This window comes from Streptomyces sp. NPDC001093 (assembly GCF_040298985.1).
GTDB lineage: Bacteria > Actinomycetota > Actinomycetes > Streptomycetales > Streptomycetaceae > Streptomyces.
Genome location: NZ_JBEPBF010000003.1, coordinates 97,109 through 154,779, shown reverse-complemented (window position 1 = coordinate 154,779; position 57,671 = coordinate 97,109). Strand labels below are relative to the sequence as shown.

The window sequence follows — 57,671 nt, the reverse complement described above, 5'->3', positions numbered from 1 at the left end:
GCGTCAGCCGGTGTTTCCATTGATATCTCAGGAACGCTATCACGGGAAACATCAGTGATACGGGCTCGGTGATATCGTTGATTCATGCATGAGGGGTCCAAGGTCGGCGACACACCAGCCACCGAGTCGGAGGGCGGGGTGGGCACTCGCGAGCCGGTCCGGCGGCGGGTGGTCGACGCCGCGGCCGACCTGCTCGCGCGCGAAGGGCGCGACGCGGTCACCACCCGCGCGGTGGCGGCGGCGGCCGGAGTGCAGGCGCCGACGATCTACCGGCTGTTCGGCGACAAGGACGGCCTGCTCGAGGCGGTGGCGGAACACGGCTACGCCACCTTCCTTGCGGCCAAGCAACCGCTCCGCGAGGAACTGGACCCGGTCGCGGACCTGTGCGCGGGCTGGGACCTCAGCGTCGAGTTCGGACTCGCCAACCCCGCGCTGTACGTACTGATGTACGGCGAACCCAAACGCGGCACGACATCGGCCGCCTTCCAGGCCGGCATGCAGATCCTGATGGGGCGCATCCGCCGCCTCGCCGCCGGCGGCTGGCTACGCGTCGACGAGAAGCTCGCTGCCGCCCTCATTCACGCCACCGCGCGCGGCGCCGTGCTGACCTGGCTCTCTCTGCCCGAGGACGAGCGCGACCCGGCTCTGCTCATCGCCATGCGCGAGTCGATGGTCGCCGCCGTCACCCACCAGCAGCCTGCCGTGCAAGTCGCAGGTCCGGCCGAAGCGGCCCGGACCCTGCGCGCTTTGCTGCCCGAGCAGACGGCGCTGAGCGGCGCAGAGCAACTCCTCCTGGGCGAGTGGCTCGACCGCCTGTCATCGGATGGTTAGACGTCAACTGGTCCGTCGGCCAGGATGCTTGCGGTCGGCGCACAGTCTTGGCCGGGTCACGGGTCCAGCTGCGGATGGCCTGCCCGCTCCAACGGGCAGGGGATACGACACCTATGTACTCATTTGCGTGGGGCCAGGTCCGTTGTTCTCCCGAGTCGGCACCAAGGCACCGAGGACGATGCTGGCGTCCCGCAGGTCTTCAGGGAGATGAGCCGCCGGCCCCACGCCGTCCACCACGCCCGGCTTTTGGAGTCGGCTCCAGCTAAGGCCGAACTCCCCGCTCAGCTGGGCGCCCTTTACGAGGGCGAGCAGGAACAGCATGTGCGCATCCAGCGGACTCTCGCCCTGGCAGACCGCCTGCAGGTGGCAGATCAGCGCATCGCGGACGCGTGAGTTCGGGTGGTAGCGCGGCCTCCTGAGAATCGGGCTATGTCCCGGGCTCAGCAGACCCTGCTCGACAAGGGCGTTGCGGTGCAGCGCGAACGCCGCGTGGGAGCGTCGTCGGACCCACCGGTGAACAGGCACGGGCTTCTGGGCAGGGGTGCGCTCGCCTTCGAGTTCCATCACCAACTCGTCGCCACAGGCAAGACCTGTGGGACCCGTGTGCAGCAGTTCGATCCTGCTGTTCAGGTGGTAGACGTCGAGACCGAACACCCTGGACTTCTTCCGCGGCGGGGTGAGCAGCGTTCGGCGGAGCGCGAGTCACCGAGTTCGGCCATCGCACACCCCGTCGCCGTCTGCCAGAAGCGACAGGTGGCGTGTGCTCGATATATCGATCACCAGACCCCACCGTTTCCTGGCAGTGTGGACACGGGACTCTACGGGCCGTGCGAATCCCACGACAGCGTCAGTGAACTGACCCTGCATCGCGTCATGGACCAGGTCACCGTCCCTGGAATGGTGACAATCCGGCAGTCCGGGAAACGTCCGGCCATCTCTTTGATCCGAGGTCCTGCGGAACCAGGTCGTCCCACGTGCGTTCGACGGAGTACCGGAGCGGGTCGCTCGACCGGTGGCTGCGCAGGTCGACCGCGTACATGGTTGTCGCCGCCCGTCGAACCTGCTCAGCATGGTGCGGGACGGTCGGCCCCCAACGCTCGTCGCGTGGCGGCGGCGAGGACCGTGAGAGCGTCCGGGGCGGCGTGGGCAGTGCGCCAGGCAATCACGTGGTCGGGGCGGACCAGCAGTGCGCCGTGGTCGCCGATGCCGCAGGTGTCGGTGGGGCGTGCCGTTGCAGGGGCGATCCGACGGGGCAGGAGTGCCGTGTCGAGGAAGGCGCGGTGCGGATCCAGCTCGCGTGCGGCTCTGGTCCAGGGGCGTCCTTCGGGGCCGGCGAGCATCAGGTAGCGGCCGGCGCGGACCAGGTCGAGCGTGGAGCGGGGCCCGTCCTTGCCGGGGAGGAGCACGTGCGGCAGCCGGGTGCCGGGCTCGCCGTGCCAGCGGTCCGGTTCGTCGGCCGTCGGCAGGCCGGCGACCGTGGCGGCGCCGGGTATGGGGTAGCGGTAGCCGATGGCCACTGCCGCCTCGCTGAGCAGTGGGCGGTCCTCGATCGGGACCTGGGCGCGGTCGCGGGCGCGCAGTAGCGCCTGTTCCACGGTGATCCGGCCCACTGCGCGGCGCTCGGGTTCGTAGTCCTCCAGAAGCCTCGGGTCGGCGTGGCCGCGCAGGACCGAGACCAGTTTGGTGGTGAGGTTCCATGCGTCCTGGATGCCGGTGTTGGCGCCGAATCCGCCGGTCGGCGGGGTGACGTGGACCGCGTCGCCGAGCAGGAAGATCCGGCCGACACGATAGGAGTCGGCCAGCCAGCCGCCCATCTGCCAGGGCCGGTGTCCCGTGAGCGTGAAGTGCGATGGCGGCAGGCCGAGCGCGCGAGAGACGATGCCGCGGCAGCGCTGGTCGTCGAACGTGGCTGGATCCGTGGTTTCGGGGTAGGTCACCGACACCGTCCCGCGGTCCTGTGCCGTGTTCCAGCTCAGGAACGCGTGCTCGGGCGGGCCGGTAAAGGCCAGGGCGAGCCGGCGGCCGTCGAGCACTTGGCGCAGGTCGGCTTCGAAACCGATCTCCATGATGTGCGCGACCGCCTCGGTGCCGCTGCGGCCGATGCCCAGGCCCTCGCGGATGGCGCTGCCGTTTCCGTCCGCGGCCAGCAGGTAGTCGGCAGACACGGTGTAGGTGGCACCGTCGACGCCGCGGATCACCGCCACGACGTGGTCGTCGTGACGGCGCAGTTCGAGAAGTCGGTGGCCAAGGCGCAGGTCGGCGCCGGCAGCACGGGCGTGCGCGCGGACGACCTTCTCCAGATCGGCCTGTTTGACGAAGGCGCTGGGGCAGGGGGAGACGCTGCTGAAGTCCTGTGCGGCCGGCAGCCGCCAGCGCCGCAACTCCGGGCCATTGAGTGAGGCGACCGCCGCGGCGTGGTCGGCCGGCGGGAGCCGGTTCTGGATGGCGTACACGTCCCGGCCGGCGCCGACCGAGCGGTATGCCTCCATCGTGCGCGGATAGAACAGCTTGGCGCGCAGCCTGGTCGAGACAGCGGAGTGCTTCTCGACCAGGACAGGGGTGATGCCTCGGGCCGCGAGAAACAGCGCGGCCGAAGCCCCGACAATGCTGCCGCCCACGATCAGGACCGGGACACGGGCGGCCGGCGGTGGAGCGGCAGTGGCCGAAGCAGTCTTGGTGCCGACTCCGGTGGCCGGAACGGTGGAACCGGGCAGAGACATCGGAACCCCCAAAAGAAACAGAACAGGTCTGTTCCATTATTGCCTCAGGGCGGCACCCAAACGCAACAGGGTTGTATCGTTACCGGGGTGACCACGGAACTCCCCAGCCGCCGCGGGGGCCGCCAGCGTGACCCTGCCACCGACACGGCCATCATCGACGCGGTCCTCGACATGGTGGCCGCCGGCGCCACCCTCACCGGCCTGTCGCTGGTGACCATCGCCAAGCAGGCCGGCGTCTCGCGCAACAGCGTCTACCGGCGCTGGAAGACCAAGGACGAGCTCTATCTTGACGTGCTTGAGACGATCAACAAACGGCGGCCCTCGCCGACCGGCGCAGACACCCGCGGCGACCTCGCACTCCTGCTGCAGGCTCTGGCCGAGCGCGTCGCCGACAAACGAGCCAGCAGCATGCTGCGCGCCCTCAACGCCGAGGCCGCAACCTTCCCCAGGCTGCACAGTCGCTACTTCGAGGAGATCGTCACCCCCCGCCGGGAAGCCATGAACCGTGTCCTACGACGCGGCGTAGAACGAGGAGAGATCCGCCCCGACGTCGACCCCGACCTGATCTCCGACCTGCTCGTCTCCCCCCTCCTCGCCCGCATGGCATCGGGCAGCACCGACCAGCTCGACCCGGAACAGGCAAGCCGGCGGATCATCGACCTCGTCCTCGACGGTGCGGCGCCCGCACCGAACTGACGGAAAATCAAGCGAACTGGGACACAGCCCCGACGCGCCGAAACGACCCCCAAGCCAGGGCCCGTGACGCCGCCATCGGCGCCAGCCACACCGAGTTGCCTTGAACGCAGGGTTCGTGGTCTCGGAAAAGGGCTCCCCTGACACGAAGCTGAGCCCGCCGTCCTCCTCCGCGGCGATGTTGTCGACGGTAACCCACTGCTGGACGATGAGTTTGCGCGTGACTGTCCTGCCGGTACGGGGGATGGTGCGGCCACGCTGACCGCATCTGCCCCTGAAACGGAGCCCCCACGCCGGTCTCGACATCCCGGCCCATCTTTCGTCGAGAGCCTCCAGCCCCCAGCCCGGAGGGCACCCAAGTCAAGGCCGTTCAAACGCTGATCCTCGCCGACCGACATGAGCTTGAAGAGCCTCAATGGGTGAACGTTCTCCGTGGGCACCCACTCAGCCTTCTGCCAAATGCGCAGCCAGTCTCTCGTGGTGGGGCTGTCCCCCCTCACTTCTCGGGGGCGTGCACCGTCGCGGTCGTCTCTGCGGACGACGAGGCTTGGGACGTCGAAATCTTTCGACACATCGAGGTCGCCGACGGTCGGCCTCAACCTCCTCCTCCACTCTCGCGGAAGGAACCCCCATGCCCAGTCCCACCGCACGGCGTCGGCGACGACGGCACGCGACGCTCGCCCTGGCCTCCATCGCAGTCGCCGCCTGTGGCCTCACCGCCTGCGACGCAGCCACTGCAAAGAACGCGCAACCGGCTACAACCGTGTCCCGAACCAGTGCAACGGCGTCCTCGGCGTCCCCGACGGCAACGACCGTCGCCCAGCCCTCACTGCACATGATCACCAACCACGGTCACAAGCTGGCGTTCTACGTGACGCCTGGCCATGGCCCGGCCATCGTCCTCGACGCCGGCGGAGGCCTCGACGCGTCGTACTGGAAGAAGATCGTGCCCGTCCTCGCGAAGCAGACCGGGTCCGAGATCATCACCTACGACCGCACCGGGGAAGGCAGGAGCAGCGACGTACCCGGGCCATGGAGGGCACAGAACGCCGCCTCCGACCTCACGGCCGGCCTGACGCAGCTGGGAGTCACCAAGAACGTGGTCCTGGTCTCCCACTCCCTCGCCGGGGAGATCGCGACATACTTCGTCAGGCAGCACCCGCGCTGGATCAACGGCGCCGTCCTCGTGGACGCCAGCCTCCCCGAGTTCTACACCGACGGCGAGACCGCCAAACTGGTTGCCGCGAACGAGCAGCAGATCGCAGCGCTCAAGAAGCACCCTCAGACCCGGGCGACCCGCCAGCTCCTCGCCGAGGCCGACCACTACGGGCCCGTACACCGCGCCTACCACAAGCTGTCCTGGCCCCAGAGCGTGCCCGCCACCGCGATCGTGTCCGCCAAGACTCCCTTCCCCACACCCGTCGACGCCCAACTGTGGCGACAAGCCCAGCAGGAGTTCGTCAGCGCAGAACCCAACCGCCGCCTGGTCGTGGCGGATCGCAGCTCTCACGACATCCCGATCGACCGGCCCGACGTCGTCATCAAGACGATCGAGGACATGGCGAACCGGGTCCGCTAGGCAGGCGCACAGGTGGTCAGGGCCGACGGCGCTGTGCGTAAGGCCCTGGCGAGGTGGTGGGCGGCGCGAAGTACCGCGGAGAAACCTCATGGCCCGCATCAACCAGGCGTCTTCGTTTGGATCAGCCGCTCCTCGTTCCGGCCTCAGCCCAGTCGCAGCGTCCGGTCCCGGAACAGCGGCTCGATCCGCGTCCACTGCACGTCACGCAAGGTCAGGTTCATCTCAGCCCGCAGCAGAGGCGGAGAACGCCGTCCACGCTAGGAAGCTCGTGCGTCGTGCTTCTCGCGGTTAGCGATGACTTGACCCATGTGGGTCTGCGCCCACTGTCCGAGCCCGCGTGTCAGATGGTGAAGTGAGAGGCCGAGGTCGGTCACTGCGCCCACTGTCCGAGCCCGCGTGTCAGATGGTGAAGTGAGAGGCCGAGGTCGGTCAGCTCGTAGGTGACGGTGACGGGGACCGTCGGTGTCGCGGTGCGGGTGAGCAAGCCGTCGCGTTCGAGGGCTCGTAGGGTCTGGGTCAGCATCTTCTGGCTGACGCCGGCCAGTAGCCGGGCGAGTTCGGAGAAGCGCATCGCCGTCGGGGCGTGCGATGCGCCGGGCTGTTCGGACGCGTCACCGCCCAGTGCGCACAGGATCAGGACGACCCACTTGTCTGAGATCCGGTCGAGGAGCTGACGGCTGGGGCACACCGCCAGAAACGTGTTGTACTCCGCCTTCTTGTCGGCCTTCGTCGTCGCCATTGATCCCGCCTCGCACCCTCTGGGTTAGTTAGGCACTTCAGAGTGCCTACTTCCCGATGGGAAGTTTGTCTCCAATGCTGGTTCAAGGGGGCCGGAGACACCACCCCTCGCAATAAGTAGAAAGGCATCACGATGAACAGGCCCTCCACACCTCTTCCCGGCGGAACCTGGACGCTCGGTGACTCGACCGTCACCCGATTCGGCTATGGCGCGATGCAGCTCGCCGGACCGTGGGTCATGGGGCCGCCCGCTGACCACGACGGCGCCCTGGCCGTCCTGCGCGAGGCAGTCAGCCTCGGGATCACCCACATCGACACCAGCGACGCCTACGGACCACGCATCACGAATGAGCTGATCCGCGAAGCGCTGCACCCCTACCCGGAGTCTCTGTTCATCGCCACCAAGGTGGGCGCGACCCGCGACGCGCAGGGCGGCTGGCCCACGGCCCGGCGCCCCGAAGACCTGCGCAAGCAGGTCCACGAGAACCTCGAATCCCTCGGCGTCGAGGCGCTTGACCTGGTCAACATGCGTATGGGCGACACTGAGGGCCCCCAGCCCGGCTCGATCACCGAAGCATTCGAAACGCTCGTCGACCTCCAGCGAGAGGGCTTGATCCGTCACCTCGGCGTCAGCAACGTCACCGCGGAGCAGATTGCCGAGGCACGCGGCATCGCCCCGATCGTGTGCGTGCAGAACATGTACAACCTCGCCCACCGCCACGACGACGACCTCGTGGACCACCTCGCCGCCGACGGCATCGCCTACGTGCCGTTCTTCCCCCTGGGAGGCTTCACGCCGCTGCAGTCCGAAGCCCTCTCGCAGGTCGCGAGCCGGCTGGAGGCGACGCCGATGTCAGTCGCGCTGGCCTGGCTGATGCAACGCTCGCCGAACATCCTGCTCATCCCTGGTACCTCGTCAACCGCCCACCTGCGCGAGAACATTGCAGGCGCCGGGCTCTCCCTCTCCGACGAGGACGTGGCTGAACTGGACAGCATCGGCCACTGAACAACACACAGGTCGTCGACCGAACCAAGCGGTTTCACTCGGCTCATCGGGCGCAGCAGGTGGATTTTGCTGGTCAGTCCGCCCCGTGAGCGCCCCAGTGCCTCCCGCCCATCCGCTTCCACACGCGCACCGCCCCCTTTTGCGGGTAGTCGCGTGGCGGCCGACGCCGGGCCCCAGCCGCATGCTGATGTGCCCGGCAGGAGGTGGAGTCGATGTTCACGGCCCATTCGCGCCTGCGCTGCGCTCTCTCCGCTTCTACCGCCTTGGGCCAGTGCCCCGTCGGGATCGGCGGCGTCGGCCTCGATCTGTAACTCGGCCAGGATCTGCCGCCACGTTGCATCCGCCGACCAGCGGCGATGCCGTTCATAGACGGTCTGCCAGGGGCCGTACCGCTCAGGCAGGTCCGGCCAGGGCACCCCGTACCGGCCCGGAACAGCACTCCATTGAGCACCTTGCGGTGATCGGACCACTGCCCGCCAGGCTTGCCGTTCGCGGGCAGTAACGGCTCGAACTTCTGCCACTGCCCGTCCGTGAGCTCGTGTCGCCGCACCATGACACGCACCTGCCCAGCCCAAGAGCTGATCCACCCAGCCCAGCAAGAGCCATCAGAAACGGCCTAGCCGGCAAGCAGTGGACGGAGGTGACGGCCGCCATCGGCCTGCGTCCGGCCACCGGTGCGGAAGGGATTTAATGCCTTAGTTGCACGAGGCCATCGTTCTTCCGCGGTCGCGGCTCGGCACGAGATGAGCACCGAGGCCGTGGCCGCCCTTGAGTCGCGGCGCGCCTCTTCCGACTCGCGGTGGAAGACGCCTCAGCAGGTTCGGCACCCGTCGAGCGGCTGGTCGCGGCACAGCCTCTCAGCGTCGCGCGCGAGCGCTGGACGGCTCGACGAGGCGATCGTCCAAGAGACGGGTGCCGGCCTGTTTGACGTACTTCAGCACGGGTGAGACCTCCATGCTCTGCAGTCCGGTCAGGGACCCGATGCGTTCCGAGGTGAACTCGAACAGTTCGTCGAGGTCCCGGGTGTGTGCGACGGCATGGACGTTCCAGGGCCCGGAGATGGCTGCGGCGAAGGCGATCTCGGGTTCCTGCGCGAGTGTGCGTCCCGCGCTCTTCACCGCCGACGGGTGCACGCGAAGCCAGAGGTGAGCGCGAGCGTGATAGCCCAGGGCTGCTGCGGCGATCTCGACGTCGATGTGGACGACGCGATGCTGGAGCAGAGCCTCAAGGCGCCGCGAGGCGCGTCCCGGAGTGAGGTCTGCGGCTGTGGCGAGATCGACGAGACTGGCGCGGCCATCGGCGGCGAGCGTATCGAGCAACTTCTCGTCCTCGGGGGTGAGGCGCAGTGGCTCGCGGGTGACGACCGGAGACTCGGTGAAAGGGGGCCCGCCGCTCCCCAACGCTGCTTCCTCCCGAGGGGACAGTGTGCCCTGCAGGGCGGACCAGTAGTGGCCGCGACCTCCGAGGAACTGCCGGAGCATGGCGACGGCGTTGATGTCGATCACCGCCGCGGTGCGGGGAAGCCGCTGCACCAGGAGATCCTCGCGTTGTTCCCGCGTCCGGGATTGCGTCGCGCAGGTGACCTCACAGCCCGCCGCACCCAGGGCTACCCAGTTGATGTCGTCACGCTTGGCGAGCGCGTCGGCGATCGCCGCGACACTGCCGGGACGGCAGCGCAGCCGCACCAGCCACCTGCTCTGCCCCAGGGCACCCGGGTTCACCACGCCGGCCACGCGTATGACGCCGTCGGCGCGGAGCCGGCGATACCGGCGGTTGACGGCGCTCTCGGTCAGACCGAGGGCGGTCGCGATGGCGGCGAACGAAGCCCGCGGAGCGATCTGCAACGCACGAATGATTCGCACATCGTCGGGCTGAATCGAAGCGGATTCCGTCATGAGCGCCCTTGCCATGTCGCCAATCCTACAAACGAGCCCTCGTAGCTCGCCTGCGATGCGGCGCGGACGAAACACTTGAACCGCACGGGTTGAAGGGCCGCGGCAGCGGGCACCGCGCTGTGCCGATCCCGGGGCCTCGACCGATGCCCGAACGGAGTCCAACGCTCGAAGAACGGAGATGACGCTGCATGTCATCGACCTCCACCGAACAACACCCACCGACCGCTCTCATCGTCGGGGCCTCGCGCGGCCTCGGTCACGCGATGGCGGCGGAGTTCCTCGGCAGGGGCTGGAACGTCGTCGGCACCGCTCGCGACACCACTGCCCGAACGCCGCTGCACGACCTCGCGGACCGCGCCGACGGGAGGGTGACCATCGAGCATCTCGACATCAACGACCCCGGCCACCTGCCCCCGCTGCACGAACGTCTGGCGCACCGCCGACTCGACGTGCTCTTCGTCAACGCGGGCACGACCAACAATGAGCAGACGCCCATCGGCGGGGTTGCGACGGCCGACTTCATCGACGTGATGGTCACCAACGCGCTGAGCCCCATGCGCGTCATCGAAGCCCTCGAAGACCTGGTGTCCCCGGCGGGACTCATCGGGGCGATGTCCTCCGGACAGGGCAGCATCACGAACAACGCGACGGGAGGCCGCGAGGTCTACCGGGGGAGCAAAGCAGCCCTGAACATGTTCCTGCGGAGCTTCGCGGCCCGGCAGGGGGAGACGCGGCGCGCCTTCGTGCTCATGGCGCCGGGCTGGATACGCACCGCCCTGGGCGGTCCGGATGCGCCATACACCATCGAGGAGACCGTCCCCTTGCTGGTGGACGTCCTGCTCTCCCGACTGGGCACGCCCGGCCTGGCCTATCTGGACCGCTTCGGCCAGACCGTCCCCTGGTGATCCCTGCGGCCCACCCCAGTGCTCACCGCTCGCCACCGGCCGGCTTGGAGCGGCCTCAAGGAGGAGATCGTGCCGATCGTCGCCATCGAAGAACACTGGAGCATGCCGGATCTGACGGCGGCCCTCCACACCCTGCCGCACCCGGATGAAAGTCTCGTTTTCGGGGAAATGGACGACAACCGGGAGCGCTTGGAGGACCTGGAGGCGGGCCGGATCGCGGCGATGAACGCGCAGGGTATCGACGTGTCGATCCTCGCCCTGACACCGCCGGGAACCCAGCCGCTGCCACCCGGAGAAGCCCTGGCGCTGAGTCGCGCCGCGAACGACGTGGCCGCGGCGGCCGTCGCCCGAAACCCTGCCCGTCTTCGCTCGATGTCCACCTTGCCCATGTCCTCACCGAAGGACGTCCCAGCCGAGCTTGAACGCGCCGCGAGTATGGGGCACGTGGGAACCATGGTGTACGGCCGAGCAGGGGAACTGTTTCTCGACGATCCCGTCTACGACGATTTTTTCGGCGTGGCCTCGGAACTTGGTCAGCCCGTGTTCATTCATCCCCAACTGCCATCGCGAGCCGTCCGTGACGCCTCATACCGAGGATTCGACCCCATGACGGAACTCGCCGTGGCCACTTTCGGCTGGGGATGGCACCTGGATGCCGCAACAGCAGCCTTGCGGCTGATCCTCCGAGGTACTTTCGACCGTCATCCCGACCTTCAGATCGTGCTCGGCCATTGGGGAGAGACGTTGCTTTTCTGGCTCGATCGGGCCGACAGCATCTCCCGGACCGCTGGCCTGCAGCGCTCCGTGTCCGACTGCGTCCGATCGAATTTCCACATCACCGCCTCCGGCATGCTCAACCCGGCTCACCTGCATCATGCTCTGTCGGTGACCTCGGTCGACCGTTTGATGTTCGCCACGGACTACCCCTTCCAACGGCCGACTAAAGAGGAAATTGGTTCTTTCTTGGGTCACTTCTCCTCCGAGACAGAGCGCCAACAGTTCTCTTCCGGAAACGCTGCATCCTTGTTCGGTATCGGCCTGTAGACCGGGATCTTTCATCATCGGCGGCCCTTCTACGGCTCGGCCTGGTGTGACGACTCCCGACCGCGCTTTCCGAGCGGGGCCTCGTCCTCGCCCAGACGGGCGTCGTCAGCACTTTCGTCGACGCCTTCGTGAGGCCCGGCCGGTCCTGAGTTCCACGCCCCGCTTCCATGTGCCGGCCCCAGCGGGCAGGCACATGGAAGCGGCATCGGGACAACAGGTACCGCCTCGGTCCGGGGTTGACGAGGCCCGGTTGTCTGTTACGGTCATTGACGGACGTACGAAAGTCACGGTCCGGTAGGTAGTCCGGATGGCGATCACTCGCTCGTACGGTGCCCATTGAGGCACGTCCGGTGCGTCCCTTTTCGTAACATGATCGAGAAGGGACACAACTGTGTCGGACCTGCATGCCATCATCGCCGGGGGCGGCCTGGGCGGCCTCGCTCTCGCACAAGGACTCCAGCGGGCGGGCATCAACGTCGCCGTCCACGAGAAGGACCCCGGCCCCGACTTCCGCAGCCAGGGCTATCGCATCCGCATCAATCCGGACGGCATCACCGCGCTCAAGGCGCTGCTGACGCCGCAGGCGTTCGAGGTGTTCGCCGCCACCGCCGGAACACCCGGGGCGCGAATGGACTCCTTCGACCACCGGCTGGGCCTGCTGCACGCGCAGGAACTGCCGGTGGTGGAGGACCTGCCGGGCGGCGGGCACCTGGCGGTCAACCGCAGGACCCTGCGCCAGATCCTGCTGGCCGGACTGGAGAAGTCCGTGCACTACGGCTCCGCGCTGACCCACTATGAAACCAATCACTCGGGCACGGTGACCGCGCACTTCGCGGACGGGACGAGCGCCACCGGGGACGTGCTGATCGGTGCCGACGGGGTCAACTCTGCAACCCGAAGGCAGCGTCTGCCCAAGACTCAGGTCGTCGACGCGGGGCTGCGGCTGCTGTACGGCAAGGTCCCGCTCGTCGGCGATGCTGCCCAGGAACTGGTCCCCTCCGACTTGTTGGGCCTGTGGACCACCGTCATCGGCCCGCAGCGGCGCTTCCTCGGGCTCGCGCCGGTGCAGTACCACGAACCGCAGCACGAGGTGACCGCGAGGCTGGCTCCCGGGATCGAGCTCAGCGACGACAGCGACTACCTGGCCTGCATCTTCGGCGCCCGTCGGGAGCAACTACCCTGCAATGACGAGCAGTTGTTCGTCATGCGCGGCGCCGAGCTCCGGGCGATGACCCTGTCGCTGCTGGAGGGCTGGCACCCCAGGCTGGCGGAGATCGTCTCCCGCCAGGACCCGGCCTCGATCTTCCCGGTCTCGGTCCGCACCAGCGTGCCCGCCACCGCATGGGAAACGAACGCGGTCACGCTCCTCGGCGACGCCATCCACGTCATGAGCCCCGCCATCGGTGTGGGCGCGAACACCGCGCTGCGCGACGCCCGCGTTCTCACGTCCCGCCTCGTCGAGGCCGCCGCCGGTCGACCGCTCACAGACGCCCTACGGGCCTACGAGGACGAGATGCGCGACTACGGCTTCGGCGCCGTCCGCGAATCGGCCGAGCGCGGTCACCGCCTCGTCGGCCAGGACCGGCTGCCCGCACCGCAGTTGCCGCCGACGGGCAACGCCCACCCGCAGCACTGACCGGCCCGCCCAGGCCCAACCCCAGCCGGTGCGCCGGGCACCCCCGGGCTGCTGCCGGGTTCCCTCCGGCCTGACAGCAGCCCGGACATCACCGGGACCGCACCACTCGCCCACCGCAGGCGCTACCAGGCCCCTGCTGCACCGGCCTCCCGCCCGCAGTCACCTCGGTTGGGATGCGGGTCGGTTCCCGGCAGTTCCGCATGTCCCAGCGCTTGAACTGGAGAACTCATGCCTACTCTCCGTGTCGCCATCGCCGGCGCCGGCCTCGCCGGTCTCACCCTGGCCCGCCGACTGCACCACAACGGCCTGAATGTCACGGTCTTCGAGCGCGACCCCGACCTGATCACCCGCAACCCCGGCTACCGACTGCACATCAACTCCACCGGAACCACGGCGATCAATGACGTTCTGGACCCCCGCACACGTGAACTGTCCCTGGCCACGGCCGGAATCCCGCGCCAGGACGCGCTTCTCTTCGACGAGCAGCTCAATCCCGGCCCGGTCCGTGAGCTCACCGCATCCCGCGGCACCGGAAACCCTCATGCCGACGTCCCCGAACACCTGGTGGTCGACCGCTCGACCCTGCGCAGGATCCTGTACTCCGGCCTGGAGGAGACAGTCCGCTTCGGTGCACGGGTCACCGGTTACCAAAGCCATCCCGACGCCACCATCACCGTACACCTCGCCGGCGGTCGTACCGCGGAAGCCGACGTGCTGGTCGGCGCCGACGGCATCCACTCCGCCGTGCGCGCACAACGCCTGCCGGACCACCGGACCGTCGACCTTGAGGCCCGCCACATCGCGGCGAAGATCCCACTCACCGAGGAGACCAAAAGCCGCATCCCCACGCAGCTGTACTCCGCCTTCACACTGGTCAACGGCCCCCACCACGACATCGTCAGCTTCGCGCCCCTGGAACGCAGCAACCCACGCACACCCCTGGTCCGCGAGCACGACCCGGCGTTCCGGGACGAGATCGGCCGCGACTTCGCGCTGGGCATCTTCAGCGCCAAGGCCACCCGGATGCCTGACGACACCCAGCTGTACACGTCCTCTCCCGCGGATCTGAAGCGCTACGCCCTGCAGCGGGTTGCGTCCTGGCATCCCGACCTGATCCAACTCGTCCGTCTGTGGGACGTGGCCACCGTGCAACCCCTGACCCTGCGCAGCCATGTCCCCGCAGCACCATGGGGACCGACACAGGTGACCGTCGTCGGCGACGCGGTCCACGCCATGAGCCCGGCTCTGGGACTGGGCGCCAACACCGCCCTGCGCGACGCCCAGGCGCTGGGGACCGAACTCGTCGCTGCTGCCTCCGGCGCGAAACCCTTGCTGTCCGCGATCGGCGACTACGAGAGCGCGATGCGCGCCTGCGGATATGACGCCGTGCGGGCCTCCGCCGCAGCCGGCGAGCACCTCATCGGACACCGTTCCCTGCCTGCATGACCCGTACGAGTGTCGGCCACGGCTGAAGGCCGGCGCACGCTGGTTGCGGAGGGCGTCAAGTGACTTCGGCGGGCGGGCGGCGACATTCCCTTTCACGGCGGCTTGGGTCAAGGCGGTCGCGCTACGGACGGCGCTGACAACGGCAGCGCCGGGGTCAGCGCCGAGCGGGTCGGTGAGGGCGAAGAGTGTCTTGGCACTGACGACGACGGCGAAATCGCTCTTCCACTGCGTCTCGGCCGGGCTCGGCCACTCCCCGACCATCAATCGGAGTGGACATCGGCGCCGACCTGGCGGGATGCCTGCGCGTTGGCCTGGCGACCAACCCGGCCGACTTCAGCCACACCCCGGATCCCCGCACCCGGCCCGACCAGGCCGACGCCGGCCCCGGCCTGCGCTTCGGCCTGATAGAACACGCGCTCGCCCCACTGGTCGACACCCTCGGCGCGGACACTGCCGCGATGGAGCAGCTCAACCGCGACCTCGCGATCGTCGTCAGCGCCGAACCGCTCTTCAACCTGACCGACCTGTACGGGCTGGACCTCGAGGACGCGATCGCGAGCGTCGTACACACGGCGACGACCCTCACCCGGGCCGTCGTCCAGGAGCACATGGCCGCCGACGCTCAGTAACCGGCGACGGGCCCGCAGCCGCCGCGCGTGACCACCGCACACCCGCGCTGTGCCGAAGACACCTAGTCATGACGCTGCGGTGTTCCCGCTTCGGCCTGAGCGGCAGCTGCGACGGCTGTGGCCACACGGACGAAGGCCGCGACGGCCGGCGAGTGCGACTCCTGGGGCCAGGCCACGGCCAGCGTGGCTGCCGGAAGGTCGCTGACGGGCTGGTAGGCCACCCCCGGCCGCGAGTAGCGACGCGCCACCGAGGCGGGGAGGAAGAAGACGACACTGCCCACTTCGATCAGTTTGAAGATCTGCGCCAGATTCATGGCGGTGGGCGGGGCTTGGGTCACGAGCCCGCGTTGGACCGTCTGCGGCTGGTCCTGGCCGTCCCGGGTGACCATGCCGAGCGAGCGTAGTCCGGCGATCTGGTCGGCGGGAGTTCCGTCGGGAAGACTTCGGTCGGCCAGATCGGCAAGGCGCAGACACGAGCGGGAGGCCAGGGGGTCGGCAGCCGCCAGGACCACCACGCCGGGCTCCGTCAGTACCACTTCGACGTCCAGACCGCGGTCGTCGAACGGGGCGTACAGCAATGCGACATCGGCACGGCCGTCGCGTAGCGCCTGCGCCTGCTCCTTGCCGCTCATCACCAACTCCACCGGCGTCGCCGCGACCTCGCCCTGGTACGCGGTGAGGATCTGCGGGAGCAGCCCGGCGTCGTAGTCGGCCCTGAGCGCGAGCCGCAGCCGCGGCACGGGCCGGCCTGCGTGCCGGGCCCGCCTGCCGGCCGCCGTGACCGCGTCGAGCGCGGTCCGGGCGTCGCGCAGGAAGACCTCTCCGGCCGCGGTGAGCCTGACCTGACGTGTGGTGCGCTCCAAGAGTCGCACCCCGAGCTGGCGCTCCAGTTGCCGGATCGCCCGCGAGAGCGGGGGCTGTGCCATGCCCAGCCGCTCGGCCGCACGCCCGAAGTGCAGCTCCTCGGCAACCGCCACGAAGTACCGGAGTTGCCGCACCTCCAGATCATTCATACCGACAGGGTATCAACGGGGACCGGATCGGTCCTTCAGGTCCGCTGCGGGGCCGGATTGACTGGACAGGCCATCCACCGACGACCGAAGCCGGGCCGTCCCGCGAGGCGGGACGGGACGCGGGGACGCGTGGCGTCACGATGCGTGCGAGCCGGTGGACCACCCCTCGGCCGCATTCTGCGGCCGTACCGACCAGAGCCATCAACTCGAAGCAGCCAAAGGAAATTGACGGTGCGTATCTTTGTTACAGGCGCGACGGGATACATCGGATCCGCGGTCGTGCGCGAACTCCTCGATGCCGGACACGAGGTTGTCGGGCTTGCCCGTTCGGACCGGGCTGCGACGGCCTTGGCGGCTGTCGGGGCCGCAGTGCACCGCGGGGACCTCGACGGCGTCGACAGTCTGCGCCGCGGTGCCGCCGCGGCGGAGGGCGTCATCCATCTCGCCTTCAGCCACGACTTCTCGGACTATGCCGGCGCCGGCCGACTGGACCTGCGTGCCGTCGACACGCTCGGGGCGGCGCTCGAGGGTACGGACAAGCCCCTGGTGGTCACGTCGGGCACCTTGATGCTCACGATGATCGCGCCGGGACGCCTGGGGACCGAGGAGATCGCACCCGCCCCGGGGTCAGTGCTGCCCCGGGTCGCATCGGAGAGCGCGGCTGTGGCGCTGGCCGAGCGTGGGGTGCGCGCGTCGATCGTGCGGCTTGCGCCGTCCGTGCACGGTGAAGGCGACAAGGGCTTCGTCCCGCGCCTGATCGACATCGCCCGCGCCAAGGGCGTGTCGGCCTTCGTCGGCGACGGATCGAACCGCTGGCCCGCCGTGCACCGCCTCGACGCGGCGCGCCTGTACCGGCTGGCGGTGGAAGCCGCCCCGGCCGGCGCGATACTCCACGGAGCCGGCGAGGAGGGCGTGCCCTTCCGCGACATCGCCGAAGCCATCGGCCGTCGACTGGAGCTACCGGTCGTCAGCATCACCGCCGGGGAGGCGGGCGAACATTTCGGCTTCCTCTCCGCCCTCGTGTCGCTCGACAACCCGACCTCAAGCGCCCTGACCCGCAAGCAACTCGGATGGCATCCCGCTCACCCGGCACTCATCCCGGACCTCGACAACGGCCACTACTTCAACGACTAGCAGGACGAGAGCTTCCCCATGAAGTCGATTCCCATCCCGCTGGCCGGCGTGGCCTCGGCCGGCGCCGTGCTGCTGGGCACAGTGCTGCCGGCGCCCGTTCCTGCGTCGGTGGTAACCCGCATGGCCGGTCCGCCCTCCATGAACATGGCCACCGTGTCGAATCCGGACCCGAGGTTGATCACTGGCGGCAGGGCGCTCGTGCGGATCACCGCGACCGGCGACGGCCCGGTGCGGGTGAGGGAGAACGGACGAGAGGTCGGCGGGTTCGTGCGCCAGCCGGACGGTTCACTGCTCGGATCGGTCACCGGCCTGCGGCCGGGCGCCAACCACATCACGGCCACGTCCCGAGGGCGGGCTGCCGAGCTGACCGTGGTCAACCACGCTGCGTCCGGCCCGGTCCTCTCCGGGCCGCGGCAGCGGCCCTTCTACTGCGAAACGACAGCGTTCGGCCTTGCCCCTGCCGTCCAGCCGCTGTGCTCCACACCCACCGTGGTCAGCTACCGGTACCGCACCTCCGGCGGTACGTTCGCCCCGCTGGCCCACCCTGCCGACCGCCCTGCCGACCTGGCCACCGCGACGGTCGACGGGCGTGCGGTGCCGTACATCGTCCGGGTGGAGAGCGGCACCATCGACCGCGCCGTCTACCAGACCGCCGCGCTCTACGACGGTACCGATCCCTCACCGTTGCGCCGGGACACGAGCTGGAACGACCGGCTGGTCTACACGTTCGGCGGCGGCTGCAACGGCGGCCACCACCAGGGCAACAGTACCGGTGGGGTGCTCGACGACCTGTTCCTGTCCCAGGGCTACGCGGTCGCCTCGTCCAGCCTCAACGTGCTCGACCACAACTGCAGCACCATCGTTTCCGCTGAAGCGGCGATGATGGTCAAGGAACACTTCATCGACACCTACGGCCCCGTGGCCCACACCATCGGCTGGGGCGGGTCCGGCGGGGCCATGCAGCAGTACGACATCGCCGACGCCTACCCCGGCATCCTGGACGGCATCGTCCCCGGGTACTCCCTCCCCGATCCGCTCACCGTGATGAAGGACGTGTCCGACTGCCGTCTGCTCGACCGGTTCTTCGCCAGGGCCGGCTCGTCGTTCACCACCGCACAGCGGCAGGCGGTGGCGGGCTTCCCCGACTACGACACCTGTGTGTCCGCCGATGACTATTTCGCCAACCGGATCACCGCCGCAGACAGCTGCAACAAGGAGATCATCGCGAACGACAGCACCATCCCACCTGCGGCCATCTGGAATCCGGTGACCAACCCGAACGGCGTGAAGTGCAGTGCCGTGGAGTCGTACGCGAACCAGTTCGGCCGTGACCCGGTCACCGGTTTCGTGCGCCGCACACTGGACAACGTGGGCATGCAGTACGGTCTCGCGGCACTGAAGCGCGGACAGATCAGCCCGGCTCAGTTCGTCGCCCTCAACGGCGGAATCGGCGGCTACGACGCGACCGGCACGCCCGTGACGCAGCGCAACCAGGCGGACCCGCGGGCGCTGGAGGCGGCCTATCGTGACGACATCGTCGACAGCGCGGGACTGGGGCTGCGCACCACACCGATCATCGACGGGCGAGTCGGCATGGACAACAGCGGTCCCCTGTGGGACTTCCACACGACTCAGTGGTCGTTCGTCATGCGGGCCCGTCTGACGCAGGCCAACGGCACCGCCGCCAACCAGGTGATCATCGAGAACCAGAACACTCCGAAACAGGTGGCCGCCGCGAGCAGCTATGAACTGGCCGCCATGGACCACTGGTTGACGAACGTCGAAGCCGACCGCTCCACACGCAGCCGGCAGACCAAAGTGATCACGGACAAGCCGGCCGGCCTCGCCGACGGCTGCTACCTGTCCGCCACCAGCCGCATCCAGCAACCACTGACCGACCCGGCGAGCGGGCCGTGCGCGGCCACCTACCCGGTGGGATCGGACCCACGGCTGCAAGCCGGCGAGCCGCAGGCCGAGAACGTTCTCAGCTGTGCGCTGCGACCGCTGAACTTCGCCGACTACCCGGTGACGTTCACCTACGCCGAGCAGAACCAACTGCGCCAGGCTTTCCCGACCGGCGTGTGCGACTACACCCGTCCCGGTGCCGGCCAGAACCGCAAGGCGGTCCCGTGGCTCAACTACGCGCATCACCGCTTGGGTTGACCTCCTGAGGGCTGGCGTCCGGATCGACCAGCGTCCTGGACCACAATGACCGTCCAGCCGATGGTTCGGGACGAAGAGGTCGCCCTGCCACGGCCGTGCCAGAAGCAGGCGGTCAGCAGCGGTCAACAAGGGTGGCTAGCGGGTGCATCCACGCCCGCTAGTGCCGCGTCAGGCAACGTTCGCCCTGTAGATCGCGGCGCGTGCTGACTGTTCTCCGCACGCGCCGGGCCGTGTGCCCGTACGCGCCGAGTTACGCGCTCAGTTGTGTGCGAATGAGGGTGTCGAGTCGCTGCCATGCTGGCGAGGAGGCGTTCACCGTGTCCTGAATGAGGGCGGGGATCGCGGATGTTGCATCCAGCTCGGGCAGTTCGTTGGGTCCGTAGCGGTCTCGGATCGCCTTGGCGATCCGGCGGGCGAGGTTGTCGATGCGGGGATCGTCGGCGTTGAGGTCGTGCGCGTGGTCGTAGTCGAGGAAGAGCTGCCGTAGCGCCGGATCAGCCAGGGTCTCGGCTTGATCGTGAAAGAGGGTGATCGCGCGGTCGGGATGGGTGGCGAATACGAGGATCCACAGGTCGCGTTGCAGGTCCAGCCATCGAGATGTGAATCCCCAGCGGGCCAGGTGCTGCAGGTGGGCACTGACCTCGGTAGGCAGTGGCGCCAGATGCCCGGCGGCGAGTTCTCGCAGGCGTCCCTGCGTTGCCCGCAGGTCATGGATGCGGGTGGTGAGGTTGTCGTCGATCTCGCGCAGCGCCTGCTGGAACTCCTCGTCGGTCGCTGATCTCAGGTCTTTGATACGGGAGAGGGGGACGCCGGCTTCGGCGAGGGTGCGGATCTTGATCAGGTCGATGGCGTCTTTCGCGTCGTATCTCCGGTAGCCAGACGCATCGCGGTCGGGTTCGGGGAATAGCCCCTTGTCGTGGTAGACGCGGATGGTCTTGGTCGACACACCGATGTACCTGGCCAGCTGTCCGATGGTGATCACCTGGCCATGGTCCCACTTGACCTTTCCCCAAGGGCAAGGTTGCACCATGACGTCATGGCGAACGTGAATGTTGATCGGGAGACCCTGCGCGAGCTGGCCGATGAGGGCAACGAGACCGCTTTGGATCGGCTGGCTGATCTCGCCGATACAGCAGGCGACGTGGTGGAGCTGAGCGAGCTGTTGGACGAGGGATGCATGCACGCCGGGTTCCTGCTCACTCAGCGCGCGGTGGCGACCGGCGACCTGCGCGAGCTGCAACGGATCTCCGACGCCGGGTACGACGAGGCCGGGAACGAACTGGAGCGACTACTGAAGGCGTCGGCCGACGAGCCGAGGGATTGAGAATCCGACCGGTCGCTGTGGCGGCGCCATCGTCGAATCCGCCTCATGGCCGACGTGCTGGGGCCAGAGTGTTCGGCATGGCCGAGCTGGTGCGTGCGCGCGAGATAGACGATGAGGAGGGTCGGCGGCTGCTGCGGATTGTCCGACGTGGCACCGGCTCGGTGGTCACCTGGCGGCGGGCTCAAATGGTGCTGCTGTCCGCACAGGGCATGGTGGTGGCGAAGATCGCCGAGGTGTCGTTCACCAGCGGTGACCGGGTCCGGGACGTAATCCACAACTTCAACGCCGATGGCTTCGAGTCGCTGTATCCGAAGTACAAGGGAGGCCGCCCCAAGACGTTCACGCTGCCCGAGCGGCGCGAGATCAAGAAGATCGCGAAGTCGAAACCGACCGAACACGACCTGCCCTTTTCCACCTGGAGCCTGACCAAGCTGGCGGACTTCCTGCTGGCCGAGGGGCTGGTCGACGACATCAGCCACGAGGGCCTGCGCATCCTGCTCCGCGAGGAAGGTGTCTCCTTTCAACGACTGAAGACCTGGAAGACCTTCCGCGACCCCGATTACGCGGCCAAGAAGGCCCGCGTGGAACACCTCTACGCGATCGCCGACGACGAGGTCATACCCGAGGACGGCGAACCTGAAGTCGTCTTATGTCTCGACGAGTTCGGGCCGCTCAACCTCCAGCCCCATCCTGGGCGGCAATGGGCCGAGCGCGGCGGACGGCACAAGGACCCCGACCGCGAACCCCGGCCCCGCCGGCGGGCGACCTACACCCGCCCGCACGGGGTCAGGCACCTGTTCGCCGCCTATGACCTGGGCCAGGACAAGCTCTACGGCCACATCAAGGCGAGAAAGCACCGCACGAGGTTCCTGGAGTTCTGCCGCTACCTGCGCAGCCTCTACCCGCCCGAGGTCCGGATCGCGATCGTGCTGGACAACTTCTCCCCGCACCTGACCACGAAGAAGGACACCCGGGTCGGCGACTGGGCCGCGGTCAACAACGTCGAGTTCGCCTACACGCCGACCAACAGCTCCTGGCTGAACCGCATCGAGGGCCAGTTCACCGCCCTGCGCTACTTCGCGCTGGATGGCAGCGACCACGCCAGCCACAAGGAGCAGGGCAGCATGATCCGCCGCTATATCATCTGGCGGAACAAGCACGCCGCCGACGAACGCCTCCGCGCCGTCGTAAACAGGGCGAACGTTGCCTGATGCGGCACTAGCTAGTGCTGTAACCGCATAGGTTCACCGGGTTGGCGGTCGTGGCGGTTGGATGTGGGGCGACGTCCGATCCGATGGCTGGAGGCCCGGTGGCCGAGCCCGTCCGTGTGCGCAGACTGACCGACCAGGAGGGGCAGAAGCTGCGGCAGATCATGCGCAGGGGCAGCACGAGTTCGGTGCGCTACCGGCGCGCGATGATGCTGCTCGCCTCGGCGGGCGGGAACCGGGTGCCGGTGATCGCCCAGCTGGTCCAGGCCGACGAGGACACCGTGCGCGATGTGATCCGCCGCTTCAACGAGATCGGCCTGGCCTGCCTGGACCCTCAGTGGGCGGAAGGCCGTCCCCGCCTACTCAGTCGTGAGGACGAGGACTTCGTCATCCGGACGGCCACCACTCGCCCCACCAGGCTCGGCCAACCCTTCACCCGCTGGTCGATCCGCAAACTCGCCGCCTACCTGCGGAAAGTGCACGGCCGGGACATCCGCATCGGCGGTGAAGCCTTACGGTGCCTGCTTCGGCGCCGCGGCATCACCTTCCAGCGCACCAACACATGGAAGGAGTCGCCCGACCCTGATCGCGACGCCAGGCTCGACCGGATTGAGCAGGTTCTGGACCGCTTCCCGGACCGGGTCTTCGCCTTCGACGAGTTCGGGCCCCTGGGGATCCGGCCCACCGCGGGCTCCTGCTGGACGAAGCAGGGCAAGCCGAACCGGCTGCCGGCGACCTACCGCCGCACTCACGGCGTCACCTACTTCCACGGCTGCTACTCCGTGGGCGACGACCGCCTGTGGGGCGTCAACCGACGTCGCAAGGGCACCGCCAACACCCTGGCCGCGCTGAAGTCGATCCGCGCCGCCCGACCCGACGGCGCCCCGATCTACATCATCCTGGACAACCTCTCCGCCCACACCGGCGCGGACATCCGCCGCTGGGCGAAGAAGAACAAGGTCGAGCTGTGCTTCACCCCGACCTACGCTTCCTGGGCCAATCCGATCGAGGCCCACTTCGGCCCGCTGCGGCAGTTCACCCTCGCCAACTCCCACCACCGCAGCCACCCCGCGCAAACCCAGGCACTGCACCGCTACCTGCGCTGGGCAATACCAACGCCCGCCACCCCGACGTACTCACCGCCCAACGCAAGGAACGCGCCCGCGTCCGCAGCGAGAAGGGCATCCGCTGGGGCGGACGCCCCTCAACACCGCAGCCTGACCAACCGCGAACCGCAGCCCCCGAGCGCCGAAGGGGGCAAGTTCAGGAGAAGGACAGCGACAGAAGGATGACTCAGGAGGCGGACGGTTCGATCTCCCCCGCAAAGACGATGACCTGGTCGATGAGGCTCCGCCGCAGATGGACGACGTCCGTTCCCGCCAGGCGGGGACCTCCATCCGGCGTGGCAAAGACCCACTGGTACCGGGCCCACTCGTCAGGCATGTCCACCGCCGAGCAGCGCACCATCGTGCCGGTCCCCGCCGGGTGGCGCCGGATGTCCAGCACGAACCGCTCGACCGCCGCGATTCCTTCGCTGCGACCCAACGGCCCCCAGAAGACCACGTCTGAGGTCAGAGCCTGGGAGAGCAGGGCAGTCACATAGCTGTCGTCCGAGGCGTTGAACGCGGAGATGAACGTGTCGATCGCGGAGCGTGCAATCTCTTCCTGCATGCCCTAGTAATACCAGTCGTTGCGCGTGCGCTCGTCCCGCGAGCCGCCTTCCGATCAGGGTGAACCATCCCGGTCACAGCACTAGGTGTCGAGGAACTCGGGGATGAAGATGTCGCGGGTGGTCAGCAGGCGCTTGGAGAGGCCCTGCTCGTGGTGGTAGCGCAGGAAGGTGTCGACCGCCTTGCGGTTCGCGCGCATGCCGTAGGGCCACCAGTCCTCGCCGAGCAGGCTGCGGTTGTGTTCGAACAGGCTGCTGAACCAGGGGGTCACCAGGCTCATGTGCTGCTTCGCGGAGTCCTCGATGTATTTGCGTTCGGCCAGGTCCTTGGCCTTGACGAAGGCGCGGTAGACCGAACGCAGATCCTCGGAACGGTGCACCAGGTCCTTGCGGACCGCGACGATGTGCATCGGGGGGAAGATCCCGGTGCGCCGGTAGTAGTCGCGCTCGACGCTCTCATAGTCGGGGAAGAGCCGGACGATCTTCGTCGATCCCCGCAACATGGCCTGGGGCACGTCGACCGAGATGAGCGCGTCGATCTCTCCGGACTCGAGCATCGCGCCCAGGGTCTGGCCGTGGTCGGCGTGCCGCACGTGCACGCCGTCCGGCACTGGCTGCGGGAGCCAGTCGAATGCGGGGATGGGATGGTTGGTGCCGCCGATGACCCAGCGGCACTGGTCGACGGTCACGCCGTACTCGTCCGACAGGATGCCCTTGGGCCAGACGCCGGCGTCGTGTCCGAAGAGCGCGAACTCGCCGAGTGTCTTGCCGGCGAGGTCCTGGGGCTTCTCGATTCCCGACTCGGTGTTCACGAAGATGGCGGAGTGCCGGAAGTTGCGGTTCGGGAAGATCGGCAGCGCCAGGAATGGGGCGTCGTCCAGGTCGAAGGTGCGCAGGAAGTAGGTCAGGCCGAGTTCCGCTATGTCGTAGCGGCCTTCGAGCATGTGCCGGAAGAGGTCCGACACTAGGGGCTCCGTCTCAAGGGTGGCGTTCACGCCGTCGATCTTCACGCGGCCGTCGAAGAGCGCCTCGGTGTGCTCGTACCGGTAGGTGCCGATGGTCAGCTCGATGCTCATCAAGATCCCCGCTTCCGTGAATGGTCTTTCATTTTTACGATGGGTCCGATATGGTTCCATGTCAAGATGAAGGATCATTCACTTTGAGGGGCAGGGCATGCCGCGCATCACGCCCGAGCGTCGGGAAGCCAAGCGAGCGCAGATCGTGGCGGCAGCGCGCCGGTGTTTCGCGCGGGGCGGCTTCCACCAGACCTCGATGCCGGACATCGCCGCCGCAGCCGGTGTTTCTGCGGGTGCCCCCTATCGCTACTTCGCGAGCAAGGAGGAGATCATCCTGGCCATCGCCGCGGACGCCTTCCGGCTGATCTTCGAGCCGATGGAGCGGGTGGCTGTGGCCGCTGACGCCCCTTCCCTGGGCGACCTGGTCGCCGCTTCCCTTCAGGCACTGAGTGCCGAGACCGTCACGGACGCCGCAGGGCAGGTGGTGCCGGTCGAGGAACTGCTGCAGTGCGTCGTGCAGACCTGGTCGGAACTACTGCGCAACGACGGCCTGCACGCCCGCGCCTTGGAGGGCTTCGAAAGGGTCCGTCGCAGCATCGCCGACGCCCTGCGCCGCGGACAAGCGGCGGGCGCTGTCCAAACCGTGGAGCCGGAGAGCGGCGCACGGGTACTGATCGGTCTGCTGCACGGATTCCTGCTCCAGCGTGTCGCCTTCGGCTTGACCGACACGGCGGGATTCAACGACGCCGTCCGGGGGTTGCTCGACGGAGCCGAGCGCCCAGACAACGCTGCGCGGTGAGCGTTCCCCAGCTCAAGCTGCAAATCCGCTGCACATGAGGATGCGGCACCCCCGCATCCGCCGGCGCCATGATGGCCCACTCCGCGGTGGTGTTCCGCTGACAGGCCACGGACGGCGGCGGGGGAGTGGCGCCCAGGCTGGGTTTGGGCCTGTGTGGGCCAAGGTCAGCACCAATGTCGGTCCACGACTGTCGCCCCGCGTCCGGCAGGCTCGCAAGGCGCGGTATCCGGACGGCAAAGCACTCATGTCGCCAGCAGGTCCGCGAATGGCGTATTCACCGACGCATCAGACGAACTCATCGAGCTCGCCGACTGGATCAATCCGATCGTGTCGGGCTGGATGACGTACTACGGCCGGTTCTACCGGTCGCAGTTGTATCCCTTCCTGCGACGCATCAACACCTACCTGATGCGATGGGCGCGGAAGAAGTACAAACGGCTGCGGGGCTATACACGCTTCCGTGCGTGGTGGACCGGACTCGTCCAACGAGCCCCGGGACTCTTCAAGCACTGGGCGTGGGACCGCGAGTTCGTGTGGACTCGATGAGCAGAGCGGAGTGACGGGAGACTGTCACGCTCCGTTCTGTGGGAGCCCGGGGGTGAGATTCCCCCGGGCCCCCCGACCCTCCGTGCGCTTGGGGCTGCGGGTAGCTCTCCGTAGGGTGCGGTTTCTGATCACGCGGAAGGGGAGAGCTGTTCGCGCACCCATTCGGGGTCGGGGTTGGTGTGTGGCTGGCCCGCCACGATGACGGTTGGCACGGTCTCGTTGCCGTCGTTGGCTGCTCTTACCGCTGCGGCTCCTGCCGGGTCGCGCCAGATGTTGACCCAGTGCAACTGGCGGGCGCTGCGGCCCAGCCGGATGCGCAGTCGGATGCAGTACTTGCAGCCCGGCCGCCAGAAGACGACCGGTCGGCCGTCGACCGTGCTGCGGCGTTGTGCCTCCTGCGCGCCGATCGACCTCGGGAAGATCAGGGGTGAGTTCACGCCGGCGAGCGCCAGGAACGCCAGCAGGAGTGCTGTGGCTGTGTCGGGGCTCCCCTGGAAGATCTGCCCGGCCGCGACGGCTGAGCCGCTGAGCACAAGCAGTATGGGCAGGATCCAAGCACGCATCATGGTGACGCAGGCTATCGATGAGTCGAATTGCTCCTCGAACTAGGTCGTTCACCTGGGTGTTCGCCGCATGCTGAGGCGGCCTTCGTCTGATCATGTGCTCCGACCAAGGATGCACGTGACCACGACGAAGGCCGTGAAAGTGAGTCTGCTGCCTGACCATGCTCCGGGGGAAGCGCTCGCGAAAGCGTCACGCTTCCGGGAGGACTTATTCGACTGTCTGACCCGCGCGGGGACGAACTGTTCGACCTCACCGACGCGCTGTTGTGCGCGGACGGACCGGTGACGGCCCCGGTCGACCTGACGCTGGTGGCCGAGCACCGGCGCGGGCACGGCGCGATGTACGACGCGCTGAACAACGGGACCATCGACGTGCCCCGGCTGCGGCAGGTACTGGCGGGCCTGCCCATGCCGCAGGCCGCCGACGGACGCCTGGTCCTCGCGGTCGACGTGAGCAGCTGGCTCCGCCCGGACGCGCCGACCAGCGCGGAGCGTCTGTTCTGCCATGTCTACGGCCGCAGCGGACGGTCCTCGGACCAGTTCAGTCCCGGCTGGCCGTACTCGTTCGTCGCCGCGCTGGAGTCGAGCCGGACGTCCTGGTGCCAGCTCCTGGACGCCGTGCGTCTCGGTCCGGACGACGACGTCGCGGAGGTCACCGCAGCTCAGGTCCGCCGGGTGGTCACCGACCTGATAGAGATGGGCCGCTGGCACGCGGGCGACCGCGACATCCTCATCGTCTTCGATGCCGGCTACGACGCCCCGCGCATGGCCCACCTCCTCGACGGCCTCCCGGTCGAGGTACTGGGACGGATGCGCTCCGAGCGCGTCATGCGACGGCCGACGCCCTCGCTCAAGGAGTACGCCCTGGCTTACCCCCAGGGCGGGCGACCGCCGAAGCACGGCAAGGAGTTCCGCTTCGCCAGGCCGGAGACCTGGGGCGAGCCCGACGCGGCAACCGTGCAGGTCACCGACCGATACGGCACCGCCCGCGCGATGGCCTGGGACCGCATCCACCCCCGGCTGACCACCCGCTCCGCCTGGATCGACCACACCGGCGAACTCCCCATCGTCGAAGAAACGTTGATCCGCCTCCAGGTCGACCGCCTGCCCGGCGGAAGCGACCCGCTGCCCCTCTGGCTGTGGTCCTCAAAGACCGGGATGACGACCATCGACGTCGACATCCGCTGGCAGGTGTTCCTAAGGCGCTTCGACCTGGAACACACCTTCCGGCTCATGAAGCAGACCCTGGGCTGGAGCTCCGCACCCCTGAGGCTGGTGAACGCTGGACCTGGATCGTCATCGCCGCCCACACCCAGCTCCGCCTCCTCCGCGAGGCAGCGGCCGATCTGCGAGGGCCGTGGGAGAAGCCGGCCGAGCCCGGCCGACTCACTCCGGCCCGAGCCCGCCGGGGGTTCAGGAACCTCCGTCCCCACCTACTCTGTCCGGCCCATGCACCCAAACCCTCAACACCCGGCCCTGGAAGGCCAGTTGGCTCGAAGAAGCGGCGACCGGCCACCCGCTACGACGTGGGCAGGACCGTGAAACGACCCGAGAGCATCACCGAACGAAACCGACTCGGACCATAAAGAACAAGCTTACCGTCGGCGCTACGGTCGCCGCCCGAAGGCGGCTGACGAGGCGGGCCTGCGCGCCGCTGAGGCTTTGCTCGGAAGTCTCCTGGATCAGCTGGACGCTCTTCAGCGATAGGTGGCGGCGTGGCGATCCCGCTGCGTCGACGGTGGCTTCTCCCGCCCCTGAGCCGTCGCCCGGCGCCTCCGGTGTCAACGCCCCGGCTTCCGCCGCCAGCTCCGCAGTGCCGGAGCCTGACCGAGCGCCCGGTCCGTCACCTGGTGGGCGTGGTGACAGCTCACCGTAGTCGGGCTGCTGGGCGTGACCCTGTTCAACACCCTTATCTACATCGCGGGGCGCACCACCTCGGCCACCAACCTGGCCCTCATCGCGGCGGCCTCCCCGGTGGGCATCGCGCTGTTCGCACGCCTCGGCGGTGAACGCCCGTCCCGGAACCGCGTCCTCGGCATGCTGCTCGCCCTGGTGGGCGTGGTGGCGCTGGTGGCCAAGGGCAGCCTCGCGGTGCTGCTGCACCTGGACTTCGCGTTCGGCGACCTCTGGATGGTCGCTGCCATGCTGACCTTCGCCGGTTACTCCGCCCTGCTCAAGCGCAAGCCGAAGGAGATTCCGGCGGTGGTGTTCCTGGCCGCGACGGTGCTGTTCGGCCTGGTCATGCTCGCTCCCGCGCAGGCGGTGTCGCTCACGGTGCAGGGCGGGTTCACCCCCACCTCAGGCAGTCTGTCCGCGCTGGCGTACATCGGCGTCGCCTCCTCCGCGCTGGCCTTCTTCGTGTGGAACAAGGCCGTCGAGATGATCGGCGCCACCCGCGCCGGAGTCATCTACTACCTCCAGCCCGTCTGCGTCGCCGTGCTCGCCTCCCTGAGCATCGGTGAGACCGCGACCCCCGCCCAGTTCGCCTGTATGGGCCTGGTCATCGCCGGCGTCGCCCTCTCCTGGCCAAGCGCTGATCCGCCCCGTCCCTTCGCTCGACCGAGCCGTCGCACAAGCAACCCCACACTGGAGAAGACCTTGTCCACCCTGTACTCCTTCCCCCAGATCAACAGCCGGCGCCTGCTGAAGGACATCAACCGCCTCGCCCAGATCGGTGCCGGAGCCGACGGCGCGATCTACCGGATCGCCGGGAACGACGCCGACATGGCGGCCCGCGACTGGATCGACAAGACCATGCGGGTCACCGGCCTGCACTCCTATTACGACTCGGTGGGCAACGTGTTCTCCCGCCGCCTGAACACCTCCGGCCCCTGGCTGCTGATCGGCTCGCACTCGGACACCGTCCCCGCAGCCGGCCACCTCGACGGCGCCTACGGCGTGATCGCGGCCATGGAGGTGCTGCGCACCCTGCACGAGCACGACCATCCCATGGCGGACCACGTCGAGACCGTCGCCTGGTTCGACGAGGAGGGTGTCATGGAGGGCAGCAAGGGCGGGCTGACCGGGTCCACCGCCCTCACCCGGGACCCGCACGCCGACGACCTGTTCGCCTATGTCGAGCTCCATGTCGAGCAGGGCCCCCGGATGGAAGGGCCGGGCTCGACCTGGCACCGGTCACCGGCATCGTCGGCGTGCGCCGCTACACCCTCACCGCCATCGGTCAGGCCAACCACGCCGGTACCACCCCCTTCGAGCTTCGGCAGGACGCCGGCCGGGTGGCGACCCGTGCCGCGGCCGAGCTGAGGCGGATCTGCCAGGAGGCCGCCCCGGCGTCGATCGGCAATGCCGGCGTCATCTCCTTCCAGCTGGCCGCCGCCAACGTCGTACCCGGCACCGCCCGGGTGGAGCTGGAGGTCCGTGCGGGGACGGAGGTGCTGGACTCGATCGAGCGCTCGCTGGAGGACTTCGTGGCGAAGGTGGCCGCCGAGGAAGCGTGCGACGCAGTGGTGGAGCGTACGAGCGCCAAGCCGGCGGCCCTGTTCGACGAGCGGGTCTACGGCGTGGTGGAGGACGTGTGCCGGCAGCACACCGACCGGTGCAGGCCGCCGCTGTCGTACGCCGGGCACGACGCCTCGGTGATCTCCACCCGGCTGCCCACCGCGATGCTCTTCGTGCCGTCCACCGGAGGCTTCTCCCACTCCAACCGCGAGCACACCGCCGACGAGCATCTGGTCCTCGGCGCGCAGGCTCTCCTGGACACGGTCGTCCGCACGGGCGAGGCGATGCTGCCCCGGCTGCTGTCCGAAGAGCTGCTCGCCGCCTGACCGGGAGCCGCACCGCCCGCGGAATTCCCCGCGTAGTAGCCGGCCGCCATCTGCACCGCATGCTTCCACGGCGCGGCCGCGAACACGGGAGGGTAAGCGACCTGCTGCACCCAGGAGGCGGGGTCGTCGACCCGTGCGGCCACCGCGCCGGTGCGGCTCTCGGCCGGGTCGCCGCCCAGGCAACCGCCCTGCCAGGACAGGCTGCTGACACCCACGACCGCTCCGGCCGGTGTTGAGCACCCCACCGCCGGTGTCCCCTTTGCAGATCGCCGCACCGTCCGACTTCGCGGCAAGATCGAGCGTGGTGCCGGCGCTGTCCTGGACGGTGAAGGCGGCCGCGTGGACCTGGTCGGGCACCCACTCCTCGTGCGTGCGTCCCAGCCCCGCGGCCTGGACCTCGTCCCCGACGGCAGGCGCGGCCGTCGCTACCGGGACGGGGGTGACACCGGTGACGGGCTTGGCCAGTTGAGCCATCACCAGGTCCCGGTCGGAGCGCGGCACCAGGTTCACCACCTGCTGGGCGCTGCCACCGACGGTGGCGGTCGTCTTGAGCTTGGGCGCGCCGGAGGCGAGGGCGCCGCCCGGAGTGTCGGTGAAGCAGCTCGCGGCGGTCAGCAGCCACTGCGCGGCCACCAGGGTGGCCGAACAGCCGCGCTGGCCGCCCACATCCAGGCGTGCGGTGGCGGCCGAGACCGTGGCAGAAGCGGCCGGACCGGACACGGCGGTGGCGGGTGCGGTGGTCACAGCGGCGGCGGCCATGGAGGTGGCGGCGATCAGAGCGCCGGTCCACGCGGTGCGCGGACGAAAGCCAGACATGAAAACAACTTCCTTGCTGTCGTACGAGAGCGGAGAGAGGGCAGGCGGGCGGACCGGGTCAGCCGGTGGCCCGCAGTTCCAGCAGCACCGTCGGCGCACCGCCGGCCGCGCCCTCGCACCCGGACTTCGACCCAGTCAGGACCATGACCGCCGATCACCTCACCGCCGCCGCTGCCGGTATCCGGGTTCTCGACCGGTTCGACCGGCACGACTTCGCCGCCGTCACGCAGGCCGCCACCGACCCCCCCTCCACGTCTACCGGGCCGCCGTCGAACGCCGCCTCTGGCACCGGCTGTCCTCGACCGACCGGGCCGACCTGATCACCGCTCTCGGGGAGGTCCGTTGGCCTGCGGCAGCGAACAGTCCTTCCACGCAATTGCGGCCCGGAACCTGCCGCCACCTGGCCCTCACAGAGACGAGAATCCGGTGTACGAGATTCGCCCAGCCACTGACGACGACGCCAAGGGAATTCACGAACTCCTCCGGGCGCGCGATGACTGGGCTCGCCAGCGTGGCCTGTTATCTCCAGACAGCATCCTCTGCGCGTGCTGATGGGAAACGCCGGCAGCGACATGGCGTTGATGCTGCTCACGGAGGACAAGGCCGTTGTGGGCTGCGGCGTGCTGTACGCCACCACACCGGGGGGGACATGGACCGCCAGCGAGCGCGCCGAGCGGTCGATGAGCCTGGCCATGATGCACACCCATCCCAATCAGCGCGTCGCCCGGCTGACCGGCTTGATGACCCTGTGGGTGTTCGACTACGCCGCCCGGTGCACCAGCCCCGTGCTGCAGTGGGTGCGCTGCTCGGTCCCTGATAACCGGCTAGCTTGCTGGTTCGTGTCGGGAGGTCCGGTCCTTGTGGGTCCGCTGCGGGTGCGGCGACACCCGGCCGAAGCCGCCCGCGGCCCGCGATCTTCGCCGGGACTGCTGCAGTTGAGTGACAGCAAGCGCGGCTCCCCGGAAACGCTCACAATCTGACGAGCCGATTTCTTTCACCTTCTTCTGGGGTTCGATGTGTCACCCAGCAGGCGGTCACCTGCGTGTGCCACCCATGGAGGTCATCGGATGAATCTTCGTGCCTGGGTTGCAGCACCGCTGGCGGGCGCGGCTGTCGCTCTCGTGTCTGCGTCGACGTGCGCCGCTGCGCAGGCGCCTGCACGGCACGCGGCCGCCTTCCGGCGGCTTCATGAAGATGAAGACGACGGGCCCCACGGCCCCTGGCGTCCTGATGTCGGCCCACGCGGTGGGCTGACTCGCCTGAGGTGTCACCAGCCTCGTCCAGGCGCTCAGGAGCTCATCGCTCCGTCCACCACCAGGTCGTGCCCCGCCACGTACCCGGCCTGGGGGGAGGCGAGCCACAGCACCGTCCGGGCGATCTGCTGGGTGGAGCCCACCATTGCGGCGGGACTCTCCGCGGCCATCCGCCTGCGCCGGTCCTCCTGGCTTTCGCCCGGGCGGGACGCCCACATGGGGGTGTCCACGGGGCCGGGCGAGATCGCGTTGATCCGTATGCCCTCCGCGATGAACTCCCGCGCCGTCGCCCGGGTGAGCGACAGGACGCCGGCTTTGGAGGCGGAGTAGGCCGCCAGCGCCGGGACCGTCATGTGGGCCGCGTTCGAGGCATTGTTGACGATGACGCCCCCGCCGTTGTGTCGCATCTGGTTGATTTCGTGCTTCATCAGCAGGAACGTGCCGGTGAGGTTGGTCGACATGATCTCCTCCCAGTCCGCGCGGGAGAACTCGGCGAGAGAACCGACCAGTGAGACGCCCGCGTTGTTGAAGGCAACGTCCAGTGCCCCGTAGACGGACACGGTCCTGCGGACGAGGTGACTGACATCGTCCTCGGATCGCACGTCGCAGGGCACGGCGAGGGCCTCGCCGCCGTCCTCACGGACCGCCGCCACGGCCTGGTCGAGCTTCTCACGGTTGCGCCCGGCCATCACCACGGCCGCGCCCTGCCGCGCGAAGGCGAGCGCCGTGGCCCGGCCGATCCCCGAGCCACCACCGGTGACGAGGACGACTTGCCCCTCGAACTGAGTGCCCTTCTCCATGTCCCGCGGACTCACGCCGACGCTCTCCAGTCTCCGATGATGCCGCGGAACAGGCCGTCCGTTCCCGGTTCCAGCTCTCCCCGGCGGTGGACCGACAGCGCCAAAGTCGCGGGGTCCAGTTTTCCGACCGGGGTGCTGAGATCGGCGGTGGCAGCCGCCAGCAGGCCGAAGAAGGTTCGCGCCAGCCGGATCGCCGTGTCCTGCCCCACGAGCCGCGGCCGGTTCTCCAGTTCGAGGGCCAGCTCCCCGCGGCGCCACCCCAGGGAGAACGTGATGTCGTAACGCGCCGAACCTGTCACCAGTTTGTTGGTGGCGAGCGTCGCGGTGTCGAGGCTCCGCGTGGGCGCCGGGGTGTTCTGCAGGATGAACATCGTCTGGAAGTAGGGCGTACGCTCGGGCTCCACGTGAGGCGCGAGCTCGTCGAGCAGCACGCCGTAGGGGATGTCCTGGTTCGCGTGGGCCGCCATGACCAGGCGGTGGGTGTCCTCCACCAGCCGGCCCACGGGTACATCGGGCCGGAACACATACGGCATCACGAGGGTGTTCACGAAGAAGCCGACCACGTCCCGCCACCGCTGGTCGGTACGCCCGGCGAAGGGCGTACCGACGGCCAGGTGGTCGCAGCCGGTCAGCCGCGACAGCGCCAGCTGGTAGATGGCGAGCCCCAGCACGAAGAACGACGTGCCGCAGGCGCGTGCCGCCTGTTGTGCGTCCTGGATCAGGCCCTGCGGGAGGCCCAGCCAGGCCATGTCACCTCCCCACCAGGGCGCCTCGCGGTCCTGGCCCTCCCCGGGCCAGGGCAGGGGCCCGGGCGGGCTCGCCAGCCGCTGCCGCCAGTGGTCGAGCTGCGTCTCATGGACGCCGCGTTCGATCCGCCGGCGCTGCCACACCGCGAAGTCGACGTACCGGTGAACGGGGGCGGGGCGGCCAGGCACGTCGGACAGCAGGGCGCGGTACCGGTCCTCCAGGTCGTCGAAGAAGACCGGGGAGGACCAGCCGTCGAAGGCGATGTGGTGGAAGTTCACGATCACCGCGGTCTCGTCCGGTGCCAGGCTCACGAGGTGGGCCCGGGTGGTGGGCTCCGACCGCAGGTCGAAGGGGCGTGCGGCCTCGGCCGACCCGATCTCCCGCAGCCGCCGGATCCGCTCGGTCTCCGGCAGCCGCCGCAGGTCGTGCCTCAGCACGGGTACGTCCCCGGGGGCGTGCAGCCGGGCCGTGAGCCGCCCGGCGGACTCCTCGAAGGAGGCCCGCAGCGATTCGTGACGCGCCACCACGCCCCGCAACGCGCGCTCCAGCGCGCTGAGGTCCACCGCACCGCGCAGCAGCACCGCGATCGGCACGTTGAACGCGGCCGAATCCGGGAACCGGCCCTGATACGCCCAGTGCCGTTCCTGCCCGAGCGAGGCCCGCCAGGCCGACCCGGCGCCCGCGGTGCGCGGACGGTCGTCGTACGCCGTGCTCATGCCTGTGCCTCCTGCTGTCCCGTCCGGCCCAGGACGACCTCGGCGAGCGCCGCGGGCGTGGGGGCGTCGAACAGATCGGCGACGCTCATGGTCACCGCGTACCGGTCCTGGAGCCGGGACACCAGCTGGACCGCGCTGAGCGAGTCGCCCCCCATGTCGAAGAAGTCGTCGTCGGGCTTGATGTCGCCCAGCCCGAGGGTCTCCCCGAGCAGGCGCACCACCTCGGTCACGGCGTCGTCCGCGGGCTCGGGCGCTCGGAGCGCCTCCTGTCCGGCCCGGACGGCAGGCGGCGTCGGGGCCTCCCGCGCCGGAAGCAGCGTCTCCTGCGGCCTCGCCGGTGCGGCGGTAGTGGGCGCCTCGGCCACAGTCCATTCCTCCGCCGGGACCACCGCCACCTGCGGGGGGACGTGCTCTGTCAGCAGACGCATCAGCGCGTCGATCCCCTCGTCGAGCGTGATGCCCGAGGTCAGGCCGATCGGCGCCGACTCGTCGCGGGCGACGCGCTCCGTACGGCCCGGCGCGGGCGCCTCCGGCGTGAGGGCGATCTTGGTGTAGCCGCTGACCGTGACCACCGCCCGGCCCAGCGCGTCGTACAGCTCGGCGTCCACCGTGGACCGGCCGACCCGCTCCGGGCGGCGCACCATGTGAACCATCAGCTGACCGGGCACCTCCCCGTACACGACCGCCCTGCGGCAGGTGAAGGGTACGTAGTCGCCGGCCGGGAGGTTCAGCGCCAGCGAGCGGTCGAGGAGGGCGGGGTGGACCGGGTGCGCGTCGAGGTCGCCGAGGTGCTCCGCGCTCAGCTCCAGACGGCCCACCGTCACGTCGGTCTCCCGGTACGCCTCGCGGACGCACGCGAACCTCTCCCCGAAGGCGAAGTCCGTGGTCGCGCCCTGTGGTGCTCCGGGAGTGACGGCCGGCCAGCCCTCACTGAGCGCGGCCAGGTCAGCGGTCGGCCGGGCGGCGTCCTGGGAGCGGTCCACGGACACCCGGGCCCGTGCGTGCACCGTCGGCCGCGCCTCGCCCGCGGCGGCACGGACCGTCGCGGCCCAGGCCCCCTCGGCCGTCTCCGCCAGGACGACGGTCACCTCCGTCGGCTCCGCCACGAACAGGGGCTCGGAGAGCACCAGGTCTTCGATGACGACGGGGTCGAGGTCGTCGGCGCCGCCCACCTCCCGCACGGCCCGCACCAGGAGGTCGAAGTAGGCGGCCCCGGGCAGCAGCGCCCGGCCCTGCAGGCGGTGTTCGTCCACGACCCAGTCGCCGGGCGCGACGACGGTCGTCCAGCGCACCCCGCCCGCCTGGGGCTCCGCCCGGTCCGTGGTGTGGTCCGGGGCCGCACCGGCCATCCCGACCTCGTGCCAGGTGGGCCAGTCGACGCTGACGGTGACTGGGGCTCCGGGGGGTGTGCCCACGGCGACCGCGTCCATGAAGGCGTTCGCCGCCGCGTAGTCGGCGCTGCCCAGCAGCCCGTTGAGGGCGGCCCGGCTGGAGAACAGCATGAGGAACCGGATGCCGGGCGTGCGGGCGACGACCTTGTTCAGCACCAGCGTGCCGGTCACCTTCGCGCGCAGGACCGCTTCCATGTCCGGGCGCGACCGGGTGCGCAGCAGCCCGCCGCCGGCGACGCCCGCGGTGTGCAGAACGCCGTGCACGGCGCCGTAGCGGGAGCGCAACTCGTCGAAGAGGCCCAGCGTGGCCTCGGTGTCCGAGACATCGACCGCGTGCAGCGTGACCTCCGCGCCGGCCGCCTCCATCGCGGCGACCATCGGGGCGACCCGCTCGGTCTCCTCGGGCCGGTCCGCCTTGCGTCCCAGCAGGGCGAGGCGCGGGCGCAGCCCCGTGTGGGCCAGCGCCTGGGCCACCGCGAGACCGATGGCCCCGAGCCCCCCGGTGACCACGTAGACGCCGCGTTCCTCCAGCAGCGTGCCGACCGGCCCGGGGGCCTCGTACGCCGTGCGGTCCGGCACCCAGCGCCGACTGCCGCGCAGCGCCAGGACCGGGTCCGTGGAAGAGGGGTCGGCGAGTTCGGCGGCGAGCACCGCGGCGGGCACGTTGCGGATGTCGATCAGCCGCACCTGCCCGGCGCCCGCTTCCAGCGCCGCAGACCTCACCAGGGCGCACGCGGCAGCGCGGGCCGGGCACAGGCGCTCGGCACCGGTGACGTCCACGGCGGATCGGGTGACGACCGCAAGGGGCAGCGGGCGGTTGTCCGCGTCGCGCCGCCCGGCGGCCGACTGAAACAGCTCGACGACGGACCACAGGGCCTCGTCCAGGGCCTCGGGCGCGTCTGCCGCACCGTCGTCCCCTGCCGACTCGGCGAAGGCCCGGCCGTGCACCAGCAGGCGTACGTCGACGGCCTGTTCGGCGAGATGGCCGAGATAGGCGGCGATGTCCTCGGGGTGCCCGCGCCGTACCGTGCCGCGGTAGTCGGCGGCCTCGTACACGGTGCCTTCGGTGACCGGGATGGCCCGGTAGCCGGCCAGTTGGACGGAGGTCAGCAGCTCCCGCGCGACGGCCGGGTCGGCCGGGGTGAGCACCACGGCGTGGCCGTTGCTGCCGGGTGTGCGGCGTGGCGCGGCCGGCACATGCCGGGTCGGGCGCCAGCCGGGCAGCGCGAGCACGGGGCGCTCGGGGGGCGCGGGGTGCGCCGCTTCCTGGTCGTGCCGAGGCGCCTGCCGGGTGTCCCGCTCGCCCTCGGAGGCGGCCGCCGGGCGTCGCTTCCCCGCGGCGGACGGCAGCCAGAACTCCCGGCGCTGGTACGGATAGGACGGCAGCGCCACCCGGTGTGTGTCCTCCGGGCGCGGCAGCGCCTCCCAGTCCACGTCGGCCCCGTCGCACCAGGCGTGGGCCAGCGCCTGAAGCAGCATGGGCCAGTCGGCCTTGCCGCCGGCCGACTCGGTGGCCCTGGGAAGGCTGCCGACGGCCCGGTGACCGGCGTCGCGCATGCCGGGATGGCGCCGGATCAGGCTGGTCAGTGCCTGTCCCGGCCCCACTTCGAGGATGCGGGCCGAATCCTGCCCGGCCAGGGTGTCCAGGGCGTGCCCGAACAGCACGGGCTCGACGAGCTGTTCGGCCCAGAAGCGGGGTGAGGTGGCCTGCGCGGCCTCCAGCGGCCGGCCGGTGGCGGCGGAGATCACCGGGATCCCGGGGCCGCGCAGCGCGCAGCCCGCCAGCAGGTCGGTCAGTTCCGCCACCGCCGGAGCCATCATCGGCGTGTGGAAGGCGTGCGAGGTGGACAGCAGCCTGCCCTGCACGCCGCGCGCGGCCAGGACCTCTCGGAAGGCCTCGATCGCCTCGGCCGGACCGCCGACCACCACCTGCTGCGGGCCGTTGACCGCGGACACCGCGACCTCCGCGGAGAGCAGCTCCCGCACCACGTCCTCCGCTCCGGCCACGGCGAGCATCCGGCCGGGCGGCATGCCCTGCATCAGCTCAGCCCGGCGGGCGACGAACCGTACGGCGTCGGCGAGCGGCATGACCCCGGCCAGCGTCGCCGCGACGACCTCGCCCACGCTGTGACCGACGAGGGCGGCGGGCTCCAGGCCGAAGACGCCGAGCGTGTGGGCCAGGGCGTACTCGACGGAGAACAGCAGCGGCTGGGCGTGCACGGTCCGGGCGACGACTTCCGGGTCGCTCTCCTCCTGCCACATCTTCAGCAGGTCGATTCCGAGGGCGTCGGAGAACAGCGACAGGCACTCGCGCACCCGGGCGTCGAAGTCCGGCAGGCGGGCGGCCAGGCCCGCGGCGGCCCCCGGGTGCTGTGAGCCCTGCCCCGGCAGGGCGAACACCAGACGCCGACGCGTGCCGTCCGACAGCGCGGTCGGCTGCGTGTCCGGGTCGGCGAGGGTTCGCGCGGCCTCGGCCGGCCGGGTGAAGGTCAGCGCCGCCCGCACGGGCAGGGCCCGGCGCCCCACCTGGGAGGTGAGGGCCACGTCGGCCGCGGTCTCGTCCGGCAGCGCGCCGAGGGCTTTCGCCAGGCGGGCGCGTACCCGGCTCTCGGCTTCCCTGTCGGTCCCGCTCCACACCAGCAGCTCGGTGCGCTCCGGGCGGGCCGGCACCGGTGCGGGGCTCGGGGCCTCCTCCAGGATCACGTGGGCGTTGGTGCCGCCGAAGCCGAACGAGCTGACCCCCGCGCGGCGCGGTGATTCCGCCACGCGCGGCCAGGGAAGCACCGAGTCGGCCACACGGAACGGGGTCTCCTCCAGCCGCAGCTGCGGGTTGGGCGTGCGTACGTTGATGGTCGGCGGGATGCTCTCGTGGTGCAGCGCCAGCACCGTCTTGATCAGGCCGACGATGCCGGAGGCCGGGCCGAGGTGGCCCAGGTTCGACTTCACCGAGCCGATCGCGCAGCTGCCCGGCCGCAGCTCGCCCGAGGCGACCGCGAGCATGGCCTGATGCAGCCCGTGGATCTCGACGGGGTCGCCCATCTGGGTGCCGGTGCCGTGCAGTTCCACGTAGGACACGGTGTCCGGCTCCACCCCGGCGACGGCCAGGGCCTCGGCGATGGCGCGGCTCTGCCCCTCGGAGCTGGGCGCGGTGAACCCGGGGCGTCCGGCGCCGTCGTTGTTGATCGCGGAGCCCCTGATCACGGCGTGGACCGGGTCGCCGTCCGCGAGCGCGTCGGCGAGCCGTTTGAGGACCACCACGCCGCCGCCGCTGCCGAAGACTGTGCCGCTCGCCTCGGAGTCGAGCGGACGGCAGTAGCCGTCGGCGGAGTCGATGCCGCCGGCCACGTGGCGGTAGCCGCGGCCGTAGGGGGTCTCGATCTCCACGCCACCCGCCAGGGCGATGTCGCAGTCGCCGAGCCGGAGGGCCTGGCAGGCCAGGTGGGTGGCCACCAGGGAGGTGGAGCAGGCGGTGCGGACGTTCAGGCTGGGGCCGCTCAGACCGAGCCGGTAGGAGGTGTAGGTGGCCAGGTAGTCGATGTTGTTGGACACCAGCGCGACCATCTCGCCCACCTGGGCGAGGAGTTCGGGATCGGCCCTGATGTGGTCGTCCACGTAGTTGTCGCTGGCGCAACCGCCGTAGACGCCGATCTCACCGTCGTAGCGGGACGGCTCGTAGCCGGCGTGCTGCAGGGCGGTCGAGCACAGCTCGAGGAAGAGCCGGTGCTGCGGGTTACGCAGCTCGCTCTCGCGCGGGGAGATGCCGAAGAACGTGTTGTCGAACGCGCCCACGTCGTCCAGGAGCGGTCTGGCGCGTATGTAGTGCGGGTCCTTGAGCAGCTCCGGGTCCTCGCCCGCGGCGAGCAGCTGTTCTTCGCTGAGCCGGTGAATGCTGTTCCGCCCCGCCAGGAGGTTGCGCCAGAACTCATCGGCGTCTGCCGCGTCGGGTACCCGCACGGACAGTCCGATGATCGCGATGGCGTCGCTGGTCACTGCTCCGGTGCCTTTCTTGCTGGGGATGGGTGGTTCCGTGGGGTCAGCCCCGGCCCTGCTGCCGTCGGCGCAGGGCGGTGCGGACCGCGCGGCGGGCGTCGCGCTCGCCGGTCGCCGTGTGCGGCGTTCCTGCGCGGCGCGGTGCCCGGGCGGGCCGGGCGGCGGGGGCGTCCCTGCCGCCGAGGTGGGCGGCGAGGTCGCGGGGCGTGGCGAAGCGGAAGACGTCCGCCAGCGTGAGCCCGAGCCCGTCCACCGTGACCAGCAGGTGGTACAGCTGGAGCAGGCTCATCGACACCATGCCCGCGTCGAAGAAGACGGTGTCGGGGGTCAGGTCCGTGCCCGGCGGGCACAGTTCCCCGGCCCGCTCGGTGATCAGCCGGGCGAGGTCCCCGGCCGCCGGCCGGCCGTCCCCCCGGGCGTCGCGCCCGCCTCGCCGGTCCCGCAGCTGTCCGAGCAGCGCGGGGACATCGGCCTTGCCGTTGCGGTTCATCGGAAGGGCCGGCAGCCGGATCCAGTACGCCGGCTGCTGCCAGCGGGGCACTGTCCGCGCGAGTTCGGCGGCGAGATCGTCGGTGCTGCCGAGGCCGGTCCCGGCGACCCAGGCGATCAGGCCGCCGCCAGGGTGGTCCGGGTCGGTGGCCACGGCACACTGGTCGACGCCCTCCAGCCGGGCGATCGCGCCCTCCACCTCGTCCAGTTCGATCCGGTAGCCGCCGAGGGAGACCTGCCGGTCACGGCGGCCCACCAGGCTCACGGCGCCATGCCGGTCGCGGCGCGCCAGGTCCCCGGTCGGGTAGCGGCGGACGCCGTCGGCGAGGGCTGTGCTCGCCCGCCGGTCCGGTGCGTTCAGGTAGCCGAGGGCCAGTCCCCGGCCGACGACGACGAGTTCGCCTGTCTCGCCGGTCAGCGCGGCACGGCCCGCCGGGTCGACGACCTCCAGGCGGCGGTACGGGGTGCCCCGCCCGATGGGCACGGTGCCGCGTCGCCCGGCCCCCGGGTTCGTCCGGTCCCACGGGTGCAGGCTGCTGGCCTGCGGGGTCTCGGTGGTGCCGTAGAGGTTGAAGAGCGCGGCGCCCGGGGCCAGCGCGGCGGTTTCCTCGGCACGGGCGTCGTGCAGCGGTTCGCCGTGGAAGACCACGGCCCGCACCGAGGGCAGGACCCGTTCGGCCCTGACGGCGGCGAGGATGCCGGCCTGCGTCGGCGTCAGATGGAGCACGGTGGCCCCGGACGACTCCAGCAACTCCAGGTGCGCCTCAGGCCGCTCGGTCTGCCCGGGGCCGGGCAGGTGCACCCGGGCGCCGAGGACCAGCGGCAGCAGCAGACTCCTCAGCACCGGGTCGTGGGCGGGCGGCGTGGTGAGGCAGAAGACGTCGTCGCTGCCCAGGCCGAGCTCCGCCGCGTACCAGGCCAGCGGCTCGGGCAACGCGTCGGCGGGCAGCACCACGAGCGCCGGCCGCCCGGAGGTCCCGGAAGTGACGATGAGGTGACCAGGCGCGTCCGGGGTGAACTCCTCCTGGCGCCCGTCGGGTTCGCACCCGCTCAACGCGGACGGCTCGACGCTCTGGTACGGCACTCCCGGCACCGTCTCCGGCCCGATCCCCAGCGCGAGGCAGGCGTCGGCCGCGGCGAGCACGTGCCGGCGCCACGGGGTGGGGGCCTCGGCATCGACGAGCAGCACCGGCCGTCCGGCGTGCCAGGTGCCGAGGATCGCCGCGGCGAGCCCGGCGGTACGGCGGGCCATGACGGCGACGGGCCGGCCGGGCTCGGTCCGCTCGCGGACCAGGGAGCTGACGCGGCGGACCCAGAGGGCGAGGTCCCCGTACGTGACCGTTCCCGTACCTCCCACCAGGGCGGGCCGCTCCGGCCACCGCTCGGCCTGGTCCAGCACGGCACGGACCAGGTCGGCACAGGTCCGGCCCGCCTCGAGGGACGGCGCGGGCCCGGAGGTGTCCCCGGCCGCCAAGGGCTCCGCGAGCACCGACAGCAGGGCTTCCCGGCACGCCTGGAGGAAGTCGTGGGCCGTGTCGGTGTCCCAGAAGTCCGTGGCGTGGACCAGCCGCAGGCGGTAGCCCCCGTCGGGGCGGCGGGACAGATACAACCCGAGGTCGAACAGGGACCAGCGGGTCTGCGGCTCCATGGGGACGGCGGGGTGGCCGCCGAAGGAGGCGGGCGGATCGGCCTGCGTCAGGTCGTTGAACCATGCCTGGAACAGCGGATTGCGGTCCGGTGACCGCTGCGCGCCGACCTCCGCCACGATCTCGTCGAAGGTGACCCCCATGTGCTCCGCCGCGGTGAGCACCGCCTCGGCCACCGGCCGCAGGACCTCACAGGTCCCGGCGCCCTCGGGGACGTCGACGCGTACGGGGACGGTGCGCATGAAGAAGCCGACGGCCTCGTGCTGTTCCTCCGTCTCGCGCCCCGACATCGGCACGCCTACCAGCACGCTGCGCTGCCCGGTCCAGGCGCTGAGGGCCCGCGCGAGGGCGCTGACGGCGAGGGTGGCGACGGTGACCCGCTGGGCCCGGCAGACCCGGTCCAGGTCCCGGCTCGTGTCCGCGTCGAGGTCGGCCAGCGTCTCCGCCCCGCGGTGGTCCGGCAGCCCGGGGCGCGGGCGGGCGCGGGGCAGGTCCAGCCGCTGCGGCACGCCGTCCAGCCAGGAGCGCCAGAAGGCCAGGTCCTCGGCGTGCCGGGAGGCGGCGCGGTCCTCCTCGGGTGCCGAGGCCAGCGCGTCGCCGAACTGGACGGGGTTCGGCAGCCGCGCGGCGCCCCGGCCGGATCGTGCCGCGTACAGCTCGGCGAGGTCGCGCTGGAGGATGTCCAGGGAGCGCTGGTCGGAGACGAGGTGGTCGACGCACAGCACCACCCGGGACTCCGTGCGCGCGGTGTCGCGCAGCAGGCCCACCGCCAGGCGGGGCAGCAGCTCGGAGGGGAAGGGCACGTCCGCGACCTCGGCGACGAAGTCCCGTACCGCGCCGTCGGTGACCGTGCCGACCGTGCGCTCGGTGAACCGCTCGGGCCAGGGCGGGAGCGCGACGCGCCGGTGCGGCTCCGTGGAAGGCGCCCGCTCCAGCACCGTACGCAGGGACTCATGACGGGCGATCAGGTCGGCGCAGGCCGCGCGCAGGAGGTCGGGGTCCAGCGCGCCCCGCACCTTCAGCACGCCCACCACGTTGTAGGCGGGGGAGTCGGGGAACACCTGCTGCCACAGCCACAGCCGCCGCTGCTCGGGGGAGGCCGGGCCCGAGCCGTCCGCCCGCCGGGTGACGGGCCGGGCGCGCTCCGGTGCCGTCCCGGGCAGGCGGGCGCGCAGCCCGGCGAGCGAGACGTTGTCCCGGAGGAAGAGGGACAGCGGGAGCCTGACCCCCCACCGGCCGAGGATCCGTCCGGCGAGGCGGGCTGCGGCCAGGCTGTGCCCGCCCACGTCGAGGAAGCCCAGGGTCTCGTCGTCGGGGACGGCGCCGACGGCCTCCTCCCAGCAGTCGAGAAGGTCGTCGGCCGGCCGGTCGGCGGCCCGGCGGGCCGGGGTGAGGGCGGCCAGCCGCTCCTCGGCCAGCGCCCGCAGGGCCTTGTGGTCCTGTTTGCCGCTGCTGGTGAGCGGGATGGTCGCGGTGGCCATGAACAGCGCCGGCACGAATGCCTCGGGCAGCGCGGCCGCCACACGCTCCCGCAGCCCGCGCCACAGGTCCTCGTCCGGCTCGGTCCCCGGCGCCGGGACGACGAAGGCGCACACGGTGAGGGCGCCGTCCGGGCCGGGCGCGGCGACCACCACGCTGTCCCGCACCTCCGCCGTGTCGCGCAGCACGTCCTCGGTCTCCCGCAGCTCCACGCGCTGGCCGCGGATCTTCACCTGGTGGTCTTTTCGTCCCAGGTACTCCAGGGCGTCACCGTGCCGGCGCACCAGGTCGCCCGTCAGGTAGAGCCGGGGCACCGGGCACCACGCGGGCGCCGGAACGAACGCCGCCTCGGTCAGGTCGGGCCGGTTCAGATAGCCGAGGGCCAGGGGGATGCCCCCGATGGCGAGCTGACCGACCCCGCCGTCCGGTACCGGCCGCATGTCCTCGTCGAGGATCACCAGGGTGCAGTTGTCGATGGGGCCGCCGATCAGGACGGTGTCCAGGTCGTCAGTGCGCCGGGGGCACTCCCAGGCCGTGACGTCGATGGCCGCCTCGGTCGGCCCGTACAGGTTGTGCAGGTCCGCGTCGAGGACGGACCGGAACCGCCGTACGAGGCCCGGGGCCAGGGCCTCGCCACTGCACACGACCGCGCGCAGCGAGGCGCACCGGTCGGCGCCGGGCCAGCGCAGGAATTCCTCCAGCATCGACGGCACGAAGTGACAGACCGTCACTCGGTGGCGGGTCACCCAGTCCACGACCTCGCCGGGATCACGGTGCGCGCCCGGCGGCATGAGCACCTCGGTGGCGCCGGAGACGAGCGGGCCGAGCAACTCCCACCCGGAGACGTCGAAGGTGGCGGGCGTCTTCTGCAGGATGCGGTCCGCGGGTCCGAAGCCGTAGGTGTCGCACATCCACAGCAGCCGGTTGCACAGGGCCAGGGAGGGTACGACGACGCCCTTGGGATCACCGGTGGAGCCCGAGGTGAACAGCACGTAGGCCGGGTGGTCGTCGGCGACGCGGGTCAGCGGCGCCCATTCCGGCGGTGCGGTGGCGCCGGAAGCGGGGTGTGCGTCCAGGCGCAGCACCCGGGTGGTGCCGTCCTCCCGGCCGTCCAGGCTCTCCGCGGTCTCGCCGGTGACCAGCGCGAGCGCGGCTCCGGAGCGGCGTAAGATCCCCAGGCGCCGCTCGTGCGGGTCCTCGGGGGCCAGTGGCAGATAGGGCAGGCCGGCCTTCAGCGCGCCGAGCAGGGCGAACACCAGGGCACGCCCGCGCGGCACGCAGACGGCCACCACGTCACCGGGCCGGCCGTCGGCGTCGGCGAGGAGGCGGGCGACCGCGTCGGAGGCGGTCTCCAGTTCGGCGTAGGTGACCGTCCCCGCGTCGTCGACGAGCGCGACGGCGTCCGGCGTGGCGGTGGAGACGGCCCGGACGAGTCCGGGCACGCCGAAGGGTGCCGGGCGGTCCCGGTCCGGTCCTCGCAGGATCGCACCGCTGACGTCGGCCGTCGAGCCGTCCATGCGCATTCCCTTCCGGTGCAGTGAGGCGTGGGAGAGTTGGTGGAGTTCCAGTCGGCTGGGGGCTGGGATTCCGGAGTCAGCTGCCATCCGTGGCGAACTGGCGCGCCCGGCGGTCGTTGCGGCGCAGCAGTACCAGTCCGGCGGCCAGCCAGGCGGCGCCGACCAGGGCCTCCAGGCTGGCCTGTGACGCCCAGGGCCGGCCGTCGGCCAGGGCCCGCAGCGACTGGGCGCCGTGCGTCAGGGGCAGCAGCTGCGACACCCACCGCACGGGCGCGGCCAGCCGATCGGCCGGCGCGATGATGCCGCACAGCACGAGCAGGGCGTACACCGCGAAGTTGGTCAGCACGGCCGAGGCCGGGTGCAGGGCAGCCACCGCCGCGACGGCGAGGCCGAACGCGGTGGCGCTCAGCGCGGTGAGCACGAACAACCCGGAGCCCTGGAGCAGCGCGCCCATCAGCTGCCACTCCCCGAAGTAGGCGCACACGCCCACGACCGCCACCAGCGCCGAGGCCACCGCCTCCACGAGGTAGATCCAGCACCGGGTCAGCTGCACGAGGGGCAACCCGGGCCGGCTCGTGCGCACTCGGTACAGGGTGCCGGCGGTCAGGTCCTCGGTCATGCTGTCGGCCGCCTTGACGACCGTGGCGAGCGACAGCACGTGCACACAGGCCCCGACGATCGCGAACCGCCGTCCTTCCAAGCCGCCCGCGAGGTATCCGAGGTAGGCGAGGAACAGGGGCTGCAGTACGGATCGGGGCACGGTGGAGCCGATGAGGGTTTTCACCCCGTACACGGCGAGGTAGTCGCGGCGGGCAGCCCCGGCGACGACCGTCAGCCCGCGCAGGCGTTCAGGCGAGCGCAAGGGTGCCTCGCTCTCTCGCGCGGTGCAGCACCGTGTGAAACGCCCAGCGGGCCAGCAGCGCGTAGCCGCCCGTGGTGGCGCACAGGCAGACCCACGCCGTGACGCTCTGCGTGCGGCCCTCCGCGGCGGCGGTGAGCAGTTCGGTGGCCCAGCGCAGCGAGATCACGTCGGGTACGTGGCGCAGCCAGCCGGGCAGCAGCTCGATCGGGACGATCATGCCGCCGAGCAGGGACATCGGGTAGACCAGCGCCTCGGCGATCCGCATGGCGGCGGGCGTCAGCAGGAACAGGCAGCTGAGCAGCGCGCCCAGTACCAGGGCCGAGCCGAACGTGGCGAGAGCGGCCAGCGTGAAGGCGCCCACGTGCGCGATGCGCAGCGGCTCGCCGGTGAGCAGGCCGACGCAGCCGATGGTCAGCGTGATCAGCAGGGCGCAGCGCAGGGCTGTGCCGATCGTCTTGCCGAACAGCACCACTCCGAGGCCGGCCCGTCGGGTGAGGATGCCTGGCAAGGTGCCCTGCGCCAGTTCCTCCCGCAGGATCAGGCCGGTCTGCCAGATGGCGCAGCTCCACAGCGCGAGCACGCCGCAGCCGAGCTGGATCTGCCGGGGTGTCAGCAAGGACTGCGGGCCGCGGGCGAGCAGCGTGGCCAGGCACAGTGCCGCCGGCACCACGCAGCCGGGGATCACGGCGCTGAGGATGTGCTGCTGCCTGAGCTGGAAGATCATGGTGTGCCGCAGCACCGACAGGTGGGCACGCGGTCCGCCGCCGGCCCGCGGCGCGGGCCCCTTGTGCGGGCTTCCGAGGGTCGTCATCCGGCCTCCCCGGTGCGCAGGCCCGCGAGGCGGTTGAACACCTGCTCCAGCCCGACGGGCTGGACGCGTACGTCCCTGATGGCGCCCGAGGGCCACCGGCGGGACAGCTCCCGCAGGGACTCGGCGGTCCACTCGGCGACCTCGAACTCGGTGCGCCACAGGGCCTCGTTGGACGCGCGTTCACTGGACAGCACCTGGATGCCGAAGCCGCCGTCCGCGTCCGCCCCGACCGGGCAGGGGCTGTCGGACAGGACCGCGACCGTGGTCGCGCCGCCGCTCTGCTCCAGCAGGTCGGTGAGCGGCAGGTCGTGGCTGACGCGCCCGTCGCGGAGGATCACCACGCGGGAGGCCAGCCGTTCGATGTCCTGCAGGTTGTGACTCGTGAGCAGGACGCCGACGCCCTCGTCGGGCAGCTTGGCCACGACCGAGCGCAGCCGTTCGGTCTCCAAGGGATCCAGGCCCACGGTGGGCTCGTCGAGCATCATCAGCGCCGGGCGGGCCATGAGGCCGACCGCGAGGTGGAGCCGCTGCTTCATGCCCTTGCTGAACGTGCCGACGGAGCGCTCCGCCACGTCGAGCAGCCCCACGGAGGCGAGCGCGTCGCGCGCGGTGGCGGCGAGGGACTTGGTCGGCAGGCCTGACAGGGAGCCGAACAGCATGGCGTTGTCGAGGGCGGACAGCCTCGGGTAGAGCCCGCGGTCGCCGCCGAAGACCACGGACAGGCGGGTGCGGACCGCTCTGGAGTCCGACGCCACGTCGATGCCGTCGACCAGGACCCGGCCTCGGGTCGCGGTCAGCAGGGTGGCGATGATGCGCAGCAGCGTGGTCTTGCCGGCGCCGTTGACGCCCAGCAGTCCGACGATCTCACCGCGGCCGACCGTGAAGGACACCTCCGACAGGGCGGTGACGACCTTCCTCTTGTCGACGTAGTCACGGCCCACGCCGTCCACCACCAGGGCGGGCGGGGTCACCTCGCTCCCTCCCGCGCGCCCGGCACACCGGCATCGGACGGCTCCCAGGCGGCGGTCCAAGGCTGCTGCCACTCCGCGTCAGGCAGGGCCCGTCGGCCGAACCGGCGCAGCCACTCGGAGGTGTCCACCGGGGACGTCTCGGCGCGCGGCGAGGACGCGAGCGGCAGCGCGACCGACCACAGCGGGCTGAGGTGGGCGCCGCGTGCCACCTTCGCCTGGTATGTCTCCATGCCGAGGTGGAGCACTCTCAGCCCCTGCTGGTGCATGTATTCGATGGGCAGGTAATAGCAGAGCGCATAATATTCGAAGGCTTTTTCGGTCTGTGTGTAGTCGAACCCGACCGCTCGCGCGTACAGCACCTCGCCGAATTCGTACATCAGGGAGAAGCCGACCAGTCGGCCGGAGCGGCGCGCGGTAAAGACTCTGGAATATCTGCCGAGCATTTCGACCTGGCCGGCGAGATAATCTCTCATTCCTTCGTCACGCGCCTCATGTCCGTATTTCCGCTGGAGTTGCCCAAGTAGCGGCGCGGCCTCCTCGTAGCAGTCCTCCAGTTTTTCCAGGCCCAGCTCATACCCGGCTGACCGGAACGTGGAGAACTCGTGCCTGACGGCAACTCTCCGCTTACTGCTGAGATTCCGCAGATATCCCTCGAAGGAGGCGCCGTCGGTCACCACCGCGGCCTCGGCGCCGTCCAGGGCGACCGCCGCGCCGCGTTCCCACAGCAGCCGGGCGGTGCGGGTGGTCACGAAGGGGAACAGGCAGCCGCGCTCGCCCCGGGCCTCGGCCCGCTCCAGCGCCGCCGCCAGGAGCCCGTCCACCTCCGCGTCCGTCTCGGCGGGCAGTTCGAACCGGTAGCCGCGCCGGGCGCCCGCCAGCGTCCAACTGCCGCCCATGCCAAGCAGGTCGAGATGGCGTTGGCGCGCGTAGAACGGGTTGTGCTCCACCTCCACGTCATACACCGGGAGGGCGCCGACAAGTCGGTCCCGCCGGCGGGCAAGGAGGTACTCGACACCGGCTCCGGGCTCTCGCTCGACCGAGTCGAGCCACGCGTGCGACGCGTACAGCCCCCCGATCGCGGCGAGGGCGTCCCACTCTGCCGCCGCGACATCCGTCAGGGACGGCACGGCACGCACCTTGACCGTGACCGACAAGGCGCATCCCCCTTCCGCTCGCCATGGTTCATTGCAAGGAACCCGTCGAGGATTCCGCCTCGCCAGAGGGAAACTGAGCGCAGAGAAAAGGAGTACCGCCCCCCGACAGAACGTCATATTAACCGGGTGACAACCACATGCCACAGTGAGCCAGGTCACACGACCCCGACATGCACCAATTGCCCGAAATGCCAACAGCTGGTGCCAGGTAATACACAGGTCCGCGCGAATCGCCACCGAATTTATTGCTTGCCTCGGTCGAACGAGGATGCTTAACTCCCCAAGGAATATCGGCCGGGAAAACTCGTGTTGTCTGGGCGGCCCATAGTCTTAGGGGGAATCATCGACGGCGACCGCACGCCTGCAAGCACCGTCGGGCCGGTGGTCTACGCGGCACTCACCGAGGAACTCCTGCGTCTTTCCCTTCCGCGGATCCGAGAGGCTTTCGGCTCCTCGGCCGAACTCCGCCCCTGGCAGGAGGCGCCGGAGCACGGCGGGATCCTGCTGATGGCCCCGCATGAACTGCCCGCCGCGCAACGCGAGTTGATTCTGCGGTCCGCCGGGTGGTCCTGGGTCCATCTGACCTCGGCCGGCGCCGACTTCATCGACCTCGCCTCCTGGTCGGCCGACACCCTGCTCACCCGCAGCTGGCGCTGCTACGCCGCTCCGCTCACCGAGTACGCCCTGCACGCCGTGCTGACCCACGAGTGGCGGCGCGGGGCACCTTGGCAGGAGCGGGACACCCGCTCGGTACCGGCCCCGGACGCTCCTCCGGTCCCCGCCGGGGCGAGCACCGGAGGCGGGGTCGGGCTGTGGGGCGCGGAGGTCAGCGTCGCCGGGTGGGGGGCCGTGGGACAGCGCCTGGCCGCCGTCTTCGACGCCCTCGGTGCCTCCGTGACCGTGCTGCGGCGGCGGCCGGCCCCCGAGCCGGGCTCCCGTATCGCGCAGACCTCCGACCTCGGCCGGGCCCTGGACGCCGACCACCTGGTGCTGGCACTGCCGCTGACCACCGACACACGTCACCTGTTCGACCGGGCCGCGCTCGGCCGGGCCCGCCCGGGCCTGCACCTGGTCAACATCTCCCGCGCGGCCATCGTCGACCAGGACGCGCTCACCGAACTGTGTGCGGCAGGGCGGCTGTTCGCCACCCTGGACGTCACCGACCCGGAACCGCTGCCGGCCGGGCACCCACTGCGCCGGCTGCCCACCGTCCGGCTCTCGCCGCACGTGGCGTGGCGCAGCCGCGACAGCGACTGCGCCTTCGCCGACGACTTCGCCGCTGTCCGGCACGCGCTGGCCCACCCCGGCACACCTGTCCCCGGCGTCGTACCGCCGACCAGGGACACGCACGCCCGGGCCGCCGTCCTCGGCACCCTCACGGCGGACCGATCATGACAAGCTCCACACCCCCCACCACCCTCCACGGCGCCCACACGACAGGCCGATCATGACGAACTCCCACACCGGCCGCCCGACGGAAGCGGTCCCCCCGCGCCCGCTGGCGGTGATCCTGCACTCCCGACAGCCACTCACCACCGACCCGACGGCCACCTTCGACCCGGCGCACTGGGACACGGTCGTCCTCACCGACGCCGAGGCCGACGCCGTGACGCGCGAGGACGTGCCGGGCCAGGTCCCGGCCGTCCACCACGCGCCGCGCGGCGAGTGGGCCGCGGCGATCCGGTCCCTGGCCGCGGACCGGCCGGTGCAGATCGTCACCAACGACGAGTACAGCCTCATCGCCTGCGCCGAGCTGCGTGCCGAGTTCGGCCTGCCCGCCCGGCACCCGGCCCGGCCCGCGCACTACATCGACAAGGTCCTGATGAAGGAGCGCCTCGCGGCGGCCGGCGTGCGGGTGCCGCGCTTCCTGGCCCTCACCGACGGGGTACCGGACCCGGAGACCGGCACCGCGCTCGTCACCGCGCGCATCGGCCTGCCGGCTGTGGCGAAGCCCCGGCGGGAGGCCAACTCCCGTGGCGTCGGCATCCTCCACACGGAGTCGGAGTTGCGGGCCTGGTTCGCCGGGCACGCAGGCGAACCAGGATGGCAGATCGAGGAGTACCTCGACGGCACCTTCCACCACGTCAACAGTGTGGTCCGCGACGGCGTGCCCACCCCGGTTCAGACCGGCACCTATCTCGGCCCGCTGCTCGACCTGCCCTCCGGCCGCCGGCTCGGCGGCTGGACCGTCCCGCACGACAGCGAACTCGCCCTCCGCGCCCACGAGCTGAACCGCGACGTGGTCGCCGCGCTCGGCGGCGAGGGGGCGTTCGTCGTGCACACGGAGTTCGCCGTCACCCGCGACGACGAGCTCGTCGTCGTGGAGGTCGCCGGACGCGCACCCGGCGCCCTGGTCTCCGAACTGGCCCGGCTGCACGCGGGACTGAACCTGGAGGAGGTCAACCTCGCCCTGCAGGCCGGCCTTCCCGTCCCGGAGCCCCGCCCGACGGGCACGCAGGCCGCCTGGGTGTGGATCCCCGTCATGCCGGGCGAGCGGTACCGGCACACGCCCGAGACCACGAGCGAGCGGCTCGTGCACGTCCGGCAGGCCGCCCGGCAGACCCACACGGGCGCGTCGGGAGCGCTCGGTGTCTCGGTGCTGCTGTGGCACACCGACCCGGACATCCTGGCCGCCGACGTGCGGACCGCGGCCGCCGCCGCGTGGTGCGACGCCTGACCCGCGGCGCCTGGCGACGCCACTTTCCGATCACCAGCCCGGAGCTTGGAGAACGCATGGCCACAAGCACCTTACCGCCGGACGGAACCCGGACCGGCAAGTCGTACCTGGTCGGTCTGGCCGACGGCAGGCGGGTGTACCTCGCGGGCCACCCGGTCGCCGACCTGGCCCACGACCCGATGACGGAGGGCATGGCCGGTTTCCTCGCGGACCTGCTCGACGAGCACCGCCCGGACGGCGGGCTGACCGGGGCGGACGGGCGCCCCCTCGCCTACTCCCTGGCCCGCTCCGCCGAGGAGGTGCGCGAGCGGGGCCGAGCCTTCGCTCGCATCGCCCGGCTGAGCGGCGGACTGATGGGACGCAGCCCCGACTTCGTCGCCACGGTCCTCACGGCCTGGGCCGGCGCTGCGGACCACTTCGGGCCGTACGCGGAGAACGTACGGGCCTACTGGCAGCAGGCACGCGCCTCGAATCTCGTGCTGACGCACGCCATCAGCGACCCTCCCGCCGACCGCCATCTGGGCCCCGGCCCGGGGGGCGAGGTGCAGGCGCTGCGCGCGATACGCACCACCGAGGACGGAGTGGTGGTGCGCGGCGCCAAGATGCTGGCCACTCTCTCCCCCTTCGCGGACGACCTGGTGATCTACCCGTTCCGCCCGCTCGGCGAGTCCGAAGCCGACCAGGCCCTGTGCTTCGCCATCCCCGTCGCCACGCCGGGACTCACCCTGTACTCCCGGCCCTCGTACGCCTCCTCCCCGGCCGGGGACGGGCCGCTCGCGAGCCGCTTCGACGAGCTGGACGCGGTCTGCCACTTCGACGACGTGCTCGTCCCCTGGGACCGCGTCTTCGTCCACGGGGACGTGGCCGCCGCCAACAATCTGCGCCCCGGTACCGGCATGACGTCGTACGCCTGGCACCAGTCCGCGGTCCGCGCCTGGGTGAAGGCGGAAACGGTGTTCGAGCTGGCCGCCCGGTGCGCGAGGGTCAGCGGGCGCGACCGGCAGCCGGTCGTCCGGCAGCAACTGGGCGAGCTGGCAGGCATCGTCGAGACGCTGCGCGGGCTCGTCGTCTCCGCGGAGACCGGCGCCCGGCCCGACGAGTTCGGCCACCACGTCTGCGACTCCGTGCCCCTCGCGGCGTCCGGGATGCTGAACGCCCGGCTCTACCCCCGCGCGGTCGAGCTGCTCCAGGCGATCGCCAGCAGCGGGCTGGTGATGCACCCCGTCACCGCCGACGAGGACCCCGACGCGGCCAGCCACGCCTTCATGCAGACGTACTTCGCCGGATCCGGCGTCGACGGCCTGGCGCACGGCCGTCTGCTGCGAGCCGCCGCCGACCTGACCATGAACCGCTTCGGCACCCGCCAGGTGCTCTACGAACGGCTCTTCCTCGGCCCGCCCGAGGCGTTCCAGGCCAAGTTCTACGACCTGTTCACAGCCGGCCGCCCCGTCGAGAGCCCTGTTCTGGACGGCCTCGACGGATGAGTTCCGGCGCCGGGCACCCGGCGCCGTCCACGCACGCATCGACATCGATTGGATCTGCCATGCCCATTCGCGAGTCCCGCCTCGTACGTGCCCTGGAGCCGTTCCGGGGCTACGTCCTCAGCACCATGATCTTCACGCTGCAGCAGTCCGGCCTCCAGGGCGACTTCGCCGCCGGCACCACCGTCGACGCCCTGGTCGGCGCCAAGGGGCTCGACCGCGCGCGGCTGACCGCCATGGCCGACTACTGGGTCGCCGCCGGTCTGCTCGACCGCTCCGTGGACGGCGTGCTCACCCTCACCGACCTCGCCCGCGCCTACGAGGAGGCGCGCCCCTGGTACGAGATGATGGTCGGCGGCTATGGACAGACGTTCCTGGCGCTCGGCGACCACCTGGCCGAGGGCACCGGTCCGGCCCCGCGGCGAGGCGGCTACGTCGGCAGCGGCAGCTGCGGCATCAGCATGCACGACTCCATCCCGCTGCTGCGCAACCTGCTCGCCGAGGACGGGCGTACCTACCGGCGGCTGGTGGACCTCGGCTGCGGCAGCGGCGTCTACCTGACCGAACTGTGCGCCGACTACCCGGAGATGACGGCCGTCGGCATCGAGCCCGATGCCGACGGCGCCGCCGCCGCGCGGGCCTGGGTGGCCGGCCAGCCCACGGCGGACCGGGTGACGATCGAGCAGGTCGACGCGGTGCAGTGGATCGAGAACACGCAGGACAAGCCCGACCTCGCCGTCCTCGCCTTCGTGATCCACGAAGTGCTGGGGCAGGAGGGCGAGGAGGGCGTCCGCCGTATGCTCACCAAGCTCTTCACCGAGTCGCCCGAGCTGACCCTGGCCATCATCGACATCGACCTGAAGTCCTCCGATCGCCAGGCGATGTCCCAGCCGCTGGCGCAGGCGTACTACAACGCCTATCTGCTGATGCACCCCTTCACCAGCCAGCGCCTGGAGACCAGGCAGTGGTGGGAGAAGCTGTTCGCCGAGTGCGGGCTGCGCGTCGACGCCTTCGACACCACCGACCCCGCCATGGACTCCACCGGGTTCTGCGTCGGCTGGCTCCTGCGGAAGGCCTCCGCGTGAGTGAGCACTACCGGCCGCGGGACAGCATGACCAAACCGCGGATCGCGTCCGGCCCGCGCACCTTCATGCGGCTGCCCTGGGTGGACGACCCACTGACCGCCGAGGGCCGGGTCGACGTGGCTGTCGTCGGCGTCCCCACCGACTCGGCGGTCTCCTATCGCTCCGGGGCCCGTTTCGGGCCCGAGGCGATCCGCGCTGCCAGCATCCTGCTGCGCGACCACAACCCGGCGACGGGCGTGGACGTCACCAGGACCCTGTCGATGGTCGACGCGGGCGACGCGCCCGTGGTCCCCGGCTACCACGAGCTGACCCTGGAACGGCTCGAGGCGTTCCTGGCACCGCTGTACGAGCGGGGCATCGTGCCGCTGCTGCTGGGCGGCGACCACAGCCTGGTGATGGCGGAGATGCGGGCCATGGCCCGCACGCTCGGGCCGGTGAGCGTGATCCACTTCGACGCGCACGGGGACGTCCTCGACGACTACTACGGCGTCAAGCACTTCCACGGCACGATGTTCCGCCGCGGTGTGGAGGAGGGCGTGGTCGACCCCCACCACAGCATCCAGGTCGGTATGCGCGGCTCCGTCCACCCCGACGACGTCGACTCGGGCAAGGCGCTCGGCTACGAGGTCATCGGGTGGGACGAGCTGGCCGTGACCTCGCCGCAGGAGTTCGGCCGCAGGGTGCGCGAACGGGTGGGCGAGCGCCCCGTCATGGTGTCGTTCGACATCGACTTCATCGACCCGGCGTACGCACCGGGCACCGGCACCCCGGAAGTGGGCGGGCCGACCTCGTACCAGACCCTCCAGTACCTCAGGGCGCTGGGGCCGCTGAACTACCGCAGCCTGGACATCGTCGAGGTTGCGCCGCCGTACGACCACGCGGACATCACCAGCCACGCCGCGTCCGTGGTCGCGTTCGAACTGCTGGGACAGGTCGCGCTGCGCTCCAGGCACGCGCGGGCGACCGAGACGGGGGAGGAAACCTGATGACCTTCATATCCGATGTGTCCGGAGAAGCCGCGGTCGGCCATGAGTCCGGCCGGCGGAATCTGACCTCCATGGAGACCGACGCACTCGTCGGCGGGCTGAACGTGTCGGACGGGCATCCCCGGATGCCGCTGACCGAGTCGCAGCGCGCCATCGTGGACAGCCTGCCGGACCTCTTCGACGAGGCTGAGAAGCGAGTCTTCGAGGAGATCGAGGCCGAGGCGCAGCAGGCCTTTCTGCACGGCATCGGCCAGCGGCAGGCGCCCATCGGCACCGGCCGGTTGGTCAGCTGCTACTCGTCGTCCGTGGCGATGGACATCACCGCGCGCGCGCTCGCGCACCGGACGGGCACCGTCGCCCTGGTGCACCCGACCTTCGACAACATCCCGGATCTGCTCAAGGGGCGCGGCCTGACGCTGCTGCCGCTGCCCGAGGCTGAGCTGGACCGCGGGGAGCCCGACCTGCCGGACGAGGTGGGCGCGGTGTTCGTCACCACGCCGAACAATCCGACGGGGTGGGTCCTGGCCGAGGACGGACTGCGCCGGCTCGCCGCGTTCTGCGCCCGCACGAACCGGGTGCTGGCCATGGACACCTGCTTCCGCGCGCAGGACACCCGGGCGCAGTACGACACCTATGCGATCCTGCGGGACTCCGGCGCCGAGTGGGTGGTCATCGAGGACACCGGCAAGCTGTGGCCCACCCTGGAGCTGAAGGCCGGCTTCCTGGCCTGGGGCGAGAACACCGACCTGCCGCTGCTGGAGTACTTCAGCGACGTGCTGCTGTCGGTGTCGCCGCTGGTGCTGCTGATGCTCACCAAGTTCGCCCAGGACGCCGAGCGGGGCGGCTACGCGGACCTGCACGGGCTGATCGCCCGCAACCGGCGTGCGCTGACCGAGGTCCTCGACGGCGGCCCGGTGACACTCACCGACCCGGACGCCCGGATCAGTGTGGCCCGGGTGACGCTTCCCGACGACGGGCCGGACGCCGTCGCGCTCTACGAGGAGCTGGTGCAGCGCGGCACCCACATTCTGCCGTGCGGCCCCTTCCACTGGGACCGGCCGGGTGACGGCGTGCGCCAGGTCCGGCTGGCGCTGGCCCGGTCCGGTGAGGACGTGATCCGGGCCGCCCGCACCCTGGTGGACGCGGTGCGCGCGCACCTGTAGACGGCGGGCGGTCCGGAAGCCCGGCCGCCTGCCGTTCCTCCCGATCGACCCCGTGCACATCCGAGGCGGAAGACGCGATGGACCACACCCCGACCGTTCTGCGGCTGGAAACCGTGACCACTTTGGACAAGGTTGCACCCGAGGACTGGGATGCCCTCGCCGAACCCGAGGGCTTCTACATGTCCCATGGCTGGCTGCGCTCGGTGGAACGCGAGAGCGGTGCCGCGGTGACGTACCTCCTCGCGTACGCCGGCGACCGGCTGGTCGGCGGGCTGCCGCTGTACGAGGTCGAGCGGGAGCACAACAAGTTCTACGCGCTGCGGCCGCGGCTGGAGCAGATGGGCGCCGGCGGAGACTGGGGGGTCGCGGGGTCGCACCGCGGTTACAGCTGCGGGATCCCGCGGGCGGCGGAGTACGAGGACGCCGTCCTCGACCTGCTGCTCGACGCCCGCAGGGAACTCAACCCCCCGTCCCGCACGGGCTCGCTGTTCCTGTTCGCCACCAACCGCACGGCGGCGGCCCTGCACCGGCGCGGGGCCGCCGTCGACTTCGACTGCGGCGACGCCACCCTGCACACCGGGGGGCTGAGCTTCGCGGAGTACTGCGACGGCCTGGTCAGCCGCCGCCGGATCAGCCTCAAGGGCGAGTACGCCCGGTTCCTGGCGGCCGGCTACGAGCTGGGCCGACAGCGGCTGAGCGAGTGCCTGGACGAGGTCGCCCCTTTGCTGGCCAACCTCCAGGCGAAGTACGGCCACGCGACCACCGCCGAGGAGATCCACCGCGCCTTCGCCGACCAAGCCGCCTGTCTTGACGACCGGTCCGTGGTGTTCACCGCCCGCAGCGGCGGCCGGCTGGTCGGCGCCGCCGTGATGTACGAGTGGCGCGGCACGCTCTACGCCCGCGCCGTCGGCTTCGACTACGCCGCGCTGCGGGACGCCTACGAGTACTACGGGCTCTGCTACTACCTTCCTGTCGATTACCTGAGCGAGCGCGGTCTGACCGCCCTCCACCTGGGCATCGGTGCCTATGCCGCCAAGGTCAAGCGCGGTGCGCGCCTGGTTCCGCTGTGGACCGTCGCACTCGCCGACGACCCCACCGACGCCCCACGGCCCGCCCCCGTCGACCTCACGTCATGGCGCACGGACCATGGCCGCGCCGTGGACCCCGGCGACTGGCAGCACCCCTGGACCGAGCCGCTCGGCACGTCATGACGGGAGCCGTGTGAGCCGACGGTCGTGCGGGTCGCGCCGCCGCGGGGCCCCCCCCCCACAGACTCCCACAACGCGGAGACCCCG

The 57,671-nt window shown here is 70.5% G+C and carries 42 protein-coding genes and 7 pseudogenes; 29 read left to right on the top strand and 20 right to left on the bottom strand.

All coding sequences use genetic code 11. The features are described 5' to 3' along the window. Positions 1-84 precede the first annotated feature (84 nt). Complete coding sequence (locus tag ABT288_RS03275) at positions 85-831, top strand: TetR/AcrR family transcriptional regulator (protein ID WP_351602205.1); 747 nt, start codon at positions 85-87, stop codon at positions 829-831. Between the two features lie 111 nt (positions 832-942). Here ABT288_RS03275 and ABT288_RS03270 read toward each other — a convergent pair whose 3' ends face one another. Then, positions 943-1,485: a GPP34 family phosphoprotein gene (locus ABT288_RS03270; protein ID WP_351602203.1), complete on the bottom strand. Its 543-nt coding sequence runs from the start codon at positions 1,483-1,485 to the stop codon at positions 943-945. A gap of 410 nt (positions 1,486-1,895) precedes the next feature. Continuing rightward, positions 1,896-3,452, bottom strand: coding sequence for an FAD-dependent monooxygenase (locus ABT288_RS03265; RefSeq protein WP_351602345.1), 1,557 nt, complete (start codon positions 3,450-3,452; stop codon positions 1,896-1,898). Between the two features lie 186 nt (positions 3,453-3,638). On the opposite strand from ABT288_RS03265, the gene ABT288_RS03260 reads away from it, so the two are divergent. Continuing rightward, positions 3,639-4,247, top strand: a complete 609-nt coding sequence (locus ABT288_RS03260) for a TetR/AcrR family transcriptional regulator C-terminal ligand-binding domain-containing protein (protein ID WP_351602200.1) — start codon at positions 3,639-3,641, stop codon at positions 4,245-4,247. A 760-nt stretch (positions 4,248-5,007) separates the two neighbouring features. Next, positions 5,008-5,823 carry an alpha/beta fold hydrolase gene (locus tag ABT288_RS03255; protein ID WP_351602197.1) on the top strand — a complete coding sequence of 272 codons (816 nt, stop codon included), beginning with the start codon at positions 5,008-5,010 and terminating at the stop codon, positions 5,821-5,823. Positions 5,824-6,080: 257 nt separating this feature from the next. Here ABT288_RS03255 and ABT288_RS03250 read toward each other — a convergent pair. Continuing rightward, positions 6,081-6,562 (bottom strand): annotated as a pseudogene (locus tag ABT288_RS03250) (winged helix-turn-helix transcriptional regulator). A gap of 132 nt (positions 6,563-6,694) precedes the next feature. On the opposite strand from ABT288_RS03250, the gene ABT288_RS03245 reads away from it, so the two are divergent. Continuing rightward, entirely contained in the window at positions 6,695-7,567 is an 873-nt protein-coding gene (locus ABT288_RS03245) for an aldo/keto reductase family oxidoreductase (protein ID WP_351602194.1), read from the top strand. Positions 7,568-7,623: 56 nt separating this feature from the next. Here ABT288_RS03245 and ABT288_RS50085 read toward each other — a convergent pair. The 3 genes and pseudogenes from ABT288_RS50085 to ABT288_RS03235 form a co-directional block, all read right to left on the bottom strand. After that, a pseudogene (locus ABT288_RS50085) lies at positions 7,624-7,781 on the bottom strand (IS5/IS1182 family transposase); the annotation flags it as partial. 118 nt (positions 7,782-7,899) lie between these two features. Beyond that, a pseudogene (locus tag ABT288_RS50080) lies at positions 7,900-8,120 on the bottom strand (transposase); the annotation flags it as partial. 304 nt (positions 8,121-8,424) lie between these two features. Then, on the bottom strand, positions 8,425-9,477 hold the full coding sequence (locus ABT288_RS03235) for an Lrp/AsnC family transcriptional regulator (RefSeq protein WP_351602191.1): 1,053 nt from the start codon (positions 9,475-9,477) through the stop codon (positions 8,425-8,427). 173 nt (positions 9,478-9,650) lie between these two features. On the opposite strand from ABT288_RS03235, the gene ABT288_RS03230 reads away from it, so the two are divergent. The 5 genes from ABT288_RS03230 to ABT288_RS03210 all read left to right on the top strand — a co-directional run bounded on the left by ABT288_RS03230 (position 9,651) and on the right by ABT288_RS03210 (position 15,122). Further along, on the top strand, positions 9,651-10,367 hold the full coding sequence (locus tag ABT288_RS03230) for an SDR family NAD(P)-dependent oxidoreductase (RefSeq protein ID WP_351602188.1): 717 nt from the start codon (positions 9,651-9,653) through the stop codon (positions 10,365-10,367). Between the two features lie 69 nt (positions 10,368-10,436). Then, positions 10,437-11,411: an amidohydrolase family protein gene (locus ABT288_RS03225; RefSeq protein ID WP_351602186.1), complete on the top strand. Its 975-nt coding sequence runs from the start codon at positions 10,437-10,439 to the stop codon at positions 11,409-11,411. A gap of 391 nt (positions 11,412-11,802) precedes the next feature. After that, positions 11,803-13,047 carry an FAD-dependent oxidoreductase gene (locus ABT288_RS03220; protein ID WP_351602185.1) on the top strand — a complete coding sequence of 415 codons (1,245 nt, stop codon included), beginning with the start codon at positions 11,803-11,805 and terminating at the stop codon, positions 13,045-13,047. 228 nt (positions 13,048-13,275) lie between these two features. Beyond that, entirely contained in the window at positions 13,276-14,493 is a 1,218-nt protein-coding gene (locus ABT288_RS03215; protein ID WP_351602182.1) for an FAD-dependent oxidoreductase, read from the top strand. A 269-nt stretch (positions 14,494-14,762) separates the two neighbouring features. Further along, a complete protein-coding gene (locus ABT288_RS03210; protein ID WP_351602179.1) occupies positions 14,763-15,122 on the top strand; it encodes a hypothetical protein in 360 nt (119 codons plus the stop codon). 62 nt (positions 15,123-15,184) lie between these two features. On the opposite strand, the gene ABT288_RS03205 is transcribed toward ABT288_RS03210, so the two are convergent. Continuing rightward, the gene (locus tag ABT288_RS03205; protein WP_351602176.1) at positions 15,185-16,135 is read right to left on the bottom strand and encodes a LysR family transcriptional regulator; all 951 of its coding nucleotides are present in this window, start codon (positions 16,133-16,135) and stop codon (positions 15,185-15,187) included. A 231-nt stretch (positions 16,136-16,366) separates the two neighbouring features. On the opposite strand from ABT288_RS03205, the gene ABT288_RS03200 reads away from it, so the two are divergent. Together ABT288_RS03200 and ABT288_RS03195 are read left to right on the top strand one after the other, a co-directional pair. Continuing rightward, a complete protein-coding gene (locus tag ABT288_RS03200; RefSeq protein ID WP_351602173.1) occupies positions 16,367-17,269 on the top strand; it encodes an SDR family oxidoreductase in 903 nt (300 codons plus the stop codon). Positions 17,270-17,287: 18 nt separating this feature from the next. After that, positions 17,288-19,432, top strand: a complete 2,145-nt coding sequence (locus ABT288_RS03195; RefSeq protein ID WP_351602170.1) for a DUF6351 family protein — start codon at positions 17,288-17,290, stop codon at positions 19,430-19,432. A 250-nt stretch (positions 19,433-19,682) separates the two neighbouring features. Here the strand turns inward: ABT288_RS03195 and ABT288_RS03190 are convergent, their stop codons facing one another. Beyond that, on the bottom strand, positions 19,683-20,414 hold the full coding sequence (locus ABT288_RS03190; protein ID WP_351602168.1) for a MerR family transcriptional regulator: 732 nt from the start codon (positions 20,412-20,414) through the stop codon (positions 19,683-19,685). A 54-nt stretch (positions 20,415-20,468) separates the two neighbouring features. Between ABT288_RS03190 and ABT288_RS03185 the strand changes: the two genes are divergently transcribed. The 3 genes and pseudogenes from ABT288_RS03185 to ABT288_RS03175 all read left to right on the top strand — a co-directional run. After that, a complete protein-coding gene (locus ABT288_RS03185; RefSeq protein ID WP_351602165.1) occupies positions 20,469-20,756 on the top strand; it encodes a hypothetical protein in 288 nt (95 codons plus the stop codon). Between the two features lie 77 nt (positions 20,757-20,833). Then, positions 20,834-21,967, top strand: a complete 1,134-nt coding sequence (locus ABT288_RS03180; protein ID WP_351602162.1) for an IS630 family transposase — start codon at positions 20,834-20,836, stop codon at positions 21,965-21,967. 98 nt (positions 21,968-22,065) lie between these two features. After that, positions 22,066-23,174, top strand: a pseudogene (locus tag ABT288_RS03175) (IS630 family transposase); the annotation flags it as partial. An 83-nt stretch (positions 23,175-23,257) separates the two neighbouring features. Here the strand turns inward: ABT288_RS03175 and ABT288_RS03170 are convergent. After that, on the bottom strand, positions 23,258-23,635 hold the full coding sequence (locus ABT288_RS03170) for a nuclear transport factor 2 family protein (protein ID WP_351602343.1): 378 nt from the start codon (positions 23,633-23,635) through the stop codon (positions 23,258-23,260). An 81-nt stretch (positions 23,636-23,716) separates the two neighbouring features. After that, a complete protein-coding gene (locus ABT288_RS03165; RefSeq protein WP_351602159.1) occupies positions 23,717-24,709 on the bottom strand; it encodes a substrate-binding domain-containing protein in 993 nt (330 codons plus the stop codon). 97 nt (positions 24,710-24,806) lie between these two features. Between ABT288_RS03165 and ABT288_RS03160 the strand changes: the two genes are divergently transcribed. Both ABT288_RS03160 and ABT288_RS03155 read left to right on the top strand, forming a co-directional pair. After that, entirely contained in the window at positions 24,807-25,448 is a 642-nt protein-coding gene (locus ABT288_RS03160) for a TetR/AcrR family transcriptional regulator (RefSeq protein WP_351602157.1), read from the top strand. Between the two features lie 153 nt (positions 25,449-25,601). Continuing rightward, complete coding sequence (locus ABT288_RS03155; protein ID WP_351602154.1) at positions 25,602-25,994, top strand: group II intron maturase-specific domain-containing protein; 393 nt, start codon at positions 25,602-25,604, stop codon at positions 25,992-25,994. 128 nt (positions 25,995-26,122) lie between these two features. Here ABT288_RS03155 and ABT288_RS03150 read toward each other — a convergent pair whose 3' ends face one another. Then, positions 26,123-26,560 carry a glutaredoxin domain-containing protein gene (locus ABT288_RS03150; RefSeq protein ID WP_351602152.1) on the bottom strand — a complete coding sequence of 146 codons (438 nt, stop codon included), beginning with the start codon at positions 26,558-26,560 and terminating at the stop codon, positions 26,123-26,125. Positions 26,561-26,669: 109 nt separating this feature from the next. Between ABT288_RS03150 and ABT288_RS03145 the strand changes: the two are divergent. The 4 genes and pseudogenes from ABT288_RS03145 (at position 26,670) to ABT288_RS03135 (ending at position 30,342) form a co-directional block, all read left to right on the top strand. Then, positions 26,670-28,143 (top strand): annotated as a pseudogene (locus tag ABT288_RS03145) (NF041680 family putative transposase). A 292-nt stretch (positions 28,144-28,435) separates the two neighbouring features. Next, positions 28,436-28,615, top strand: a pseudogene (locus ABT288_RS50075) (EamA family transporter); the annotation flags it as partial. Next, on the top strand, positions 28,595-29,821 hold the full coding sequence (locus ABT288_RS03140; protein WP_502972718.1) for a M20/M25/M40 family metallo-hydrolase: 1,227 nt from the start codon (positions 28,595-28,597) through the stop codon (positions 29,819-29,821). The pseudogene ABT288_RS50075 and the gene ABT288_RS03140, both read left to right, overlap by 21 nt. Further along, positions 29,710-30,342, top strand: coding sequence for a M20/M25/M40 family metallo-hydrolase (locus ABT288_RS03135; protein ID WP_351602149.1), 633 nt, complete (start codon positions 29,710-29,712; stop codon positions 30,340-30,342). Before ABT288_RS03140 ends, ABT288_RS03135 begins: the two co-directional genes overlap by 112 nt. A gap of 282 nt (positions 30,343-30,624) precedes the next feature. Here the strand turns inward: ABT288_RS03135 and ABT288_RS03130 are convergent. Next, positions 30,625-31,101, bottom strand: a pseudogene (locus tag ABT288_RS03130) (trypsin-like serine protease); the annotation flags it as partial. Between the two features lie 200 nt (positions 31,102-31,301). On the opposite strand from ABT288_RS03130, the gene ABT288_RS03125 reads away from it, so the two are divergent. Further along, the gene (locus ABT288_RS03125; protein ID WP_351602146.1) at positions 31,302-31,478 is read left to right on the top strand and encodes a hypothetical protein; all 177 of its coding nucleotides are present in this window, start codon (positions 31,302-31,304) and stop codon (positions 31,476-31,478) included. A gap of 225 nt (positions 31,479-31,703) precedes the next feature. Further along, entirely contained in the window at positions 31,704-32,138 is a 435-nt protein-coding gene (locus tag ABT288_RS03120) for a hypothetical protein (RefSeq protein ID WP_351602144.1), read from the top strand. Between the two features lie 308 nt (positions 32,139-32,446). On the opposite strand, the gene ABT288_RS03115 is transcribed toward ABT288_RS03120, so the two are convergent. The 8 genes from ABT288_RS03115 to ABT288_RS03080 all read right to left on the bottom strand — a co-directional run bounded on the left by ABT288_RS03115 (position 32,447) and on the right by ABT288_RS03080 (position 48,984). Further along, positions 32,447-33,211, bottom strand: a complete 765-nt coding sequence (locus ABT288_RS03115; protein WP_351602339.1) for an SDR family NAD(P)-dependent oxidoreductase — start codon at positions 33,209-33,211, stop codon at positions 32,447-32,449. A gap of 11 nt (positions 33,212-33,222) precedes the next feature. Next, positions 33,223-34,674 (bottom strand): condensation domain-containing protein, encoded by a 1,452-nt coding sequence (locus ABT288_RS03110; RefSeq protein WP_351602141.1) that lies wholly within the window; start codon positions 34,672-34,674, stop codon positions 33,223-33,225. Next, the gene (locus ABT288_RS03105; RefSeq protein WP_351602138.1) at positions 34,671-40,055 is read right to left on the bottom strand and encodes a type I polyketide synthase; all 5,385 of its coding nucleotides are present in this window, start codon (positions 40,053-40,055) and stop codon (positions 34,671-34,673) included. The genes ABT288_RS03110 and ABT288_RS03105 overlap by 4 nt, the downstream gene beginning before the upstream one ends. 43 nt (positions 40,056-40,098) lie before the next feature. Further along, a complete protein-coding gene (locus ABT288_RS03100) occupies positions 40,099-45,186 on the bottom strand; it encodes a non-ribosomal peptide synthetase (RefSeq protein ID WP_351602135.1) in 5,088 nt (1,695 codons plus the stop codon). Positions 45,187-45,262: 76 nt separating this feature from the next. Further along, positions 45,263-46,048, bottom strand: a complete 786-nt coding sequence (locus ABT288_RS03095) for an ABC transporter permease (protein WP_351602132.1) — start codon at positions 46,046-46,048, stop codon at positions 45,263-45,265. Then, positions 46,035-46,859 carry an ABC transporter permease gene (locus ABT288_RS03090; RefSeq protein ID WP_351602129.1) on the bottom strand — a complete coding sequence of 275 codons (825 nt, stop codon included), beginning with the start codon at positions 46,857-46,859 and terminating at the stop codon, positions 46,035-46,037. The genes ABT288_RS03095 and ABT288_RS03090 overlap by 14 nt, the downstream gene beginning before the upstream one ends. After that, entirely contained in the window at positions 46,856-47,830 is a 975-nt protein-coding gene (locus ABT288_RS03085) for an ATP-binding cassette domain-containing protein (RefSeq protein WP_351602126.1), read from the bottom strand. Before ABT288_RS03085 ends, ABT288_RS03090 begins: the two co-directional genes overlap by 4 nt. Next, positions 47,827-48,984: a peptidogalycan biosysnthesis protein gene (locus ABT288_RS03080; protein WP_351602123.1), complete on the bottom strand. Its 1,158-nt coding sequence runs from the start codon at positions 48,982-48,984 to the stop codon at positions 47,827-47,829. Before ABT288_RS03080 ends, ABT288_RS03085 begins: the two co-directional genes overlap by 4 nt. A 381-nt stretch (positions 48,985-49,365) precedes the next feature. Between ABT288_RS03080 and ABT288_RS03075 the strand changes: the two genes are divergently transcribed. The 7 genes from ABT288_RS03075 (at position 49,366) to ABT288_RS03045 (ending at position 57,587) form a co-directional block, all read left to right on the top strand. Beyond that, positions 49,366-50,379, top strand: a complete 1,014-nt coding sequence (locus tag ABT288_RS03075) for an NAD(P)-dependent oxidoreductase (protein WP_351602120.1) — start codon at positions 49,366-49,368, stop codon at positions 50,377-50,379. 52 nt (positions 50,380-50,431) lie between these two features. After that, the gene (locus ABT288_RS03070; protein ID WP_351602117.1) at positions 50,432-51,661 is read left to right on the top strand and encodes an ATP-grasp domain-containing protein; all 1,230 of its coding nucleotides are present in this window, start codon (positions 50,432-50,434) and stop codon (positions 51,659-51,661) included. 56 nt (positions 51,662-51,717) lie between these two features. Further along, a complete protein-coding gene (locus ABT288_RS03065; protein WP_351602114.1) occupies positions 51,718-53,145 on the top strand; it encodes a 4-hydroxyphenylacetate 3-hydroxylase N-terminal domain-containing protein in 1,428 nt (475 codons plus the stop codon). 59 nt (positions 53,146-53,204) lie between these two features. Continuing rightward, a complete protein-coding gene (locus ABT288_RS03060) occupies positions 53,205-54,227 on the top strand; it encodes a methyltransferase domain-containing protein (RefSeq protein ID WP_351602111.1) in 1,023 nt (340 codons plus the stop codon). Continuing rightward, entirely contained in the window at positions 54,224-55,213 is a 990-nt protein-coding gene (gene speB, locus ABT288_RS03055) for an agmatinase (RefSeq protein ID WP_351602108.1), read from the top strand. The genes ABT288_RS03060 and speB overlap by 4 nt, the downstream gene beginning before the upstream one ends. Next, a complete protein-coding gene (locus ABT288_RS03050) occupies positions 55,213-56,376 on the top strand; it encodes an aminotransferase class I/II-fold pyridoxal phosphate-dependent enzyme (RefSeq protein ID WP_351602105.1) in 1,164 nt (387 codons plus the stop codon). Before speB ends, ABT288_RS03050 begins: the two co-directional genes overlap by 1 nt. Before the next feature lie 77 nt (positions 56,377-56,453). After that, positions 56,454-57,587, top strand: a complete 1,134-nt coding sequence (locus tag ABT288_RS03045) for a GNAT family N-acetyltransferase (protein ID WP_351602102.1) — start codon at positions 56,454-56,456, stop codon at positions 57,585-57,587. Positions 57,588-57,671: the final 84 nt, after the last annotated feature.

What these genes read in the sequence shown, in the direction of transcription:
- ABT288_RS03195 (WP_351602170.1), top strand. Translation starts at nt 17,288, where the DNA reads ATGAAGTCGATTCCCATCCCGCTGGCCGGCGTGGCCTCGGCCGGCGCC.
- ABT288_RS03110 (WP_351602141.1), bottom strand. Translation starts at nt 34,674, where the DNA reads ATGAGCACGGCGTACGACGACCGTCCGCGCACCGCGGGCGCCGGGTCG.
- ABT288_RS03115 (WP_351602339.1), bottom strand. Translation starts at nt 33,211, where the DNA reads ATGGAGAAGGGCACTCAGTTCGAGGGGCAAGTCGTCCTCGTCACCGGT.
- ABT288_RS03150 (WP_351602152.1), bottom strand. Translation starts at nt 26,560, where the DNA reads ATGATGCGTGCTTGGATCCTGCCCATACTGCTTGTGCTCAGCGGCTCA.
- ABT288_RS03230 (WP_351602188.1), top strand. Translation starts at nt 9,651, where the DNA reads ATGTCATCGACCTCCACCGAACAACACCCACCGACCGCTCTCATCGTC.
- ABT288_RS03090 (WP_351602129.1), bottom strand. Translation starts at nt 46,859, where the DNA reads ATGACGACCCTCGGAAGCCCGCACAAGGGGCCCGCGCCGCGGGCCGGC.
- ABT288_RS03215 (WP_351602182.1), top strand. Translation starts at nt 13,276, where the DNA reads ATGCCTACTCTCCGTGTCGCCATCGCCGGCGCCGGCCTCGCCGGTCTC.
- ABT288_RS03235 (WP_351602191.1), bottom strand. Translation starts at nt 9,477, where the DNA reads ATGGCAAGGGCGCTCATGACGGAATCCGCTTCGATTCAGCCCGACGAT.
- ABT288_RS03185 (WP_351602165.1), top strand. Translation starts at nt 20,469, where the DNA reads ATGGCGAACGTGAATGTTGATCGGGAGACCCTGCGCGAGCTGGCCGAT.
- ABT288_RS03050 (WP_351602105.1), top strand. Translation starts at nt 55,213, where the DNA reads ATGACCTTCATATCCGATGTGTCCGGAGAAGCCGCGGTCGGCCATGAG.
- ABT288_RS03205 (WP_351602176.1), bottom strand. Translation starts at nt 16,135, where the DNA reads ATGAATGATCTGGAGGTGCGGCAACTCCGGTACTTCGTGGCGGTTGCC.
- ABT288_RS03060 (WP_351602111.1), top strand. Translation starts at nt 53,205, where the DNA reads ATGCCCATTCGCGAGTCCCGCCTCGTACGTGCCCTGGAGCCGTTCCGG.
- ABT288_RS03140 (WP_502972718.1), top strand. Translation starts at nt 28,595, where the DNA reads ATGCTGCTCGCCCTGGTGGGCGTGGTGGCGCTGGTGGCCAAGGGCAGC.
- ABT288_RS03070 (WP_351602117.1), top strand. Translation starts at nt 50,432, where the DNA reads ATGACGAACTCCCACACCGGCCGCCCGACGGAAGCGGTCCCCCCGCGC.
- ABT288_RS03170 (WP_351602343.1), bottom strand. Translation starts at nt 23,635, where the DNA reads ATGCAGGAAGAGATTGCACGCTCCGCGATCGACACGTTCATCTCCGCG.
- ABT288_RS03045 (WP_351602102.1), top strand. Translation starts at nt 56,454, where the DNA reads ATGGACCACACCCCGACCGTTCTGCGGCTGGAAACCGTGACCACTTTG.
- ABT288_RS03165 (WP_351602159.1), bottom strand. Translation starts at nt 24,709, where the DNA reads ATGAGCATCGAGCTGACCATCGGCACCTACCGGTACGAGCACACCGAG.
- ABT288_RS03125 (WP_351602146.1), top strand. Translation starts at nt 31,302, where the DNA reads ATGACCGCCGATCACCTCACCGCCGCCGCTGCCGGTATCCGGGTTCTC.
- ABT288_RS03100 (WP_351602135.1), bottom strand. Translation starts at nt 45,186, where the DNA reads ATGGACGGCTCGACGGCCGACGTCAGCGGTGCGATCCTGCGAGGACCG.
- ABT288_RS03180 (WP_351602162.1), top strand. Translation starts at nt 20,834, where the DNA reads ATGGCCGAGCTGGTGCGTGCGCGCGAGATAGACGATGAGGAGGGTCGG.
- ABT288_RS03275 (WP_351602205.1), top strand. Translation starts at nt 85, where the DNA reads ATGCATGAGGGGTCCAAGGTCGGCGACACACCAGCCACCGAGTCGGAG.
- ABT288_RS03245 (WP_351602194.1), top strand. Translation starts at nt 6,695, where the DNA reads ATGAACAGGCCCTCCACACCTCTTCCCGGCGGAACCTGGACGCTCGGT.
- ABT288_RS03065 (WP_351602114.1), top strand. Translation starts at nt 51,718, where the DNA reads ATGGCCACAAGCACCTTACCGCCGGACGGAACCCGGACCGGCAAGTCG.
- ABT288_RS03160 (WP_351602157.1), top strand. Translation starts at nt 24,807, where the DNA reads ATGCCGCGCATCACGCCCGAGCGTCGGGAAGCCAAGCGAGCGCAGATC.